The sequence below is a fragment of the Nocardiopsis valliformis DSM 45023 genome, from assembly GCF_000340985.1.
GTDB lineage: Bacteria > Actinomycetota > Actinomycetes > Streptosporangiales > Streptosporangiaceae > Nocardiopsis > Nocardiopsis exhalans.
Genome location: NZ_ANAZ01000033.1, coordinates 1 through 57,671 on the forward strand (window position 1 = coordinate 1; position 57,671 = coordinate 57,671).

Genomic DNA, 57,671 nt, shown 5'->3' on the forward strand with positions numbered 1-57,671 from the left:
AATCAGCGAACCATTGTGCGCCACACAGTTCTCAGTTTCGGACTGATGACGCGGCAATTTGTAGTAGCTCCGAAAATGCAGCTCAGGGCTGTTTCCGGAGGTGTCCAGGGAGTAGACGGCGTTGGCTCCCCGCTCGGGGCCGATCTCCTCGTTGCAGGTGGCCGCGCTGCCGCCGCCGAGTTCGTCGGTGAAGATCACGTTCTTCGCGTCGTTGGTGAACGTGGCCGAGTGCCAGAACGCGAAGTTCTCGTCCTGGACGCGTGCCACGACCACCGGGTCGACCGGGTCGGAGATGTCCAGCAGCACGCCGTCGCCCAGACAGGCCGCCGCGGCCAAGCCCTTGGCAGGGTAGGCGGTGATGTCGTGGCAGCCGGTGGTGGTGCGGTGGCCGCCGCCGGGGAACAGGACCGGCTCGCTGACCACCGCCGCTTCGGCGGGGTCGTCGATCGGGATCTCGATGACGGAGATCTTGTCGTGCGGCGGCTGACAGTTCGGGAAGTCCGCCGAGGGCGAGTACGAGGACACGTACACGTAGTCGTGTTCGCCGTCCTTACCGGGCACCAGGGTGTTGGTGTGCGAACCGCAGTCGGTGGCCACCGAAGCGACGTACTGCGGGTTGGCGCGGTCGGAGATGTCGAAGATCCGCAAGCCTTCGAACGCGTTCGGGTCACTGGCCGGGGCGGGCGGCGCACCGCACTCGTCGGTGGCGCGTGGGTAGTCCACGGAGAAGTACAGCAGGTCACCGCTGACAGTGATGTCGCCCTGACCTCCAGGGCACAGAACTGTGGCCACCACGAGGGGGGCGGCCGGGTCGGAGATGTCGTGGACGACGAAGCCGTCGTAGTTGCCGACGATGGCGTGGTCTCCGGTGAAGGCGAGGTCGGAGTTGAACGCCGAACCCAGCACCTGGGGTTTGGGGACGTTGGCCAGGTGCACCACTCCCCCGCTCGTGCTCACCCCGTCGGCGGCACTAGCCCCGGGTACCAACAGGCCCAGCGCCGCCGCCACCGAGGAGACCGTCAGGGTTCCCCGGCCCCGGAGCTCGCGGCGCCGGACCCCACCGAACCGAAGCCCTCGCCCCGTTTTCGAAGCCATACCCCCACCCCCGAAAAACACCCAAAGAAGCCATTTGACTACTTTGGGTTGTATATCTGCCACACGTCACAGAGCCAGACGAAACGCCGAGTACGGGCATCTCACCCCCGAATGCCGTACCTGGGCACCACGCACGTCACATGCGCGTACTCGCAACCCCGTAGGCGTCCGCACACAACACGAAAGCCGCACACGACGGGGCCGACACACACCCGGCACTGGACAAAACACCCACGGAGTGAGTAGAAAACCCGCAGGATGTCGCGTTCATCGAGTCGCGGTCACCCACACCGGCGGGCACCCGTCCCGCCGGCCCCCACCCCTGAAGGAGACCCCGTGCGTCGCCTGGCACTCGCAGCCGGAACCGCCCTCGTGCTGCTCGGAGTCTCGGCCTGTACCGGCGATGACGGCGAGCAGTCCGCCAACGTCATCGCCCCCGGAGCCCCCGGAGAGGCCTCCACCCCCGCCACGGCCGAGCAGATCGCCGCCCTCGCCGAGGAGCAGGGCCACAACGAGGCCGACGTCACCTACCTGGTCAAGATGATCGAGCACCACTCCCAGGCCCTGGAGATGACCGAACTGGTCGAGGACCGCTACGAGCGCGACGGCATCGAGCGCATCGCCGACCGCATCTCCGCCGCGCAGGGTCCCGAGATCTCCGCGATGGAGAGCTGGCTGGAGGAGAACGTCTTCGGCCCGGCCCGGGAGAACCCCGCCCACCAGAACTTCTGCGGGTTGGAGGGCGACGGCAGCCACCACTCCAGCGAGGACGACGTGGTCGAGTGCGACCTCCAGGTCGACCACGAGGACATGGAGGGCATGGTCTCCGACGAGGACATGCAGCGCCTCACCAACGCCGAGGGCGACGACTTCGACCAGCTCTTCGTGGAACTCATGACCTTCCACCACCAGGGCGCGGTCACCATGGCCGAGGAGGTCATGGCGCAGGGCAAGGACCAGACCGTCCTGAAGATGGCCAACGACCTCATCGCCGAGCAGAACACCGAGATCGCCCGCATGGAGAAGGTCCTGGCGGGCGACTAAGGCGTCCATCGGCCACGCTCCGGCCCCGCGTCGTCACCGCGACCGCCCCAGCGGCTCTCAGGGCCGCCCAGACGCGAGAAGGGGCGCCTCCCTCGAAAGGGGGCGCCCCGAATCCCACTGGTGCCTGCGGCGGCCTCTCAGGGCCGCGGCGCTCAGGCCGACTTCTCCTGGGGGTCGTCGTCCGCCTTCAGCTGGGCCCGCGGCACGATCGTCGGGTTCACGTGCTGCTCGACCGCCTCACGGGTGATGATCACCTGGCCGACGTCCTCCCGGCTGGGCACCTCGTACATCACCGAGAGCAGGACCTCCTCGATGATGGCGCGCAGACCGCGGGCGCCGGTCCCCCGGATGATGCCCTGCTCCGCGATGGCCTCCAAGGCGTCCTGGGTGAACTCCAGCTCCACGTTGTCCAGCTCGAACAGCCGCTGGTACTGCTTGACCAGGGCGTTGCGCGGCTCGGTGAGGATCTGGATCAGCGCGGCCTTGTCCAGGTTGTGCACGCTGGTGATCACCGGCAGACGGCCGATGAACTCCGGGATCATCCCGAACTTGAGCAGGTCCTCCGGCATGACCTCACCGAACAGCGCGGTCCCGGCCATCTCGCTCTTGGGCCGCAGCACGGCGTTGAAGCCCATGCCCTGCTGCCCGGTGCGGGACTCGATGATCTTCTCCAGACCCGCGAAGGCGCCACCGCAGATGAACAGCACGTTGGTGGTGTCGATCTGGATGAACTCCTGGTGCGGGTGCTTGCGTCCGCCCTGCGGGGGCACGCTCGCGGTGGTGCCCTCCAGGATCTTCAGCAGCGCCTGCTGCACACCCTCGCCGGACACGTCGCGCGTGATCGACGGGTTCTCGCTCTTGCGGGCGACCTTGTCGACCTCGTCGATGTAGATGATGCCGGTCTCGGCCTTCTTGACGTCGTAGTCAGCGGCCTGGATCAGCTTCAGGAGGATGTTCTCGACGTCCTCGCCCACGTACCCCGCCTCGGTCAGCGCCGTGGCGTCCGCGATGGCGAAGGGAACGTTCAGGATCTTCGCCAGGGTCTGCGCCAGCAGGGTCTTGCCCGAACCGGTCGGACCCAGCAGAAGGATGTTGGACTTGGCGATCTCGACGTCCTCGCCACCGGGACGCTCGGTCTCCGAACGCACTCTCTTGTAGTGGTTGTACACCGCCACGGAGAGGGCCTTCTTCGCCTGCTCCTGCCCGATCACGTAGGAATCGAGAAAGTCGAAGATCTCCCGGGGCTTGGGGAGGGAATCCCACGTGAGCTCAGTGGCGTCAGCGAGTTCCTCTTCGATGATCTCGTTGCACAGATCGATGCACTCATCGCAGATGTACACGCCGGGGCCAGCGATGAGCTTCTTCACCTGCTTTTGGCTCTTACCGCAGAATGAGCACTTCAGCAGGTCCCCGCCGTCGCCGATGCGTGCCACCCAGCCACTCCTCAAAACTAAGGCCGCCCCGTTCCCGGCCTGCCCGGCACCGAACGGACGGAAGACGCGCTTCCGTGTATCCGTTCACGACCTGGCCAGCCACGAACGGGGCGATCTGTGTGTCGCTCTCCGCCAGACTAAGCGAAAAACCGGACCGGCTTCACCACCGGGCTGCCCCAGGCGGGTCAGAAACCGGCCCGGCAGGTACTTCTAGCAACCTGATTCCTCTTGCCGGGAACGTTCTCACGAACATCTGAAGCGAACGTGGGAACGCTTCCCAGCGAGGAACGCCAGCCGCCGGTGCCCTACTTCAGGGAAGCCTTGCGGTAAGGCAGCACGAAGTCGATGAGACCGTACTCGACGGCCTCCTCCGCGGTGAGGATCTTGTCCCGCTCGATGTCCTTCGAGACCTGCTCCTGGGAGCGACCCGTGTGCTTGGCCAGAGTGGTCTCCAGCTGCGTACGGATACGGGTGATCTCGTTGGCCTGGATCTCGATGTCACTGGCCTGACCGTGCATACCCTCGGTCGCGGGCTGGTGGATCATCATCCGGGCGTTGGGCAGGGCACCACGCTTGCCCTTGGTGCCGCCCGCCAGCAGGATCGCGGCGGCCGACGCGGCCTGTCCGATGCACACCGTCTGGATGTCGGGGCGTACGAACTGCATGGTGTCGTAGATCGCCATGAGGGAGGTGAAGGAACCGCCCGGCGAGTTGATGTACATCTGGATGTCCCGCTCGGAGTCGAGCTGCTCAAGCGTGATGAGCTGGGCCATCAGGTCGTTGGCCGAAGTGTCGTCGATCTGGACGCCGACGAAGATGATCCGCTCTTCGAAGAGCTTGTTGTACGGATTCATCTCCTTGACGCCGTACGACGTACGCTCCACGTAGGACGGCAGGACGTAGCGGCTCTGGGGAGCCATCGAGGCCGCGCCGCCGATGAGACTGGGGTTGAACTCGGTCATTTCACGCCTTCCACGCACTGCGCCGATTCATGGACTGGGCCAGGTCAGCTGGTCACGTCGAGGGTGCCCTCGAGCACCTCGTCGATAAAGCCGTAATCCTTGGCCTCCTGAGCCGTGAACCAGCGGTCCCGGTCGGCGTCCTTCTCGATCTGCTCGACCGACTGCCCGGTGTGCTCGGAGATCTTCTGGATGAACATCTTCTTCACGTACATCAGCTGGTCAGCCAGAATCCGGATGTCGGAGGCGGTGCCCCCGATGCCACCGGAGGGCTGATGCATCATGACGCGGGTGTGCGGCAGCGCGTAACGCTTGCCGGGAGCACCGGCGCACAGGAGCATCTGGCCCATCGACGCGGCCATACCGATACCCACGGTGCGCACGTCGTTGGGGATGTACTGCATGACGTCGTAGATCGCCATGCCCGCCGTGACGGATCCGCCAGGCGAGTTGATGTACATGGTGATGTCCCGCTGACGGTCCTCAGCGGACAGCAGCAGGAGTTCACCAACCAGGCGGTTGGCGATGTCATCGTCGACCTGCTGGCCGAGGAATACGATTCGCTGGCGCAACAGGCGCTGAGGCGTCTGCTCAATAAAAGGGGAAAGCTGCGGATCCGACGTACGAGCGTCGAATCGCGTGGACTCATCAAAGGTCGGCGGCACTCTCGTCACCTGCTCCGGAATCGAAACGGTTGCGATACAGCGACACTAACGCTGACAGACGCCAGGCTCGTCCGGATACCGCCCCTGTTCGCTTTGAGCGCAGGGTGCGACCCGCCGGGAACACGTCCTTTACCCTCTCAGCGAACACAGGCTCCACCAGTGAACACGGCCCAGCAGCGGATTGCGGCGGATTCACGACAAGGCCGCGGTGGCCGCGGCCGCGGGGAAACGCGAACGGGCCCTGATCGACCCGGTGAAACGGATCGGTCAGGGCCCGTGAGAGCTCCGCTAGCGCCCCTCAAGGCACTGAGCGGCCTCCGAACTACTTGGAGTCGGCCTTGTCGGCGTCCTCGTCGTCCTTCTTGTCCTCGGCGACCTCAGCGGTCTCCTCGGCCTTGTCAGCCTCGGCGACCTCGGCGGAGGCAGCGGCGGCGGCCTTGACGGCCTCGGCCAGCGCGTCCTCGTCAGAAGCCTCGACGATGTCCTGCTCGACGGCGTTGCCGTCCTCGTCGGTCACCTTGGCACCGGCCAGGACCAGGTCCATGGCCTTGCCGCGGACGACCTCGGTGAAGGCGACGCGGATCTGGTTCGACTCGACCAGGTGCTGGGCCAGCTGGTCCGGGCTCACGCCCATGCGCTGGGCCTGCTCGAACACGTACTGGCTGAGCTCACCCTGGTCGGCGCTCAGGTCCTCCTGGAGGGCCAGCTGGTCGAGGATGAAACCAGCCTTGACCGCAGAGTTGGCGCCGGTCTTCAGCTCCTCCTCGAACTCCTCCTCGGTCTTCTCCTGCGACTCGAGGTAGGCCTCCTTGGTCAGACCGCTCTGGGCGAGCTGCTGTTCAAGGCTCTGGCGACGGCGGGTGATCTCCTCGTCGACGACCGCGTCGGGCAGCGGGATCTCGACGGACTCGATCAGCTTCTCCAGCGCCTTGTCACGGGCGGCGGACAGCTGCTGCATCCGACGGACGTCGGCCATGCGCTTGCGCACGTCCTCACGCAGCTCGTCGATGGTGTCGAACTCCGAGGCCAGCTGGGCGAACTCGTCGTCCAGCTCGGGCAGCTCCTTGACCTTCACCGAGTGCACGGTGACGGTGACGTCCGCCTCCTTGCCCTCGTGCTCACCACCGACGAGGGTGGTCTTGAAGGTGGCCTCGCCACCGGACTCCATGCCGCGCAGGGTCTCGTCGAGGCCCTCGAGCATGGTGTTGGTGCCGACCTCGTAGGAGTAGCCGCTCACGGCGACGTCCTCGAGCTTCTCACCGTCGATGGCCGCGGCCAGGTCGATGGAGAGGTGGTCACCGTCCTCGACGGGACGGTCGGCGCCAACAAGGGTGGAGAAGCGCTCGCGCAGGGTGCCGATCTGCTCGTCGACCTGCTCGTCGGTGACGGTCGCGTTGTCGACGGTCACCTCGATGCCCTTGTAGTCCTTCACCTCGAACTTGGGTCGGATGTCGACCTCGGCGGTGAAGGCGAGCTCGTCGTTGTCCTCCAGCTTGGTGACCTCCACGTCGGGCTGGCCGAGCGCGAAGATCTCCTCCTTCTGGATGGCTTCGTTGTAGAGCTCCGGAACGGCGTGGTTGACCGCTTCGCTGATCACCGCGCCGCGGCCGACGTAGCGGTCGATCAACCGCGCCGGCGCCTTGCCCGGGCGGAAGCCCTTGATCCGAACCTGCTTCGCGAGCGACTTGTAGGTCACGTCGAAAGCGTGCTCGAGCTCCTCGAAGGGCACCTCGATGGTCAGCTTGACCCGGGTCGGGCTGAGCTCCTCGACATCGGTCTTCACGGGGCGGTACTCCTAGGTTTGCCGGCTGGTGTCCGCGTCGGCCCGCAGGCGCACCACACAAACGGCGAATGCACGCGCGCACCCCGGTCAGTGAGGACCACGTTCTACTGGGGTGCCCTGCGACGGGCTGGGACTTACAGTTTCCTGCTGATCGCACCAAGTCTAGGGCAGATACGCAGGGGGCCACGGCGCACGGCCCGAAGGCCGAACCACCATGGATGGTTTCGTCGGGGTGGCGGGATTCGAACCCGCGGCCTCATGCTCCCAAAGCATGCGCGCTAACCAAGCTGCGCTACACCCCGTTGCCGGACGTGGACACACTTTCCCGCAGTCGGGTGTGCGACCAACCCCCCGGAGACTGTACTCTTGTCTCCGTCGGCTCAACGAGTCTAGAGGAAACTCAAGGGCTCCGATGCCACGCGGGCGTAGTTCAATGGTAGAACCCCAGCCTTCCAAGCTGGTCATGCGAGTTCGATTCTCGTCGCCCGCTCCACTCGAAGCGAGTCGTGTGTGCTCCGCACACCGGCTCGTTTCGCCGTTTCACCAGGGGGACGACCCCCTGACCCCTGCTCGTCATGCCCAGGATCCAGGAGGCCGAGGCCCTAGATCCGCTCCGCGACGGATACCCGGAAATGGAACTCGGTCGTGGCACCGACCACGTTGACCAGATACGAGTCCTCCGAGTTCCGGAAGACCTGGCGATCCCGCTCCGACCACGGATGGTTCGGTGTGAAAGTCCTCGTCATGACCAGCGCCGCACTCCTGGCCTCCTCACGGTCGGCGTGATCGCCCCGGACTGTTCCCACACCCCAGCGCGCTCTGTCCGTAGTTCACGCTCTCCTCGACAATGACCACCCAGGCCATGTACGCCCCTTTTCTTCGCCTGTGTCCCGCGGGGTGGGATTCACCTCGAGGCAAACCGGTTCTCAGTGACACAACACACAGTCAGAACATCGTTCGGTTCTGCCGCCCCAAGAGGCGGAATACCCGGCTCCAACGGATACGTTGACCTTTCGGGCGGACCCGTCAGCGCAACCGGACGCGGGCGCCCCTCGGGTTCGGCGAAACGGGAGCCAGATGACGGACACAGAAGGCACGGACGAGATGGCCACACCGCTCAGCGCGCTCTGGTTCCAACGACCGGAGGCACTGGAGCGGCCGGTCGTGGTCACCGGTGTCTTCGACGTCCTGCACGTCGGGCACGTGCGCTTCCTGCGATCTATCGCCGAACGCGGACTGCCGCTGGTCGTAGGCATCGAGTCCGACGAACGGGTACGGGCCTGGAAGGGCCCCGGACGCCCGGTCAACCCCGCCGAGGAGCGGGCCGAGACCATCGCGGCCCTGTCCTGTGTGACCGGCTCCTTCGTCATCGAGGGACCGCCAACGGTCGCCGACTGGGCGGCCTACGCCGAGCTGCTGCGGCCGCTCGCGCCTGCGGCCCTGGCCTTCACCGCCGGCGACCGCTACACGCAGGCCAAGATCCGCGGCGCGGACGCCCTCGGCGCACAGGCCTGGGAACTCCCCTTCACCGCGGGTCGGTCCACAACCGCCGCGCTCGGCCGCCTCGCACACTCCCTCTAGCCATCGGATATCGACCACCAGCCACGGTCCTCGACCAATCCTCGGAGCCACCGGCGTCGAATACCCAATCCCAGAGCCTTGCAGCAGAACCGTAGACGCGCACGGGAAGCTGCGCCGACGCTCCGGTGTTGAGGCTTGGATGGCGACGTGGTGAACGAAAGACGAGGCTGCCGATGATGTCAGGGAGGCCCTCCTACAGGGCATTGGTCAACGACGGAAGCGCGCGGGGGCAGGAGCTTCCCCCGGGGATCACCAGGCGCATCCTGTCCTACGCGACACCGCACTGGCGATCCATCCTGCTCTTCCTCGCGGTGACCTCGGTGGGCGCTGCCGTCGTCGTGGCCAACCCGCTCCTGCTGCGGGCCATCATCGACCAGGGCATCATTCCGGGGAACACCTCGCTGGTGGTCTGGCTGGCGGTCGCCGCGGCCGGTCTGGCGCTCCTGGAGGGCGTCATCACCCTGACCGGGCGGTGGCTGTCCTCCCGGATCGGTGAGGGTGTGATCTACCTCCTGCGCACCCAGGTGTTCACGCACGTACAGCGGATGCCGATCTCCTTCTTCACCCGAACCCAGACGGGTTCGCTGATCAGCCGCCTGAACACGGACGTGGTCGGCGCCCAGCGGGCCATCACCTCGGTGCTGCAGTCGGTGGTGTCCAATCTGATCAGCGTGGTCGCGGTGGTCATCACGATGCTGGCCCTGTCCTGGCAGGTGACCCTGCTGGCGTTGGCGCTGGTGCCGCTGTTCATCGTCCCCGCGAAGCTGCTGGGCCGCAAGCTGGCCAACATCTCCCGCGACGCCATGGACAACAACGCCGCGATGAGCTCCCTGATGACCGAGCGGTTCAACGTCGGCGGGGCCATGCTGGTCAAGCTGTACGGGCGCCCGGACGAGGAGTCCCGCGGCTTCTCCGGCATCGCGGCGCGCGTGCGCGACCTGGGGGTCCGCCAGTCCGTGATCGGCGGTCTGCTGTTCACGATGCTGGCCACCATCACGGCGCTGGCGATGGCGATGGTCTACGGCGTGGGCGGTGTGCTCGCGGTGGACGGCGCGTTCGAGGTGGGCACACTGGTCGCCCTCACCACGCTGCTGGCGCGGCTGTACGGGCCGATCACCACGCTGTCCAACGTGCACGTGGAGATCATGACCGCGCTGGTCTCCTTCGACCGGGTCTTCGAGGTGCTGGACCTGGAACCGCAGATCAAGGAGAGCCCGGACGCGAAGCCGCTGCCCAGGGGGCCCCTGAGCGTGGAGTTCGACCGGGTGTCCTTCCGCTACCCGGGCACTTCGGAGACCTCGGTGGCGTCGCTGGAGCTGACCCCGCAGTCGGAGATCATCGAGGACACCCAGGTACTGAGCGAGGTGTCCTTCCGCGCCGAACCCGGCCAGATGGTGGCCCTTGTGGGTCCCTCGGGGGCGGGCAAGTCCACCCTCACCCACTTGGTGTCGCGGCTGTACGACCCCTCCGAGGGCTCGGTCCGGATCGGTGGACTGGACCTACGGGAGGCCACCGGAGACTCACTGCGCGAGGCCGTGGGCGTAGTGACCCAGGACGCGCAGCTCTTCCACGACACCGTGGGCGCCAACCTGCGTTACGCAAAGCCGGAAGCGACCGACGAGGAGTTGGAAGAGGCTCTGCGGATGGCGCGCCTGGGCCCGCTCCTGGCGCAGCTCCCGAACGGCCTGGACACGATGGTCGGCGACCGCGGATACCGCCTCTCCGGCGGTGAGAAGCAGCGTCTGGCCATCGCCCGGCTGCTGCTGAAGGCCCCGTCGATCGTGGTCCTGGACGAGGCCACCGCACACCTGGACTCCGGATCCGAGGCCGCGGTACAGGAAGCACTGGCCGTCGCTCTGGAGGGGCGGACCTCGTTGGTGATCGCGCACCGGCTGGCTACCGTCCGCGAGGCGGACCAGATCCTGGTGCTGGAGGACGGCCGCATCCTGGAGCGCGGCACACACGAACAACTGTTGGAGGCGGGCGGCCTGTACACCGCTCTCTACCGCACCCAGTTCGCGCCCCAGTCCCGGTAGCCAGCCGCGGCAATCGCTCGCATCAACCGAACCGGGGGTGCCGTATCCACCCACAGCCCGGAGAGCGCTCTCAGAAACCGGGTGAAGAGCCTTTCTCTCCACCCAGCAGTCGCTGGTGGAGCGCTCGCATGCTCTTGCCCGGCACGGTGCCGAGCTGGGCGGCGAGCAGCCTCCGGTACTCCTCATGCGCAGTCAGCGCCTCGCCTCTGCGGCCGTCCGCGGCCAGGGCGGCGACGAGGAGTTCGCGCAGGCGTTCACGCAGCGGGTGGTCGGCGATGAGCTCCCCGAGCTCGGCCAGGTGGTCTATGCGTTCCGTGGCATCCGAGGAGCCCAGCTCCGCGGCGATGAGGTCCTCTCGGACACCCAGGCGGATCCGTTCCAGACGGGTGACGGCGGGGACCGCGAAGGGCAGGTGGGCGGTGTCGGCGAGCGGTGCGCCCCGCCACAATGACAGCGCCTCCTGCAGCCGCTGTGCGGCGTCCTCGGGGTGCCCGTCCCGCAGGGCTCCCCGCCCCTGGATCGCCAGGCGCTCGAAGCGGACCGCGTCGACCGCCTCGGGTGGGAGCGCGAGCCGGTAGCCCTCGGGTTCGGAGCGCAGCGCGTGGGGTTCGGGGAGTGTGCGGCGCAGCCGGGTGGCCAGGGAGTGCAGGGCCGTGTCGGGGTGTGCCGGTCCGTCCTCCGGCCAGAGGGCCTCGCTCAGGGCGGTCGGTGAAACCACTCCCCCCACCCCCAGAGCCAGGCGAGTGAGCAGGACACGCAGCCGGGCGCCGCCGATCCCCGTCTCCTGACCGTCGGCGACGACCCGCAACGGGCCGAGCACACCGATGCGCATCGGTCCATTGTCCCGCCTGCCGTCCTCGGACCACAAGCGGTCATGGTGGAGCGCTCTCCGGAGGCCTTCCGTCCTAGCTCTTCCCGGACTTGCCCTTCCTGCCCTTACCCGCGTCCTTGCCCTTGTCGGATTTGTTCTTCCCCGGGGCCTCAGGCGGAGCGGTCTGGGAGCGGAGCGCCTCGGTCTCCTTCTTCCTGGCCTTCTTCCGCGCCTTCTTCTCCTTCTTGGCCTGCTTGGCCGATTTCTCCTTGGCCTTCTTGCGTTCCTTCTTTGCGGCCTTGGACTGCTTGGGTTTCTTGTTCTTCTTCGGCTTCTTGGCGTCCTTGGAGGTCACGTGTTCCTCCAGTACAGCCGGGAGCGGCACGATGCCGGGTCCGCCGTCGAAGATCCAGTCGTCCACGGCGTCCAGGAGCTTGTCCTCGGTCATCTGGCCGAGCCAGACGGGGCGGCCTCCGGCGGCCCGCCCCTCCTGGGAGGGCTGGACCACGACGACGTTGGCCTGGAAGCAGATACCCAGGCATTTACTCGTACGGACCGGGACACGGCGGGCGGAGTGGTCGTCGATGGCGCTGAGGCGGGCGAGCTGGGCCTTGTGGTCGACCCCGGGCACCTTCTTCTTGGTCCCGCAGCAACAGCCCCTACAGACCGTGAGCCTGCAGGGCGCACCATCGATCGCGTTCACCGCACCCCGCCTCTCATGAGGTTCGCCTTACCTGACTGTCAGGGTAATCTCCCGCCGAACCGGCCTGACCAGAGGGAACACCGTAGTGGTCGGTGACCTCCACCGGACGCCAGGTCTCGGGCAACCCTTCGGCCTCCGGGGACCCGACGTTCCAGCCGCTCGCCCAGACCATGGGCAGACCGGCGGCGAAGAGCGGGTGACGCAGATCCATCAGCTGTATCCGGACCTGCGGCTCGGTGCAGGCCCCCGAATTCCCGCACTGGGCGATCCGCTGGCCGAGTGCCACCCGGTCTCCGGGGGCGACCGTGATCGAGCCCCGGCGCAGATGGCCCAGGAGCACGTGGGCGCCGCCGATGTCGATGATGACGTGGTTGCCCAACAACCCGGACGGGCCGCGCAGTTCGCGCAGGGTGTTCTCCAGGACGCTACCGAAGAGCCAGGGCCAGGAGTTTCGGCTGCGGTGGTCCCGCTGTCGGTCGTGTACGCGGACCACCGTGCCTTCCGCTGGGGCGTGCACCGGGGCACCGAAGGCCGGGAAGTCCTGCGGAGGGCGGCTGAGCGGGCGCCAGGCGATGTCCGGGCGGGTGCCGTCCTCGGTGACCAGTCCGAGCGCGTAGGTCTGCCCGTAGGCGTGCGTGCCCTGGCTGGGGACGTTGTCCACGGGGCTGGTCAGTGCCATCCAGCGGCCGCGGACCGGCGGCGCCAGGACACGCGGGGCGCAGCGCGGGGTCCCCAGGCGCAGGTTCACGGCCAGAGCCACCACCAGCAGGGTCACGCCGACCCACCAGGAGAGACCGAGGTAACCGGCCAGCAGGGCGGTCATCGCCAGCCACATCAGGGGCATGCGGATCCTGGCCAGAACGACGGGGAGGGGGCGCGGAGCGGGTGAAGGCATCCCCCATTGTGGACCCGCCCACCCGCTCCCCGCCCCGGGACACTAGCCCTTGTCCTTGTCCTGGCCCTTCTTGTTCTCCTGCGCGCGCTTGCGCAGGTAGTCGGTCGCAGCCCCGGCTCCCTTGTCGATCTTGTCGTCGTGGGCGCCGCCAGTAGCCTTCTTGGCGGCGTCTGCCGCCTTCCCGACAACCCCCTCGGCCTTGTCAGCGTGATCGTTGACGGCCTTCTTGAGCCGATCGAACGTGTCTCCGGTATCAGACATAGACCCCCCTCGGCCTCTTACTTGCCCGGGACGTGACCAGTACTAACGGCGCCGGTCACCTTCGTCGGAACGGCCCCGGCCCCGCTCGGAGCCAGCCCGGCCCTCATCTGGCTTCCGCCCTACGGTCACAGGCCCAGGACCATGCGGGCTACGGAGAAGTAGATGAGCAGACCGGTCGCGTCCACCAGCGTCGCGACCATCGGGGAGGAGACCACCGCCGGGTCCACGCCCACCTTGCGGGCGAGCAGGGGCATCGCGGAACCGATGATCGCCGCCCAGGTACAGATGGCGATCACCGACAGGGAGACCACCACCGCGATGTCGAACCCGACCAGCAGGGTGCCGATGGCCAACGCGACCCCGGCGAGCGCCACTCCCAGCAGGAGGCCGACCCGGCTCTCCTTCCAGAGCACCGAGGGCAGGTCCCGCACCCGTACCTCACCGACGGCGAGCGCGCGCACGATCGCCGTAGCCGACTGGGCGCCGACGTTACCGCCGGTGCCGATCAGCATCGGGACGAACATCGCCAGCGCGGTGACCTCCTCCAAGGTCGCCTCGTAGACCTGCATGACGTTGACGGTCAGGGTCGCGGCCACGATGAGCAGCAACAGCCACACCACACGTGCGCCGACCAGGCGCAGCACCCCGACGGACACGTAGTGGTCGTCGATGGGGCTGGCACCGGACTGGCGGGCCATGTCCTCGGAGTCGGCCGCCTCGATGACTTCCAGGGCGTCGTCGAAGGTGAACAGGCCGACGAAACGGTCCTCGGAGTCCACGACCGGCAGGGAGACCAGGTTGGCCTCCTGGATGAGTCGGGCGGCGTCCTCGACCGGTTCGCTGACCCCCACCCGGGGGGCGAATACGTCCACCAGATCTTTGAGGACGCGGTCGTCGTCGCTGACCACGAGGTCGCTCAGGGTGATGGTACCGACCAGGCGGCGGCCGTCGCTGACCACCGGCAGGGTGTAGATCGTCTCGGCGTCGGCTCCTTTGGCACGCACCACTTCCAGGGCGCGGCCGACCGTGAGGTCCAGGTGCAGGATGACGGTCTCCGGTGTCATGTACCGGCCGACCGAGTCCTCCGGATACCCCAGGAGCGCGGCGGTCATCTTGCGTTCGGCGGGGCTCAGCCCGGCCAGGGCCCGGGTGGCGATCTTGGCCGGGGCCTCCCCGATGAGGCGGGCCCGGTCGTCCGGGTCCATCTCCTCCAGGATGTCGTGGAAGTCGGTGCCGCGCAGCCCGAGCAGGATGGCCTGTTGTTGGCCGGGATCGAGCTCCTCGAAGACCTCCAGCTCGCGGTCCTTGTCCAGGAGCCGGAAGGGGATGATCGCGTCGCGACCGGGCATGCGGGCGAGTTCGTCCGCGATCTCGTGGGGCCTGTGTTCGGCCAACCAGAGCCTGATCCCGGTCAGGTCGTTGTTCTCGACCAGATCTGTGAGTTCTTCAGCGCGCTCGCCGTCCATGCGAAGCACCCCCTTGCGTCTCCATCGCCCGGCGGGCACGCCCGCGGGGCCGCGAAATCTGGGAAGTCCGGGTCCTTTCGGCAGGACCTGGTCCGGCCCCTCGTCACTGGTGTGGTGGGCCGTGCGGGCGTCGGCGCCCAGGGGGCGGAGAGGGCGGGCACGGCGGTCCGGGGACGGGTACGAAGAGCCTCGTACCGGGGTCGGGGAACATGTCGACCCTACCGTCAGGAACGGCGGGGCGGCCCACCCCCTGCCGGTGGCGGAGCGGCTCGGGGTCAGGTGCGCCAGAGGACCACGAGGGCGCAGTCGTCGTTCTTGTCCTTGCTGAGGGTGTCCACGACCTCGCCCGCGCCGGTGGCGAAACCCTGGGTGACCAGCGTGTCGGCGGCGCCCAGGAGGCGGTCGATGCCCGCGTCCAGGTCCTCGCCGGGGGTCTCGATGAGGCCGTCGGTGCAGAGCATGATGGCGTCGCCGGGGCGCAGTTTGCCCTCGACTGAGGTGTAGGTCATCTCCGGGATGACGCCCAGGACCACGCCCTTGGCCTCGGTGGTGCTCCACACACCGCTGCCGCTGTCGTAGTGCAGGGCGGGCGGGTGTCCGGCGGAGGCGACCTGGTACTCGCCGGTGTCGGTGTCCACGCTCAGGTGGACGGCGGTCACGAAACCCTCGCCACCGCTGTTGCGCATCAGGTAATCGTTGCAGTGGGCGAGGAAGTCGCGGGCGGGCACCGCCCCGATCAGTCCGCTGAAGGCACCGGAGAGCATCAGGGCGCGGGTCCCGGCGTCCACTCCCTTGCCGGAGACGTCGACGACGGCGATGTCGAGCCGGTTCTGGCGCCGTATGGAGACGACGAAGTCTCCGCCGAAGGAGGAGCCGCCCGCCTGGCGCAGGACGGCGGTGCGCCCCCAGCCGGAGGGGACCTTGGGAAGTTTCCCCTGGTCCCGCAGGCGGTCACGCAGATCCAGCAGCATCATCTCGCCGCTCAGGCCCTGGACGCCAAGGCGTTCACGCACCCCGGAGAGCAGGTAGGACAGGACCCCGGTGATACCGATGGTGACCAGCAGACCCGGGCCGACCTGGCCGAAGCCGAGCCGGAAGGCCAGGACCAGGAGAACAGCGGCGACCACGCCGAGCAGGAAGGCCAGGCTCTTGCGTTTGAGCAGCAGTCCGCCGGCCAGCACGGTGAGGATGACGGAGCTGGGCGGGAACCACGCGGTGGGCCCCCAGCCAGCGCCCACACCGATCCCCACTGCGATGGCGACGAGGGTGATCAGGACGAGCCGGTAGCGGAACAGCACCTTGCGCCGGAGCACCGCGACGATCCGCTGCACAGTGGATCGCAGCCATCGGGTGGTCTTGGCGGTCGGTGTGGCGTTCATCAGTCCTCAAGGCTCGGCACACCCGCTCTGGCCGCGGGTGTGTTGCTGGTCGTCGTACGGCACACCGGTGCGGTCACGGTCGCGTCGGGGCCTGGTCTGGCGTCGGCGGGCCTGGGCGGTGTGGGGGCACGGCCCGGATCGTGGTGGCTGGGTCCGCCTGGGGCGGGCACCGCTGCATCGAAGACAACGCCGTGTCGCGGACGACCACGGCCCGCCGCTGTGCACGAACTGTAGCGCCTGCTCTACGGCTGTGGCACGTACCACCAGCGGCGTTCCACCCCATAACCCCGGGTTTGGGTTCCGCCTAAACCCGGCTGCGCGGGGATGGAGCCGCGCACCCGACCAGGTTCCCACAACGCCCCCGGCGAGGACAGGCCCCCAGCCCTCGAAGTGCGAACGCCCCCGTGCACCGGACTGGATTCCAGCGGGCGCACGGGGGCGGACATCCGGCCCGCCCAGGACCGGGGTCCGGGGCGGGGCGCGGGCCGAAGATGACTGACTGGGTTACGGAAGCGGGGGGAGCTCGCCGGTCTGCTCGTAGTCGCCGAGCATGGCGATGCGGCGGGTGTGCCGCTCCTCGTCGCTGTACGGGGTGGCGAGGAAGAGCTCGACGAACCGGGTGGCCTCCGCCAGGGAGTGCATCCGACCGCCGATGCCGAGCACGTTGGCGTCGTTGTGCTCGCGCGCCAGCTTGGCGGTGTCCTCGCTCCAAGCCAGGGCCGCACGGACGCCCTTGACCTTGTTGGCCGCGATCTGCTCCCCGTTGCCGGAGCCGCCGATCACGATCCCCAGGGACCCCGGGTCCTTGGCGACGCCCTCGGCGGCGCGCAGGACGAAGGGAGGGTAGTCGTCGACCGCGTCGTAGACGGCCGGACCGGCGTCGACGACCTCGTGGCCGTTCTCCTTCAGCCAGGAGACGAGGTGTTCTTTGAGCTCGAAGCCCGCATGATCTGATCCAAGGTAAACACGCACGTCACCAGTGTGACAGCTCCCGGGCACAGACGACGCCGCGCCCCACCCGGTCGGTGGACCGGAAGGGGCGCGGCGTTCGTCGTGTGGGTTGCCGAGCTGGTCAGGCGCCAGCGGCGGCAGCGGCGACGCTCAGACCGAGGACGGCGAAGCCCGCCATCGAGAGGATCGCGATCAGGTTGTACACGAGGATCGACTTGAGGTCCTTACTGAGGGGACCTGCCTTGGAGACCGCGGGCTTGTTGCTCAACTCACACCTCGTTTGGGTTCGACCAGGGGATGACCACTCGGAATTTTTCCACACCGCACAACGCGCGCGTCACCGGGTCCGATTCCGGTGAAACGTGCTATGTGACCGTGATAACGAGCACACCGGTCACATCTGTACGGCTTTGACCTCGCAGAACTCCTCCAGGCCGGGCAGCCCCCACTCCCGGCCGTTACCGGAGCGCTTGTATCCCCCGAAGGGAGCGCGGGGGTTCAGGGCGCCGCCGTTGAGCTCGACCTGACCGGCTCGCAGTCGGCGGGCGACGGCCAGCCCCTCGTCGGGGTCGCCCGACCACACGGCGGCGTTGAGCCCGTAGACGGTGTCGTTGGCGATCTCGACCGCCTCCTCGACCGTGTCGTAGGCGATGAGGGCGAGCACCGGCCCGAAGATCTCCTCCTGGGCGATACGCATGTCGTTGCGCACGTCGGCGAAGACGGTCGGGCTCACGTAGTAGCCGCTGTCCCGTCCCTCGACCGGCGCGGAACCACCGGTGACCAGGCGGGCGCCCTCCTCGACACCGAGGTCGACGTAGGAGCGGACCTTGTCCAGCTGGGCGGCGGAGACCAACGGGCCCATCCGGGTGCCCTCGTCCGCGGGGTCGCCGGGGGCGTACTTGGCGGCGGCGGCCGCGGCCAGCTCCACGGCTTCGTCGTAGGAGTCGCGGTGCACGAGCATGCGGGTGAGCGCGTTGCAGCTCTGCCCGGTGTTGCGCATGACGTCGGCGACACCGCGCTTGACGGCCTTGGTCAGGTCCGCGCCGGGCAGGATGACGTTCGGTGACTTGCCGCCCAGTTCCAGGGCGACCCGCTTGACCGTCTCGGCGGCGACCTGGGACACCCGGGTCCCGGCGCGGGTGGAACCGGTGAAGGAGACCATGTCGACCTTCGGGTGGGCGGCGATCGCCTCACCCACCACCGGGCCGGTGCCCGAGACCAGGTTGAACACGCCCGCGGGCAGCCCCGCCTCGTCGAGGACCTCCGCCAGCGAGTAGGCGCTCAGCGGCGCGACCTCGCTCGGTTTGAGGACCACGGTGTTGCCCGCGAGCAGGGCCGGGACGACCTTGAGGACGATCTGGTGCAGCGGGTAGTTCCACGGGGTGATCGCGCCGACCACGCCGATCGGCTCGTGCACGACGAGGGAGTTGCCCACCTCCTCACCGGTGAAGTAGCGCTCCCCGTGCTCCTCCACCAGGTCGATGTAGGTCCTGAACATGAGGGAGGGCAGCCCGGCCTGCACCTTGGCGGCGAAGGTGGCGGGGGCGCCGATGTCGCGGGTGAGCACGTCGGCGATGTCGCCGAGCCGCGCGTTGAACAGCTCCAGCGCCTTGGCCAGGTGGGTGACGCGCTGGCCCGGGGTAAGCGCGGACCAGGCGGGGAAGGCGGCGGCCGCGGCGGCGGCCGCGGCGTCGACGTCGGCAGTGGCACCCGCCGGGACGGTGTCGATGACCTGCTCGGTCGCCGGATTGACCACGTCAAGGGCTTCGTCGGAGGCGGAGTCGCACCAGGCGCCGTCGATGTAGAGGGATCGCATGGACCCCACTGTCGCAGAACGTGATTCGGGTTGGCCAGAGCGGGGACGTACCGGGGACGTGTCCGGGGCCGGTACCCGTGCTTTGACGGATACCGGCCCCGGACGGAACCCTCGGCGGGTCGGACCTCGTGTCGGAAGGACGGCGGTCAGCCCCAGTGCGGGGGACGGTCGGAGATCAGCCGCGCGGTGGAGTCCTCGTCGCTGTCGCCCCAGCCCTCAGAGCGCTCGTCGCTCGTGGTGTCGGGCAGCAGATCGAGGTCGTCGAGGAAGGTGGCGCGGCGGTCGTCGTCAGGCCCTGGCATGGGTTCTCCCGGGTAGCGGGTCGGTGATCAGTCGAAGATGGGGTCGCGAGTGCGGGTGCGCTTGAGCTCGAAGAACCCGTCGGTGCCGGCGACCAGACGCACGCCGTCCCACAGCTTCCCGGCGTCCTCGCCGCGCGGGATGGGGGTGACGACCGGCCCGAAGAACGAGGCGCCCTCCACCTGGACGACGGGGGTGCCGACGTCCTCGCCCACCAGCTTCATCGCCTCGGCGTGCGAGGCGCGCAGGGCCTCATCGTATTCGGTGGAGTCGGCGGCCTCCGCCAGGTCCGCCGGCAGGCCGGCGTCGGCCAGCGCGGCACGGACGGTGTCCAGGGTGCGCGGCTCGGCGTTGTTGTGGAAGCGGGTGCCCAGGGCGGTGTAGAGACCGCCGAGGACCTCGGGGCCGAAACGCTGTTCGGCCGCGATGCACACGCGTACCGCCTGCCAGGAGCTGGCGATCGACCGCTCGTACTCCTCAGGCAGGTCGCGGCCCTCGTTGAGCACTCCCAGGCTCATCACGTGCCAGCTCACGCTGACGTTCCGGACCTTCTCCACCTCCAGCAGCCAACGGGAGGTGATCCAGGCCCAGGGGCAGGCCGGGTCGAACCACATGTCGGCGTAGGTGGTCTGCTGCTCGCCCGGCTGTGCGGGGGAAAGAGGCATCGCTGCTCCTCGTCTGGGACGGTCGAAGTCCGGGGCGGGGCACGGCGGGGACCGGCGCCCCTGCACCCCAGGGCGTCAACCATGGCGATCGGTTGCGCATTCCACCCCGGCGCGTGGCAGGATCGAGGCGACTACACAGACCTCCGGCCCGACGGCGCCCACCCAGACGGCGGGCTCGCCGTGGTCGACAGACGATTTTCCGGCCGGCGAAGACGGCGGCCGTGAAGGGAGCGTGGCGTGGCAGGGAACCTGACACGGGACGAGGCCAAGGAGCGGGCGCGCATTCTCAGCGTCGACTCCTACGCCGTGGAGCTGGACCTGACCACCGGGGACGAGACCTTCCGGTCCACCACCGTGGTGCGTTTTTCCAGCACGGAGCCGGGCGCGCGGACCTTCGTCGACCTGGCCGCGCCGCGCATCCGCAGCGCCGTGCTCAACGGCCGCGAACTGGACCCGGCCGAACTGTTCGACGGTGAGCGGCTCGTCCTCCCCGATGTGGCCGCCGAGAACGAGCTGACGGTGGTCGCCGACGCCGCCTACATGCGCACCGGCGAGGGCCTGCACCGGTTCGTGGACCCGGTCGACGGGTCGGTGTACCTGTACAGCCAGTTCGAGACGGCTGACGCGCACCGCATGTTCACGTGCTTCGACCAGCCCGACCTCAAGGCCACGTTCGAGCTGACCGTGTACGCGCCCCCGTCGTGGGAGGTCGTGTCCAACAGCGCCCCGGATGTGGAGCGCGAGGCGGCAGGCGAGGAGCGGGTGCGCTGGCACTTCCCAGCCACGCAGGTGATGTCCACCTACATCACCGCCCTGATCGCCGGGCCCTACCACGTGGTCCGCGACGAGCACGACGGCATCCCGCTGGGCCTGTACTGCCGCGCCTCGCTGGCCGAGCACCTGGACTCGGACGCGCTGTTCGAGGTCACCAAGCAGGGCTTCGACTTCTTCCACGGCCTGTTCGACCTGCGTTACCCGTTCGGCAAGTACGACCAGCTGTTCGTGCCCGAGTTCAACGCGGGCGCCATGGAGAACGCCGGGGCGGTGACGTTCCTGGAGGACTACGTCTTCCGCTCCCGCGTCACCGACGCCCGCTACGAGCGCCGCGCCGAGACCATCCTGCACGAGATGGCGCACATGTGGTTCGGCGACCTGGTCACCATGCGTTGGTGGGACGACCTGTGGCTGAACGAGTCGTTCGCGACCTACGCCAGCGTGTACTGCCAGGTCAACGCCACCCAGTGGTCCGACGCCTGGACGACCTTCGCCAACGTGGAGAAGGCCTGGGCGCTGCGCCAGGACCAGCTGCCCTCCACCCACCCGATCGCCGCCGACATGGTCGACATCCAGGCGGTCGAGGTCAACTTCGACGGCATCACCTACGCCAAGGGCGCCTCGGTGCTCAAGCAGCTGGCCGCGTACGTGGGTGTGGACGCGTTCTTCGCGGGTGTGCGCGCCTACTTCAAGGAGAACGCGTTCGGCAACACCGAGTTGAAGGACCTCCTCAAGCACCTGGAGGCCGCTTCCGGCCGCGACCTGTCCGGCTGGTCCAAGGAGTGGCTGGAGACCACGGGCGTCAACACCATGCGTCCGGAGTTCGAGGTGGACGCGGACGGTAACTTCACGTCCTTCGCCATCCTCCAGGAGGCCGACCCCGAGCACCCGACGCTGCGTTCGCACCGTCTGGCCGTGGGTCTGTACGACCGCACCGAGGACGGCATCGTGCGCCGCGAGCGCGTGGAGCTGGACGTGAGCGGTGCCCGCACCGAGATCACCGAGCTGGTCGGCAAGGCCCAGCCGGACCTGGTGCTCATCAACGACGACGACCTCACCTTCACCAAGATCCGGCTGGACGAGCGCTCCCTGCGCACCGTGGTGGAGGGCGCCGGTGAGATCCGCGAGTCGCTGCCGCGCGCGCTGGCCTTCAGCGCCGCCTGGGACATGACCCGTGACGGCGAGATGGCCGCCCGGGACTACGTCGCCCTGGTGATCTCCGGAATCAGCGGCGTCAACGACGTCACGGTCGCCCAGACCCTGCTCCGCCAGGCCTCGGGTGCGTTGTTCAACTACGCCGACCCGGCCTGGCGCCCGTTCGGTTTCGAGCAGCTCGCCGACCGCCTGAGCGCCCTGCTCTCGGCCGCCGAGCCCGGCAGCGACCTGCAGCTGGCCTATGTCAACGCCCTGGCGGACGCCGCCGTGACCGACGCCCACCTGTCGCTGCTGCGCGGCCTGCTGGACGGCGCGATCACCGTGGACGGTCTGGAGATCGACACCGATCTGCGCTGGACCCTGCTGCGCCGTCTGGTCGCCGCGGGCAAGGCCGGGGAGACGGAGATCGCCGCCGAGCTGGAGGCCGACCCGACCGCCACCGGACAGCGCAACGCCGCCGGTGCCCGGGCGGCGATCCCCACGGCAGAGGCCAAGGAGACCGCCTGGGAGCGAATCGTGGGCGGCGACCTCGCCAACGCCGAGTTCCGCGCCACCCTGCTGGGCTTCACCGAGCCGCGTCAGGCGGAGCTGTACCGCCCCTACCTGGAGCGCTACTTCGCCCAGCTCGCCCCGGCCTGGGACAAGTGGACGGGTGAGTTCGCGCAGACCTTCGCCGAGGTGGTCTACCCCAGCCAGCTGGTGGAGGAGGCGACTCTGGAGCGCACGGACGCCTACATCGCCGAGAACTCCCCGGCCCCGGCGCTGTACCGCCTGCTGATCGAGGGTCGGGCCGGGGTGGAGCGCGCCCTGCGTGCCCGGGCCAAGGACATCGCCGCCGGCCAGGAGAGCTGATCCGGCCGGTCCGCGGTCGGCCCACGGGCTGAGGTGACCGGCTGAGCTGACCGCACGGAGCCGCACGGCCCCGGGGAGAACACTCCCCGGGGCCGTTCCACTGCGCCCGACATACTGGCCGCCATCCACCGGGCCTTCGAAAACCCCAAACCCCCGATGATCTTGCTACCAGGAGCAAGTTCGGCGCCGAACTTGCTCCTGGTAGCAAGATCATCCCCAGAGAAGAGGACCGCCCCTTCCCGGCGGCCCTGGGAACCCGGAGAGCGCTCTCACATGTTCCGGCTCTGGCCTCCGATCGGGCCCAGGGTACGGCGAATCCGGGCGACCATCCTCGGGTCGGCCAGGAGTTCGTCCACCAGGACCGGTTCGCCCTCGCTGCTGGTGAGCGGGATCCGCCAGTTCGGGTACTCGGTGCTGGTACCCGGCTGGTTCTGCATGCGCCGCTCCCCCACCACATCGGTGAGCGCCACCCCCAGCATCCGGGCCGGGGTGGCCGCCAGGTAGGCGTGCATCGCGGCGACCACGGCGGCCGGGTCGCCCACCGGGTCGGCGTCCTCCTCCAGTAGTCCCAGGTACACCAACAGTGCGCACCACTGGGCCACTCTGGCCTCGGAGTCGGCCAGTTCCTCCGCCACCGGGCGGTTGAGCAGGCCCAGGCGGTCGCGTAGTTCGACGTGCTCGGCGGACAGGTACGACGCCACCGGTGGCAGGTCATGTGTGGCCACGGTGGCCAGGCAGTCCCGGCGCCACTGGTCCGGGGTGAGCGGGTCGCCCTCCGCGTCGTTCTCGAACCACAGCACGGAGGTACCGAAGATCCCCCGGTCGGCGAGGTGCTCACGGACCCACGGTTCAACGGTCCCCAGGTCCTCCCCGACGATCACCGCGTCGGCGTGGTGGGCCGCCAGCGCCAGGGTGCCCACCATGCCCTCGTGGTCGAAGCGCAGATAGGTGCCCTGGTCGGCGCTGGCGCCCTCGGGGACGCACCACAGCCGGAACATGCCCATGACGTGGTCCATCCGCAGGCCGCCCGCATGGCGCAGGCTCTGGGACAGGATCTGGTGGAGCGGACCGTAGCCGAGCTGGGCCAGGCGGGTCGGGTTCCAGGGCGGCTGGCCCCAGTCCTGCCCGACCTGGTTGAACTCGTCCGGCGGGGCCCCCACGTGCAGACCGGGCACGAGTGCGTCACCGTACATCCAGGCGTCCGCGCCGCCCGCCTGCACTCCGATGGCCAGGTCGTGCACGATGCCGACACTCATACCGCTGTTGAGAGCGCTCTCCTGGGCCTGGGCGAGCTGTTCGTCCAGGATCCACTGGAGCCAGCGGTGGAACTCCACGCGCGGCCACAGGTTCAGCGCCTCCTGGCCCACCGCGAGCGCGCTGACGTCGCGCAGCCGCGCGGGCCAGGTGCGAAAGTCCGAGCCGTGCACCTCCGCCAGCGCGGACCAGGTGGCGAACTCGACCAGGGGTTGGCCCTCGCCTTCCTGGTAGCGCCGCAGGGCCGCCTCACGGCCCGGGGCGCGGGGCACCTGGAAGAGAATCTCCAGGGCGGTGCGTTTGGCCTCCCAGACGGCGTCGCGGTCCAGGAGGTCGGCGGTGCGGCCGCGTTCGCGCAGTGGCCGGGCCAGGCGCTGGATCCCTTCGCGCTGGGCCGGGTCGAGCCGCGCGTACTCGGGCACGTCCTCCACCCGGATGTAGAGCGGGCTCGCGTAGCGGCGGCTGACCGGCAGGTACGGAGAGGGCTCGACGGGGGGCAGGGGTTCGGTGGCGTGCACCGGGTTGATCAGGGTGAAGTCGGCGCCGAGGTCGCGGGCGCTCCAGTCCGCGAGTTCGGAGAGGTCGCGCAGATCGCCGGTGCCCCAGGAGGCACGGGAGCGCACGCTGTAGATCTGCGCCATCAGCCCCCACAGGCGCGGGTTCTCGCGCAGTGCGCTGGGCTCGATCCGGTCGGGGACCACCAGGAGCGGGGCGTCGTGTTCGGCCCCGTTGTCGGTCACCCTCAGGGTGTGCACGCCCAGTGGCAGGCCGGGGTCGAACGGCAGCAGTGAGCCGTCCGCGGTCTCCACGGTGCTGCGTGCGCCTTCGGGCAGCACCAGGTCCGGTGCCTTGCCCTCGCGGACCACCACCGCCGGTGGCAGCGGTCCGCGCCCCGACACTTGTGCCGGGTTCTTGGGATCCACCCCCAACGCGGACAGAACATGGCGGATCGTGTCCGGGCTGACGGGTACCTGTCGTCCCCGCCAGTCCTCGTATGTGGTCGCGACCCCGTACTGCTCGGCCGCCCGGGCCAGCTGAACGTCCCTCACAGAAACCGATCATGCCCCACAGGAACGCGCGTACACCGGAGGTCGGCCCGGCGTGGGGGGAGAAGATGCTTCCGAGGCCCTTCGAGCGGCCTCTCTCGACCTCTTGTTTCCCCTGACTTTCCGGTATCCCCACACGCCCCGGCCGTACAGCCCGCTTATCCCTTCGCGCAAAACCTGCGCGAACTGCATAATCAGAGGCGTGCTCGCGAACTACCGGCGGCTCTTCGCCGTGCCCCACGTCCTGTCCCTGTTGACCTGGTCTCTCGCTGCCAGGTTCTACACCCCGGGACTGATGATCGCGGTCACCTTCCTCGTCCAGGGCTGGACGGGTTCCTACACCCTGGCGGGCCTGGTGGCGGGCGCCTTCACGCTGGGGATGGCGCTGGTCGGTCCGTTGCGCGGGCGCATGGCCGACCGGGGCAACAGCGACCGGTTGGTGCTGGTGTGCGGCGTGGTGTTCACCGTCGGGCTGACGGCGCTGGCGTTGCTGCCCGCGTCGCTGTGGTGGGTGTCGATCCCGCTGGCCCTGGGTACCGGGCTTTTCGGTACCCCGGCCAATCAGATCGTGCGTGCGCTGTGGCCGCGGCTGACCACGGGTTCGGAGCGGCAGGCCATCTACGCGGCCGAGGCCACCACCCAGGAGCTGCTCTTCGTCTTCTCCCCGATCCTGACCGCCGGTGTCGTGGCGCTGGCCGGACCGCGCTGGGCGCTTTTGCTGCTGGGGGTTCTGGGGCTGATGGGTGCGGTGGGGTTCGCGTTGTCGCTGCGCCGTGCGGGGGTGACCGATCCGGCCCCGGCCGAGCCCGATCAGGTCTGCGGAGCCTCGGAAGAAGGGACCGGCGCCGTCCCCTCCCGCCCCCGCCGCAGCCTGCTGTTCCACCCCGCGCTGTGCCTGGTCTTCGCGATGTGCATGATGATCGTCTCCGGTGTGGTCGGTATGGACCTGGTGATCGTCGCCTGGGCCAACGAGCTGAACGCGCCGCACTACGTGATGGTGCTGGCCTCGATCTGGGCGCTGGGGTCGCTGGTGGGCGGTGCTGTCGCCGGCTCGCTCAAGGGCACCCCCCGGGTGCCGTTGCGAGCCTTCGGGGCCGCCCTGGGCATCGCGGTGCTGGTCCCGTTCCTACCGCCAGTCAGCCATCTGCCCACCCCGCTGCTGATCACCCCGCTGCTCTTCGTCTCGGGGCTGGCGTTGGCGCCCACCCTGGCGGCGGTGATGGGCCGTCTGGGCGACACCGCCCCCGCCCACCGCAGGGCCGAGGCGTTCGGCTGGATGGCCACGGCGATGAGCACCGGCGCCGCGGTGGCCGGTCCGCTGACCGGCGCTCTGGTGGACACCAACGGGATCGCGGGTGGTGCGCTCGGTGCCGCCGGGCTGGTGCTGATGGCCGCGGTACTGAGCCTGTTCCTGCCCCGTACCAACGGGCCCGCCGCTGCCGGTGCGGGCACCGATCCCTCCGCCGCTGCGGCCAACACGATGCCCACGGTGGAGAACACGGCCCTCGGGACCGCTGGCGCCGCCCTCGAGGGAACCGCCACCGGTCCCGCTCCGGTCAGTCCTCCCAACCGGCCGGAACCCGGTGCGCCCACGGCTGGGCCCGCTCCAACTGGGCCGACAACGACAGCAGAGTCCCCTCGCCGCCCATCCGACCGGTGAGCATCGTGCCGATCGGGAGTCCGCTCGGCGACCAGTGCAGCGGGACGTTGACGGAGGGTTGTCCGGAGACGTTGTAGAGCGAGGTGAACGGGGTGAACTCGGTCATGCGCCGGAACTCCTCCTCCGGGCCGCACGAGTTGAAGTGGCCGATCTCGGCCGGGGGCTGGGCCAGGGTGGGGCTGAGCACGGCGTCGAAGCGGGCCGTGGCCGTCAGCATGGCGCGGGTGCCGCGCTGGAGGCGGGCGCTGGCGCCCACGTAGGCGGGGACCGGGGTGGTGCGGGCCCGTTCGCGCAGCCACTGGTAGATCGGGGTCAGTTCGCCCTCGCGGGCCGGGTCGATGGGTGTGGCGGAGGCGACGGCCGACCACAGGTGCTGGAAGTCGTCGGCGAAGGCGCCGCCGAAGGCGGTCTCGCCGGGGTTATCGATCTCCTCGACCTCGTGGCCCAGGTCCAGGAGCAGCTGGGTGGCCTCCTCGTAGGCGGCGAGGACGTCGGGGTGGACCGCGATGCCGGTGGAGCCGGTGTCGGCGTAGCGGCCGATGTGCAGCTTCCCGGGTTCGCGGCGGGCGTGGTCGGCGAAGGTCTGGCCGGGCGGCAGCGGCGGAGCGGTGTAGAGGTCGCCGGGCAGGTTGACCGCCATGGCGTCCAGCATCAGGGCGGCGTCCAGGACCGAGCGGGTGATGGGGCCGGCGGTGGACAGGCCGTTGAGGTCGGCGCGGTCGGGGCCGCCGGAGATACGGCCCCGCGTGGGTTTGAGTCCGAAGAGGCCGCACACGCTGGCAGGGATGCGGATGGATCCGCCGCCGTCGCTGGCCTGGGCCGCGGGGGCGAGTCCGGCGGCGACCGCGGCCGCGGCACCTCCGCTGGAGCCGCCCGGGGAGCGGGTGGTGTCCCAGGGGTTGCGGCTGGGCGGTGCGATGTCGTTCTCGGTGTAACAGGTCGCCCCGAATTCGGGGGTGTTGGTTTTGCCGAGGAAGACGGCGCCCGCTTCGCGCAGCTGGGCGACCATGGCGGAGTCGGCGGGGGCCACGAGGTCGGAGTAGACACGTGAGCCGAAAGTGACACGGACCCCGGCAAGGGTGTCCAGGTCCTTGATGGGCAGTGGGACGCCGAGGAGGGGAGGCAGTTGGTCCGGCGTGTCGCTCATCGTACGCTTCTGCGCGTTTCGGGCCTGCTCCAGAGCACTTTCCTCAACGACCGTAATGTAGGCACCGTAACGTGCGTCCAGCCTCCGAATTCGCTCGAGATAGTGCTCAGCAACCTCAACAGGTGACAGTTCACGACTGCGGATCAGCGTCGCGAGGCGGTGCGCGGGGAGATCATGAATCCGGGTCATGCCACCTGAGATTAACCGGGTAGGGCAACGGGCACCACGGCGGTGAGGCGGGACCTCTCTAGAGAGACGACGAAAAGGCAATCCTTCCCCGTTCTCGCGCCCCAAACACGTATGGACGCAAGAACACAAGGGAAGAAAAGTGTGAGAAGTAATGCACTAGGACTCAGATATGGATGGAACTAACCTGTCCGTCGTGGAATCGGCAACCAGAGTGAACGGTCGTAGCCCATCGTCCGACGGGTCGGAGCCCGAACGGCCCGAGGCCCTCTTCTTCCCCAACCAGCGCAAGGACTCCAGCACGTCAGGCGGCAGGGCCCTCTACGGAGCCCTGAAATCCAACGACGCCGCGCGCAGGTGGACCATCCGGAGCGTGGCCGCGGCGGCTGCCGCGGGAGCCTTCGGCATGCTCACCGGGGACTGGAGGGTCGGTGTCACCTTCGGACTCATCACCCTTGTCTCGGTGATGGTGTGGAACGCCCGGCGTGAGTCGGAGATCCCCCGCTGGCGCAAGCCCTCGGCCGCGCAGCGGCGCACCGAGGCCCAGCTCAAGCTCATGAAGCAGCTCGGTTACCGCGTGCTTCACGCACGCGCCGTACCCGGTGGCAACGGCCAGATCGACCACTTCATCGTGGGTCGGCGGGGCGCATTCGCCATCGACTCGGAGTCCTGGGACAAGCGTCTCCCGCTGCGCAACAAGCTGGAGAAGCTGTACCACGGTCGGTTCAGCAAGAACGAGCGGATCGACGAGGCCCTGGAGGAGGCCAAGCGCGCGGAGGAGCTCATCAGCGAGGAGCTCGGCCGTGAGATCTCGGTGCGCGCCTCCCTGGCCATCTACGGCCCGGGCATGCCCTGGGACAGCCACCGGCTTCGTGGCGTGGACATCATCACCGGAACCAAGGTCCGCAAGTGGTTGCGCAGTGGGCGCGACCGGCTGAGCGAGACCGAGATCGAGGAGATCTACCAGGCGGCGAAGAAGGCCCTGCCACCCCGTTACTGACGCGCCACCCCGTTCACCGCCCCTGCCGCACTCGGGCCCGGAACCAGCCACACCGCCGTGGCCTCCGGGCCTTACGTATGTCCGTCCAGGCCCGAAACCGCACCCGACCTCCCCGCGCGATGAGTCCCCCACCTCCACAAATCTCAACATTCGAAACGGCTGTCTCCCGGGGCGAGACCGAAGCGGTTCGCCAGGGGGACTACCATCAAGGGGAAACACCCGTAACGATGGGAGTCCACCCCATGCCCGCCCTACGCTCACGCACGGTCACCCACGGCAGGAACATGGCAGGCGCGCGCGCTCTCATGCGCGCCACCGGCGTAGAGCGCGAGGACTTCGGCAAGCCCATCGTGGCCGTGGCCAACAGCTTTACGGAGTTCGTGCCCGGACACGTGCACCTGCGCGAGGTCGCCGAGGTCGTCGCGAACGCCATCCGCCAGGCCGGTGGCGTGCCCCGCGAGTTCAACTCCATCGCCGTCGACGACGGCATCGCGATGGGCCACGGCGGCATGCTGTACTCGCTGCCCAGCCGTGAACTCATCGCCGACTCACTCGAGTACATGGTCAACGCCCACTGCGCCGACGCCCTGGTGTGCGTGTCCAACTGCGACAAGATCACCCCGGGCATGCTGCTCGCGGCGATGCGCCTCAACATCCCCACCGTGTTCGTCTCAGGCGGCCCCATGGAGGCCGGGAAGGTCACGGTGGTCGAAGGCACCGCCACCACGGTCCGCAAGCTCGACCTGATCAACCCCATGATCGCCGCGGCCGACGAGAGCGTCTCCCAGGCCGAACTCGACGAGATGGAGGAGAACGCCTGCCCGACCTGTGGTTCCTGCTCGGGCATGTTCACCGCCAACTCGATGAACTGCCTCACCGAGGCCCTGGGACTGGCCCTGCCCGGCAACGGCACGGTCCTGGCCACCCACACCGCCCGTAGGGCCCTCTACGAGGACGCCGGGCGCCTGGTCGTGGAGGCCGCCAAGCGCTACTACCAGGATGACGACGACTCGGTGCTGCCGCTGTCCATCGCCACCCCGGCCGCCTTCGGCAACGCCATGGCCCTGGACGTGGCCATGGGCGGTTCCACCAACACGATCCTGCACCTGCTGGCCACCGCTACCGAGGCCGGTGTGGACTTCGGGCTGCCCGAGATCGACGAGGTCTCCCGCCGCGTCCCGTGCCTGTGCAAGGTCGCGCCGAACACCGAGAAGTACCACATCGAGGACGTGCACCGGGCCGGCGGCATCCCCGCCATCCTGGGCGAACTGGCCCGCGGCGGCCTGCTCGACACCTCGCTTCCCACCGTGCACGGAAAAACCATCGGCGAGTTCATCGGCGAGTGGGACATCACCTCGGACACGGTGCTGCCCGAGGCTGTGGAGCTCTTCCACGCGGCCCCCGGCGGTGTGCGCACCACCAAGGCCTACTCGCAGAGCGTGCGCTGGGACACCCTGGACGCCGACCGGGAGAAGGGCTGCATCCGTTCGGTCGAGCACGCGTACACCAAGGACGGCGGCCTGGCCGTGCTGTTCGGCAACCTCGCCCCGGACGGCGCGATCGTCAAGACCGCCGGTGTGGAGGAGGAGCTGTGGACCTTCTCCGGGCCCGCCAAGGTGTTCGAGTCGCAGGACGACGCCGTGGACGGCATCCTCAACAAGCAGATCGAGCCCGGTGACGTGGTGGTCATCCGCTACGAGGGCCCCAAGGGCGGCCCCGGCATGCAGGAGATGCTCTACCCGACGAGCTTCCTCAAGGGCCGCGGTCTGGGCAAGGCCTGCGCCCTGATCACCGACGGCCGCTTCTCCGGCGGCACCTCCGGGCTGTCCATCGGCCACGCCTCCCCCGAGGCGGCCGCGGGCGGCGACATCGCCCTGGTCGAGGACGGCGACACCATCAGCATCGACATCCCGAACCGGGGCATCGTGCTGGAGGTCGCCGAGGAGGAGCTGAACACCCGCCGTGAGCGACTGCTCAAGGAGCTGGGCCGGTTCCAGCCGCGCGACCGCAAGCGCCCGGTGACCGCCGCGCTGCGCGCCTACGCGGCGATGGCCACCTCGGCCTCGACCGGCGCGGCGCGCGACGTCAGCCAGATCGAGAAGTAGGCAGGGCTGGTCCTCAGCCGCAGCAGCCGCCCCCGCAGCAGCCTCCGCCACCGGAGGGCGCGGGGGCGGCGGCGCGTCCGCCCACCGCGACGGTGGACAGCAGCCGAACGGTGTCGTCGTGCCCTTGGGGGCAATCGGCGGGAGTGTCGGACTCGGCCATGGGCCGGGAGAGCTCGAAGGTGTCGTCGCACTCGCGGCAGCGGAAGTCGTATCTGGGCATGTCTCAAGGATAGGGGCGCGCCGTGGTCCGGCTCCAGCCCGGACTCCGTCTCGGGCAAGGGGACGCACTCTGTTTCCGGGCAAGGGGACGCCCCCGGGGAGCCGAGGGGGTCGGCTCCCCGGGGGCGTGGTCCGGGCCGGGTGGGACGCCCTGGGGTTTGTCCCGGCCCCCGCTGCCGCTATGCGGCCAGGTGCGCCATGTACGGCTCCCACTGGGGGTCGCCGTGCAGGTCACCGTTGATCAACCGCCAGTGGGGGCCTTTGGGCACCTTGGGGGTGATGTGCAGCTCCCAGCCGATCTCGTCCAGGAACTTGTCCGCCTTCCGGTGGTTGCACGGCTTGCAGGCCGCGACCACGTTCTCCCACACGTGGGCACCGCCGCGGCTGCGCGGGACGACGTGGTCGATCGTCTCGGCCTTCTTCCCGCAGTAACCGCAGGTGTGCCGGTCCCGCCGCATGAGCGCCACCCGGGTGAGGGGCACTCTTCGGCTGTACGGGACGCTGATGTAGCGCCTGAGCCTGATCACCGACGGCACGTCATAGGAACGTGTCGCCGAGTGCAGCACCGCCCCCGCGCCGTCATCGTGAACGACTTCCGCCTTTTCCCGCAGAACGAGCAGAATGGCTCTGCGCAGGGGCAGTGTCGTCAGTGGTTCAAAGCTGGCGTTGAGCAGCAGCACGTGTCGGCGGGCGGTGCCTGGACCACCCTCCCGGCTGCGTCGGGCGCTCATCGCGTCGCCCCGGCGGCTGTGTTCGCCCGCCATGTCTCTTCCCCAGCCAGCCGTTCGGCCAGCCAGGAAACCTCCCTGTGCACCGACCCGAGGATCGGTGTCTCCGTACGCCTTGCCACACGGACCTCCCGGTGGTTCCCGCCGAGTTGCGTCCCGCATTCAGTTTGCTTGCTCGGACCGCTCCGGCGCCACCCCAATTTCCGTCGGGCTACCCAGAAAACACACGTTGTCGCTTTCTGGAACCCATTGTGCGTCCGGCAAACCCGGATTCATGCTCTCGCCGCGCCGAACACACACAGTGAGATAACGGTGGATAGGGTGCGAAGTATGCGCGAACTCCGCTATCCCCCGGCCACGCGGCTGGACATCCAAGAGACCCTGCACGGCCACACCGTCCGTGACCCCTACCGGTGGCTGGAGGACGCCGACTCGACGGAGACCAAGGAGTGGTCCTCCGCCCAGGACGGCCTGTACAACCAGCTGTCCGCCGACTACGAGACCCATGGTTGGTTCGCCGACCAGGTGCGCTCGCTCATGGGCGCCGGACACGTCGGAGTACCGGTCTGGCGCGGTGAGCGCCGTTTCGTCACCCGTCGCGCCCCCGGCCAGGAGCACGCGGTGCTGCACGTCCAGGACGGTGCCGGGGCCGAGCGCGTCCTGGTCGATCCCGGGGCGCTCGACCCCTCCGGCCTGACCACGCTGGACGCCTGGCGACCCTCGCCGGACGGGCGCCTGCTCGCCTACCAGCTCTCTGAGGGCGGCGACGAGGAGTCCCGCCTGCGCGTCATCGACGTGGACTCGGGCGAGCTCGTGGACGGCCCCATCGACCGCACCCGGTACAGCCCTGTGGCATGGCTGCCCGACGGCTCGGCCTTCTACTACGTGCGCCGCCTGCCCGCCGACCAGGTCCCCGACGGTGAGGAGTCCTACCACCGCAGGGTCTACCTGCACCAGCTGGGCACCCCCGACGACCAGGACGCGCTCATCTTCGGCCAGGGCCGCGTCAAGACCGAGTACTACGGGGTGAGCGTCAGCGAGAACGGCCGCTGGCTCACCCTGACCTCCGTCAAGGGCACGTCCTCGGCGACCAACGCCTGGATCGCCGACCTCGAGGAGGGGCCGCTGGAGAGCCCCCGCCTGGTCACCGTCCAGGACGGTGTGGACTCCGACCTGAGCCTCCACGTGGGCCGGGACGGCCGTCTGTACCTGTTCACCGACCGCGGGGCCCCGCGCGGGCGCCTGTGCGTCACCGACCCGACCGCCCCCGGGTACGAGAACTGGACCACCTTGGTCGCCGAGGACCCCGAGGCGGTCTTGGAGGGCCACACGCTGCTGGACGGGGCGGAGCTCGACTCCCCCGAGCTGCTCCTGGTCTGGAGCAGGCACGCGATCAGCGAGATCAGCCGCCACGACCCCGGGTCTGGCGCGCGCCTGGGCACCCTGCCGATGCCGGGCCTGGGCAGCCTCGGCGGGCTGAGCAGCCGGCCCGAGGGCGGCCACGAGGCGTGGTTCGGCTACACCGACAACACCCACCCCTCGTCCGTGTACCACTACGACGCACGCAGCGGGGAGGTGACGCCGTGGGCCAGCCCGCCCGGTGAGATCGACCTGCCCGACGTGCGCACCGAGCAGGTCGCGTTCACGTCCAAGGACGGCACCACCGTGCGCATGCTGGTGGTCTCCCCCACCGCGCCCGCAGAAGGCCCCCGGCCGACCATCCTTTACGGCTACGGGGGCTTCCAGATCTCCCTCACCCCGGGGTACTCCGCCGCGATCCTGGCGTGGGTGCGCGCCGGGGGTGTGTACGCCGTCGCGAACCTGCGCGGCGGCCTGGAAGAGGGCGAGGAATGGCACCGGGGCGGCATGCTCGCCAACAAGCAGAACGTCTTCGACGACTGCGCCGCGGCCGCCGAGCACCTGATCTCCAGCGGCACCACCAGCCCGGAGCGGCTCGCGATCATGGGCGGCAGCAACGGCGGCCTGCTGGTGGGCACCATGATCACCCAGCGGCCGGAGCTGTTCACCGCCGCGGTGTGCTCGGCCCCGCTGCTGGACATGGTGCGCTACGAGCGGTTCGGGCTGGGACAGCTGTGGAACGTGGAGTACGGCAGCGCCGAGCAGCCCGAGGAGCTGGGCTGGCTACTGGGCTACTCCCCCTACCACAACGTCCAGGCGGGCACCCGGTACCCGGCCACCCTGTTCACGGTGTTCGACAACGACACCCGGGTGGACCCGCTGCACGCCCGCAAGCTGTGCGCCGAGATGCAGCAGGCCACGTCGGCGCCGATCCAGGAGCGACCGATCCTCGTCCGGCGTGAGGCCGAGGTCGGGCACAGCTCCCGATCGGTGAGCCGCAGTGTCGCCCTGACCGCGGAGCAGCTCGCCTTCCTCGCCCACCACCTGGGGCTCTCGGTCTCCTAACCCACCCGAGCCCGTCAGCTCTCCCCGGCCCGGACCCGGGCCGGGGAGAGCAAGGACACAGGAATCGGACACCCTGCACCGGGGTCACGCGGAGGGTCCTTTGAGACAATCAAAGGATGCCAAAGGCGTGTCCGGTGCGTCGCGACAAGCGTGTGACCAAGGGATACGCCCGACCCCGGGGAGGACATCCGGGAGAACTTCGGGAGAGGATCCAGGACGTGACACAGATCGAGGCCGAGAGCCCCACCACCGCCGGGCCCCAGCGGTACGTACACCTGGCCCAGGTGCGCTACGCCGACCTTGACCCCCAGCAGCACGTCAACAACGTCCGGATGCTCACCTACCTGGAGGACGCCCGCGTCGGGTTCCTGCACTTCGGGATCGGTGACGGCCGCCCCGAGGCCTTCGGCGCGACGGTGGTGGCCCGCCAGGAGGCCGACTACGTCGCTCCGCTGCTGCCCCGCACCGACCCGGTGCGCGTGGAGCTGTGGGTGACCGAGGTCCGCAACGCCAGCTTCAGCATGTCCTACGAGATCCTCGACGACCAGCGGGTCTACCTGCGCGCGAAGACGGTCCTGGTCGGCTTCGACGTGGCGACGCAGAGCGCCCGGCGCCTCAACGACGCCGAGCGCGCGCTCCTCAACAAGTACTCCTGACACCCGCGGGGCCCTGCCCCCGCGGGCCGCGTCCCGGAGCACCGGCTCTGAGGAGACGCGGGGCCCGGCACAAGGGAGATGCTGTTGGTTAATTCCGGAGTGAGGGCTGCGTGGGGCCCCACCCAGCCCCCACCCCGGATGCCCTCTACACGAGCCTGCCGCAGAGAAGCCTCTCCATATCAGCCTCTCCGCTTCTCCGGGCCCCAGCGCTGCGGATTCGCCAACAGCATCCAGGGGAGCCCGGGCCCGCACCCGAGGGGCATGGGGGTCAGCGCTTCAGGGAGATGGTGACGGCCTCGCCGTCGTCATCGTCTCCCGACGTCCGGCTGTCGCGGCTCACCCTGCCGTCGCCGCCCACGCGCAGCGAGGTCGGCTTGGCCACCGCGGGGGGCGTGGCCTCCCCGGGAACGTTCACCATGCTGTGCGCGGCCATGACCATGTACTCCCAGAGCTGGCGCTCCAGGACCTCGTGCATGTCCAGGGAGTCCACCGCGGCGCGCATGTGCTTGAGCCACAGGTCGCGCTCGGCCGCGCCGACGCGGAACGGCACGTGTCGCATGCGCAGGCGCGGGTGACCGCGCTGCTCGTTGTAGGTGCGGGGGCCTCCCCAGTACTGGATGAGGAACAGACGCAGGCGCTCCTCGGCGGGGCCCAGGTCCTCCTCGGGGTACATGGGCCGCAGCACGGGGTCGTCGGCGACGCCCTCGTAGAAACGGCGGACCAGGAGGGTGAAGAACTCCTCACCGCCCACGGCCTCGTAGAACGTCATCTGCACGGGCTCGTCGCCCGCGCCCTGGTGGTCATCACGCGCGGAAGTCATCGGGTCCAGGGTATGCCACGTTCACGGTCCCTCTCCTGGGCCGTCCGGCAGGGAATAGTCACGGGGTCGGAGGGATTTTCCCGTCTTCGGTCCCGTCGGGTCCGGGGCTCGGTCACCCTGAGCCGCCACCCGTAAGGCCCCGGTGGCCCTGACAGCCCGGACAACCCCGACAGCTCCGGTGGCCTCAGTCACACCCGTGGTCTCGTGCACGGGTGCATCGTGCATCCCTCAGGAAATGTTGGCCAGGAGCTCAGTGAGCAGGCGGGCGCGGACACCTCCGTCGGCGTCCAGTTCCTCGTCGGCGCGCCAGGTGCAGCCCACGCTCAGGGCGACGACCCTGCCGGTGTCGAGAATCGTGCGGACAGCTGAGAACACCTCGCCGGCCCGGGGGCCGCCGTGGGTGGGGAACAGCAGGCCGGGGGCCTCGGCGGCGTCGATGACGTCCAGGTCCACGTGGAGCAGGAGGGGGCCCTCGGGGAGCGTTCCGGGTTCGATGTCGGTGACCTTGCTCTGCCGTATCGCGGAGGTGCGCAGGTACTCCTCCTCGGGCGGGTCGAGATCGCGTCCGTCCACCAGGAGCAGCCGTTCCTCCGCGATGTCCCGGAGCCCGAGCCGGTCGGTGGCCGGATCCGGCCGGTAGCCCGCGAGCACACGCAGCGGGATCCCGCCCTCGTACCCGGAGTCGCTGGTCTCCATGGTCTGGACGTCGCCGTGCGCATCGAACCAGACGACGGCCGGATCCACCCCCGCGCGCTGCACTCCAGCGGCGGTTCCGAGGGCCACCATGCAGTCGCCGGACAGCACGGTCGGGACCCGCCCGACCCAGACCTGGTCGGCCACGCGGTCGGCGACCTCCTCGTGGAGTGCCGCCATCCGGACCCACCGGTCGGCGTCCGGCAGATCCGGATGCACCGTCACCGCCCCCGCGGGTAACGGGAGCCGGAAAGCGGGCAGGTGGTCGTCCAGGTGGTAGGGCACACACAGAATCGTCATGCCAGGACCATAGTGACGGGAGTGCCTGTCAGTACAGGGTTTTTCGCACCTGAAACACCGGCGGGCACCAGATCGCCGGAGGAACGCGAAGGCCCCGCCGACCGGACGGATCCGGCCGACGGGGCCTGTCGGTGCTGCTTGGCTGCTGGGCGGTTGCTTCGCTGACCGCCTGGCCGCTGTCCGGTGACTAGTCGCGGGTCAGCTTGCGGTGGGTGACCGCGTGCGGACGCGCGGCCTCCGGGCCCAGGCGCTCGACCTTGTTCTTCTCGTAGGACTCGAAGTTGCCCTCGAACCAGAACCAGGAGGAGCCGCCCTCCCAGGCGAGGATGTGCGTGGCGACGCGGTCCAGGAACCACCGGTCGTGGGAGGTGATCACGGCGCAGCCCGGGAAGTCCAGGATGGCGTTCTCCAGCGAACCGAGGGTCTCGACGTCCAGGTCGTTGGTGGGCTCGTCCAGGAGCAGCAGGTTGCCGCCCTGCTTGAGGGTGAGCGCCAGGTTGACCCGGTTGCGCTCACCACCGGAGAGCACACCGGAGGACTTCTGCTGGTCCGAGCCCTTGAAGCCGAAGGCGGCGACGTAGGCGCGGCTGGGGATCTCGACCTTGCCGACCGTGATGAAGGACTCGCCGTCGGAGATGGTCTCCCAGACGTTCTTGGAGTCGTCGATCCGACCCCGGTACTGGTCGACGTAGGAGGTCTCGACGGTGTCACCGACGGTGATCTTGCCCTCGTCGGGGCTCTCCTCACCGACGATCATCTTGAACAGGGTCGTCTTACCGACACCGTTCGGGCCGATGATGCCGACGATGCCGTTGGGCGGCAGCGAGAAGCTGAGGTCCTCGATGAGGACGCGGTCCCCGAAGCCCTTGGTGAGGTTCTTGACCTCGACCACGGTGTTGCCCAGGCGCGGACCCGGCGGGATCTGGATCTCCTCGAAGTCCAGCTTGCGGGTCTTGTCGGCCTCGGCGGCCATCTCCTCGTAGCGGGCCAGACGCGACTTGCTCTTGGTCTGGCGGGCCTTGGCGTTGGAGCGGACCCACTCCAGCTCGTCCTTGAGGCGCTTGGCCTTCTTGACGTCCTTCTGCCCCTCGACCTTCAGGCGGGCCTGCTTGGTCTCGAGGTAGGTGCTGTAGTTGCCCTCGTAGGGGTAGAACTGGCCGCGGTCCAGCTCCAGGATCCAGGTGGCCACGTGGTCCAGGAAGTACCTGTCGTGTGTGATCGCGATGACGGTGCCCGCGTACTTGGACAGGTGCTGCTCCAACCAGTTCACGCTCTCGGCGTCCAGGTGGTTGGTGGGCTCGTCGAGCAGCAGCAGGTCGGGGGCTTCGAGCAGCAGCTTGCACAACGCCACGCGGCGCTTCTCGCCACCGGAGAGCTGGGTGACGGAGGCGTCTCCGGGCGGGCAGCGCAGGGCGTCCATGGCCTGCGCCAGCTGGCTGTCCAAATCCCAGGCGTTGCGGTGGTCGAGCTGCTCCTGGAGCTTGCCCATCTCTTCGAGCAGGTCGTCGGAGTAGTCCGTCGCCATCTGCTCGGCGATCTCGTTGAAGCGGTTCAGCATCGCCTTGGTCTCGGCGACGCCGTCCTCGACGTTCTCCAGGACTGTCTTGCTCTCGTCGAGCCGCGGTTCCTGAGCGAGCAGACCCACGGTGAACCCGGGCATGAGCCGCGCCTCACCGTTGGACGGCTGCTCGATGCCGGCCATGATCTTCAGCAGCGTCGACTTACCCGAGCCGTTCGGGCCAACGACACCGATCTTGGCTCCGGGCAGGAACGACCCCGAAACGTTGTCAAGGACGACCTTGTCGCCGTGCGCCTTGCGCACGTTTTGCATGGTGTAGATGTACTCCGGCATGCCTCCCAGCCTAGGGCGTCAGGGCGTGTGCCCAGACCTGTCGGGACTCCGAATCGTGACGATCCGCAGGAGTCCGCACCATCCCGGGTCGGGGGTCCCCGGCCAGCACCGAGCACGAACTGGCCCGGCGCAGGTGAACGATCCCGTCCCAGCGGGGTCGGCGTTGGCCGGTATCCGGTATCACGTCAGCGGTGTCGGCGGGGCGGTCAATGGCGGGCCGGATCCACCCGCCCCCGAGCCCTCACTGAAGGGTGCCAGAACGCGCTCGGCGCCCTGGGAGGCGCGGTACGGGAGCCGTACCGCGCAGAGGGTTATCCGCGCGCGCTGGCACACCCCCTGCGCGGGGTCTGGCACGAATCCGCCGCCATCCCTGGCACAGGGCCTGGAACGAACGCAGGGCCTGGATCGGGCACAAGGCGTGGAACGGGGCAAGGCGTGCTGCGGGCAACGGCGCAGGTCCCGTCGATCCCCACCCCAGCCCAGCCCCGCCCACGCGGCCCTGTCGTCTCCCCCGTTCACTCCGTCCCCGAATTCTCACCGCTCCCGCTCACGCCCAGTCGGCCAATCGGTCAGGGGCAGCGTTACCGCTCGCCACGCGGCCCGAGGCTCCACCACTTCCTCTCATGCCCGGGTGGGGTCCCGAGGGCGAGGGCATTCCTTGCCCCACGCACGAGGTAGCACCGGGAGCGGCGGCGCCGGTCGTACTGCACAGCGGGATCGGGGTGCGGGGCGGTCTGGAGGGGTCCGCTTCGTCCTCGGCCCCGGCCTCCTCCTCGCTCTGGTGGTCGAGGCGCTGAGCCAGGAAGCCGCGCCAGCGTTCGGCGGGCAGTCCCCACCGCAGCGCCCGGGACATGAGGACCGCCATCGCGTAGCCCGGGTCCACTGTCAGGGCGAGGTCCAGGGCGGCCCGGGCCAGGTCGTGGTCGTCGTGCTGCCAGGCAGCCACCGCCAGCAGGGCGGCCGGGGCCGGGAGGTGGCGTTCGGGGACATGGCGGACCAGCCTCGACCATAGGCGCATGTGGAGCCGTGCGGTCTCCGGGGTGATCCCGGTCCACACCGCGTCGCGCACGCGGAATTCGGTCAGGTGGACCCCCAGTCGCCCCATGGTCTGCGGATCAGTGACCCGCCGCCGGCCCTCCTCGCGCAGCGCGTCCAGTACCTCGGGGGCCCGACGTTCGACCCCGTCCCCCTCGGACGCCTCCGCTTCGGCCGCCGTCGCCGCCTCGGCCACCACCTCCCGCAGCTTTCCGCGCACGGGGTCAAGGAGGAACCTGATCCGCGCGGAAGGCCCCCGGTCTCCCGGGACCAGCCCGCGCAGGACCGCCTCGGCCGGGACCGGTGAGATATCCGGGTCGAAGCGTGTCCCTTCGTCCGGGCAGCACCCGAGGTCCTGGCAGAGATAGGACCAGTAGCGTCCCCCGGTCACCCGGAGCGCCTCCAGGACCTGGACCCCTCGGACACGGGCCTCCTGGAGGAGGGAGTGGATGTGCGGAGTGACCCGCTCCGGTTGACCGAAACCGGCCACGATGAGCGCACTGCCGTCGGCTGCCAGGGCCGCGGACACAGCCGCCCCACCGCTCCGTTCCGGGGTGAGGACGTGGTCCAGGTGGTCGAGTCCGCCGTAGAGGATTCCGAGCACATGGCCCTCACCGACCACCAGCGCGACCACCGCGTCGTCCAAGGGCTGGGACACCAGGTAGGGCAGGGCTGCGAGAAGGTCCGCCGGGGTCCGCAGTCGAAGCGGGCTCGCTGGGGAGTTCGGGGGCTGGGAGGGGTGGGAAGGGTCGGCGGGTTCAGGGGAGGTTCCATGCTGATCACCGGGCATGGTTCCACGTTCGGTTACCGGGCGCGGGGGCGCAACCAGCCCCCGCGAACCTGTGGATAACCTGACCCGACCGCCCTTCCTCCGACGTTCTCGGAGGTCAGGAAGGGTCACCCGGGTTGCTCGTGGAATCGGTGATCTCGCCCTCCCGGGGACCGGGGATCTTCCCGGACACCTCGGGGCGCCCGGCCGGCAGGCACACGCGGTCGCGGCCGGTCTCCTTCGCCCGGTAGAGCGCAAGGTCGGCGGCGGTCAGCAGCTCGACGAGGTCGTCACCGTGGTCACCAGCCACGGCCACCCCGATCGAGATGGTGATGGACACCAGGACGTCGTCCACCGCGATCTCCATCCGGCCGACCTGGCAGCGCAGGCGTTCGGCGGCCTGCCAGGCCTCGGTGGTGTCGGCCCCCGGCAGCATGACCACGAACTCCTCGCCGCCGAAGCGGCCGAGCAGGTCCGACTGGCGCAGCTGCTGGGAAATCGTCGTCGCGACCCCGAGCAGGACCTGGTCGCCGAAGAGGTGCCCGTAGTTGTCGTTGACCCGCTTGAAGTGGTCGATGTCGACGATGAGCACCGCCGCCCGGCCGCGCGTAGAGCGGGCCTTGGCGACCTCGGCGGCCGCTTCCTTCTCCCAGGTGGGCGCGTTGAGCAGGCCGGTCTTCGGGTCGGTCCGGGCCGCGGTCTTCAGCTGCTGATAGACCAGGCTCCGCTGCAGTAGCAGCACCGGCGGAACCGCGATCACCAGCAGGAACAGCGAGATCTGAGCGAGGATGGCGACGGTGACCCCGACACATAATTCGGCGGAGTCGACCAGGACCCCCTCCCGATCCCACATGTCGCGGATACTGCCGGAGACACCACCGAACTTAGTGCCCATGAACACCAGCAGGCTGTTCAGGAGGGTGAACCCGGCGCAGCAGGCCAGGGCCAGTGCCACACCGCTGGCACTGAGCAGGGCCTCGTGGGAATTCGGGGAGCCGCTGATCCCGGCCGGGAATCCGACCTGGGCCCCGTGCCAGAGCACCGAGGCGAGGAACCCCGAAACGCCCACAACAGCGGCGTTGAACACCCGTCGGTGCGGCATCGTGTGACTGCGGCGGCGCCCGAGCAACAGGTAGCTGGAGAGCGGGATGAGGAGCGAGTACACCGGCGGCAGGAGGAGCATCGCGGGGAACCACCAGGCTCCCAGGAGATCCCGGCTGACCCCGGAAGGCGTATCGATGCGACTGATCGCCGCCGCGCACATCACGGCGGAGACCACGAGGGCGAGCAGCAGGGCGACGTCGAAGAGCCTGAGGGTCGTCTGCGCCGCGGCCACCCCGAACAGGAACAGCGCGACGAAGACCATCAGGAACAGGTAGGCCACCAACCCGAGGGGCTGCTGGAAGATCAGCCAGGTACGGCGCTCTCCGGGGGAGCTCTCATCGGCCGCCACCGGCTTCTCCGAGATGCTCACCGCTTCGTCCTCCCTCCCGGTTCCACCTTCTACCTCCGAACCCTTGGCGACTCTGATGTGCCCACCGCCTCCCACGGTTCTCCTTTCGACGAACCGGATTCGCCCCGCGTTCCCTCGCGGTGCCGGTCGGTGACCAGTGGGGTTGCGCATCCTCCCTGGTAGGCGCCGGGTAATCACACCAGCACTACTTTACATTACTTTGGGTAATAACTTAATTGCCGATTGTATGTACCTTGCAGGCTGAGGCTACCTTAGTTCTCACCCTCTGTTCCAGAGGGGTTGGCTAGCGTGACGAATTGGGGCATCCTGCCATAGGGCATCGGCGGCTCCGGCCGGAAATCTGGACCGGTCCGTCGGGCGCTGTCTGTCCGACGCACCGACCGCGCGATCCCCGTCAGTACCAAGCACTCAGCACCCGAACCGTAGGAGCATCACATGGCAAAGAAGATCCTGAGCTGGTTCTAAGTCCCCCTCCCTGACACGATCGGGGGCGGGCAGCCCTCAGGCTGCCCGCCCCCGATCACTTCGGGTCGGTCGAGGTTCACCCTCGGCCGACCTTTCGTGTTGTGGTCGCTGTGTTCTGTTGTGCGCACCGGGACCGTATCGATCCCGAGCCCGCTTCGCGGCCCGGCCCTCCACCGGCCCCTCACCACGGCGCGCGGCTCAAGCCCTGACGACTCAGTTCTTGAGGGCTCAGTCCTTGACCCTGGCCACCTCGTAGGCGGCCCGGAATGCCCGGTAGCGCGCGAGTTCGTTCTCCAGCTGGGTCACGACCCGGACCCCGGCGATCTCCCGAACCCGTCCCTGTGCGGTGCGCTCCACGTCCTCACGGCGCTGGACGGCGGCCACCTCCACGAGATTCCCACAGCCCACCCCGGTCAGCCAGCCCACCAGGAGACTGGCCAGGAGCAGGGCGCCCGAGTAGGCGATGAAGACCGGGTCGTCGAACATCCGCAGGCCGGTGATGCCGCCGCCGAGCCAGCTCAGCAGGGACAGCAGGGCCCAGGCGAACCCCACACCGGCCACGGCGAGCAGTGCGTACTGCACCGCGCGGGCCGTCTTCCACCACGAGGGGCTGCGACCCGGATCGCCGACCGCGCCCGCGACCGCCTCACCGAGTTCGGTGGGCAGTTCCGCCACCCCGCTGCGGGCGGCCGTGCGCATCCGGCGGCGCCACAGGCCGGGCATCTCCGCGGACACCTGGTCGGCGGCCTCACCCAGAACCGTCTCCAGTTCGGCCTCGTGCGCGTCGACCGGACCGCCCACACCGGGTTCGTCCCGGCGCAGGAAGTCAAGCTGGACCGCGGCGAGCGGGTCCTTGCGGAGCTTGGCGACCTGACGGGCCACCGGCCAGCCGACCCGGCGCTTGCCGCGGCGAACGTCGTTGGTCTCCACCACGTCGGCCACAGCGGTGACACCGGCAGCCTTGGCCAAACCCTCCTGGATCCGGGACCGGACCTGGGCGGGCACCATCTCGGGGATCTCCCCTTCGCCGTAGAACTCCTCGAAGGGTTCGATGACCTGGTCCAGGTCGGCGACCAGGCGGTCGACCAGGGCCCGGCGCTCGATGACCGTCTCGCTCAGGAACTCGCGCACCTCGCGAATACCCTGGCCGGTCACGGTGGAGGTGGTGATCACCCGCGGGTGCACACCCGACTCCGTTTCCAGGAGGCGGCGCAGGTCGGTGAGGAGCTCCTCCAGCTCGTCCGGCGCGACCTTGTCCACCTGGTTGAGGACGGCGACGGTGACCGCACCGTGCCCGGCCATCTTGGCCAGGTAGCGGTGGTGCACGGCGGCGTCGGCGTACTTCTGCGGGTCGAGCACCCACACGAGCAGGTCCACCGAACCGATGAGCCGGTCGGCCTCCGCGGTGTGCATGCTGCGGACCGAGTCGTGGTCGGGCAGGTCGAGCAGGACCAGGCCGGTCAGCTCGGAGTTGCCCGTGTCCAGGACGCTGGTGCGCGAGTGCCGATAGCGCGTGGGCACACCCAGCCAACTCAGGAGCGCGTCGGCGCCCTCGTGCCCCCACACGCAGGCGTGCGCCTTGGACGTGGTGGGGCGGGTGACGCCGGTCTGGGAGAGTTCGAGCCCGCACAAGGCGTTGAACAGGGAGGACTTCCCGCTTCCCGTGCCTCCGGCCAGTGCCACGACCGTGTGTTCGCCGGACAGGCGCAGGCGCGCCCCGGCGTGGTCCAGCAGCTGTCCGGCCCGGCCCAGGACCTCCTCGGGCAGGTCCTCCTGGCCGAGTTCGACGAGGGTGCTCAGGGCGTCCAGCCGCTCGATGAGCTCGGCGCGGCTGGTGGTGCTGGTGGGCTGCCAGTGGTCGTGGCTGGTGGGGCGGTACTCCTCTTCGTTCGTTGCCGAGCCGGAGTCGTCCTGTGCCTGTCCACCCACGGCCTGTGGCCCGGTGTCGGGACCAGGGGTGCCTGAACCGGAAGCGTCAGGGCCGGTCCGCGGTGCGGTGGTGTCGGCCCCGATCGCCCGGAAGGCGCCCGAGACGGCGGAGGGTCCGGGGACGCGGCGGGGCAGGGGTTCGGGGTCGTCGTCAGCGGCCTCACCCTGTTCCGGGGCCGCTGTACCCGGCTCGACGGTCCGGGCGCTGTCGCCGGTGGCCCCGGCGGCTGCGGGGGCTCCGGTGCGCGCGGTCTCCGCCGTCCCGCTCCGGGCTTCCTCCGCGTCGGTGCCCTCGGCCCGCTCGTCATCTTCGGGGCCGGGAACCCAGGTGGCGGTGGTCTGCTGGGCGACGCCGGGGGCCGGGCGGGAGGTGTGGCGGCGGGGGCGCTCCCCCTGCGCGTCGCGCTCTGAAGCGTGCTCGGCGTCGCGCTCCGCGGCGGCTCCGGCCGCGGGGTCGACGGCAGGGCCGTCCGGCCCGTCGTCGAGCAGGTCAGCACCGGCGGTGCGGTCGTCGGTCCGGCCGGTGGTACGCCGGGCCGGACGCCCGCCCTGGTCGTCCGGGCGTTCGGTGTCCGGGGTGACCACCGGGAAGGCACCGGTGTTGCGCCCGGCGATGCGGGTGTCGTCGGCGGCCTCGGTGAGACTGCCGACCCAGCCCGCCAAACCGTCGGGGTCGTCGTGGTCGTCGTGGTCGGCCTCGCTGCGGCGGCGCCGGTTCCCGTCACCGTCCACGCTTTCGGCGCCGCCCTTGTCCGCTGCGGCGGCGGAGGGGCGTGCATGGCGCCCGAAGCGACGCTGACGGGCCCTGGCCGCTTCCGGCGACTCCGGGTGAGATTCCGGTAGCCCTGGGGCGCTGGCGTCGCTCTGAGAGTCCTCCCGGGAGGCGCTCTGTGCCGTGCCCGCTCCGGATGGGTCCGGGTAACCGGTGATTCCGTCGTAGGCGGGCGGCTCGAAGGCGGCCGCCTCGGAGGCGGCCCGTTCACGCTCCTCGGCGTGCTCGGGGTGTTCGGGCACCGGCATCGTGTAGCCGCGCCAAGGACCGCTCTGGTGGGAGGCGGGTTCCCTGGTCGGCGTGGAGGGCTCCGAATCCGGAGCGGCGCGCTCGTCGTTCCAGGGGCTGCTCGCCACGGAATCGTGCACACCGGAATCGTGCGGGTCAGGTCCCCGGGTTCCGGGCCTCTCCGAGACGGAACCGTCCGCGGCGGGTCCGCTCTCGCGCTCCTCGCCCTCGTCGCGGCTCGGGCCCGGACCGTTGCCCCCCGTGTGGGCGGGGTTCCACTGAGTTGTCATCTTGCAATCTCAAGGTTGTACGTGGCCTGGTAGAGCTGGACGGCGCTGTCCTCGGACGGGATGCCCGCCGTCGACAGGGCGTGGTCGAAGGGCGCTCGCTCGTGAGTGAGCAGCCCGAGCACCCGCTTGCGCAGGTTCTCCCGCGCGGACCCGCCGATGCTTCGCAACGACTGGGCGCCGAACAGCCCCTTGAGCAGGCGCTGCGGGGACGGCCCGGAGGTGTCGGCCGCGTGGGCGCCGCCTCCGGAATGGGATCGTTCGTAGCCGAGCAGGTCGATGATCATGACCAGGGCGACGATCTCGTGGTCGAAGGTGACGAATCGGGCCACCGATCGTTTGGTGGCGCCGTTGGCCGCGGTCATCTCCGCGATCTCCTGCTGCCACTCGGAGATCTCCTGGCGAACCTGCTTGGCGAGCAGCCCGCTGCCGGGCTGGTCGAGGGCCTTCTCCGCCAGTTCGGCGCCGCCGGGGACGTCCCGCCAGCGCTGCTCGATCTGGTCCGAGGCGCGCTCGTTGGCGGAGACCACCAGGGCCTCCAGGGCGTCGCGGACAGCGCGTTCCAGAGCGCTGACCCGCTGGCCTCGCTCGGCCTGTTCGGCGCGGCCCTTGCGGGCCCGCTTACCGCGCAGGCGCAGGCTCTTGGCGAGTTCGCCGCTGGCCGCGACCTCCTGCCACCGGGCGAGGAGGGAGCCGCGCAGCAGGGTGCCGTCGCCCAGGGCGGTGTCGATCCGGGCGGCCGCGCCGGCGTAGGCGTCATCGATGTCGGCGCCCAGGGAGCGGCCGGTCTCGATCTGCGCCTCGACCTGCCGGGCGAGTTCGGGGACGCGGCTGCGGAAGCTGTCGATGACCCCGATGAAGGTGCGCCGGGAGACCCGGTCACGCTGTTCGGCCTCACCGGCCACGTCCGCGAGGTAGTCCCGGATGTGGTCGGCGACGTTGGAGGTGAAGCGTTCGCCCTCGATCTGGTCGGTCTCGGGGATCGCGAAGCGGGCGGCGTTGCCCAGGCCGTTGGCCTCGAGCATCGCGCCGAAGTGGTCCAGGAGCTGGCGGCGGCCCTTGCGGGGCACTCGGGAGAGCACCACGGCCAGGGAGGTGTCGCGGTCCCGGGCCACCTGGAGGAACTCCCACACGCGCGCGTCCGCGTACCGGCCGCTGGTGGTGACGAAAACCCACAGGTCGGCGGCGTCCAGGAACTTGGCGGCGAACTCGTGGTGGGCGGCGACGGCGGAGTCGACGTCGGGGGTGTCGAGCAGGGCCACGCCGGGGGGCATGGCCTCGGTGGCGGCGAGCACCAGCATGCCGTCCTTGCCGGGCATGGCCAGACCCTGCTGGCGCACCCGGGGCAGGGAGGGGATGAAGGAGGCTTCGCTGAACCAGTCGACGTCGGCGGGGTTGCAGGCCAGCACCGGGCTGTTGGTGGTGGGCCGACGCACGCCGGTGGTGGTGACCTGCTCGCCGACCAGGCTGTTGACCAGGGTGGACTTGCCGGCGCCGGTGGAACCGGCCACGGCGATGAGCAGGGGGATGTCGGGGCGGCGCACCCGGGGCAGGACGTAGTCGGAGAGCTGGGCCAGGACGTCCGACTGGAGGACCTCGCCCTCCTCCGCTCCGGCGATCCCCGGTGCGAACTCCAGGTCCCGGATCTGCTTGCGCAGCGACTCCAGTACCTGTTCGAAGCGGTCGTCCTCGTTGGCCGGGGCGCGGTGTTTGGCGGGTCCGGCGGGCACGGGGACCGTGGGCCCCCGGCGTTCGTCGGGTACACCCGCCAGGTGCACGGATTCTGGGCCCGGTGCGGCGGGCTGGGCGGAGGCGGCGTCCGGTCCGGTTCCGAACCGGTCCGAGGCACCTTCGCCCGAGGCGTTCGGTGCGGCCGACGGCCGGGTCATGATCGGTATGCCCTCCTCATCGGTACTGGGATTCCCCCGGCGGCGCGGCTGGCGGGCAGCGCCGCCGGAGGTCTCACTGAAGATCGCGCCCGGTTGCCAGTTGATCGATCTCGAACTGGGCTCCCGTGTGCAGTATGTCAAGATCCCGCGCTGTTTTGACCACTTCTCCGATGATCACCACGGCGGGGGGCCGTACTTGGGCCGATCGGGCCGAGGCAGCGATGTCCGCCAGCGTACCCGTCACCGTCCGCTGTCCTGGCAGTGTGGCCTCCTGGACGACTGCGACGGGAGTGTCCGGGGCGCGGCCGTTCTCGATGAGAGCCTCGGTGATGGCCTCGATCCGCTGCACGCCCATGAGGACGACCACGGTGCCGCCCGCGCGGGCCAGCCCGGCCCAGTCCACGGTGGAGCGACTGTCGCCGGGGGCCACGTGCGCGGAGACGATGTGCACGTCCTGGGCCACACCGCGGTGGGTGGCGGGGATCCCGGCACTGGCCGGGGCGGCCAGGGCGCTGGTCACTCCGGGGACGGCGATCACGGGGACGCCCGCAGCGGAGCAGGCCGCGGCCTCCTCACCGCCGCGACCGAAGAGGAAGGAGTCGCCGCCCTTGAGCCGGACCACGAACTTGCCTTCCCGGGCGCGCTCGACGAGGACGGAATTGATGTCGTCCTGTGTCATGGAGCGGCCGTAGGGGATCTTGGAGGCGTCCACGATCTCCACGTCCGCGGGCAGGCGGTCCAGGAGCGAGGTCGGGGCGAGGCGGTCCACCACCACGACGTCGGCCTGGGAGAGCAGCTGCTGGCCGCGGACGGTGATCAGGCCCGGGTCGCCGGGGCCGCCGCTGACAAGGGCGACACCGCGCAGGCGTTCGCGGCCGCGGCGGGCGTCCAGGGTGCCGTCGGCCAGGCCGTCGATGACGGCGTCGCGCAGGCCGGCGGAGCGCCGGGGGTCGCCCGAGGCGATCACACCCACGGTGATGCCGTTGGCCGAACCGCTGGCCGGGGTCCAGGCGGAGGAGGCGTGCCGGTCGTCGGCGCGCACGCACCAGACACGGGAGCCCTCCGACTCCTCGGCGATCTCGGCGTTGACCTCGGGAGAGTCCGTCGCGGCGTGCACGAGCCAGAAGGCGGGGGCATCGGGACCGCTGACGTCACCGGCCTCCCAGGGGCGGCGCAGCCAGGTGAGGTGGCCGGCGTCGGCGAGGTCCTCCAGAGCGGCGGAGGCCTCCGGGGAGACGAGGGTGACGCGGGCACCGGCCTCCAGTAGGACGGGGACCCGGCGTTGGGCCACCCTTCCGCCGCCGACGACGAGGACGTCTCGGTCCTTCATGCGCAAGCCCAGGAGATAAGTCACGGATCGCACCCCTTCGGTCGTCCGCACCGGCCCCCGGCTTCGACGGCGGGGTGCGCACGCAGGGCCCGGGGCCTGGCGCGCCGCCGGCGATATTCGGCGATTACTCCAAAGCACCTTGTCAAAGCGGTATTACACGGAGGTAAAGGGGCGAGCACTGGAGAGAGTGACGCGCACCGCATCCGAGGCAGGGGAGGGCGAGCGGTACGGGGGCAAACGAAGCACGAGGGGGCAGCGCGAAACGAGCGCCCCGCAGCGAACGACGGGGCGGGCAGTGCAGGGCGGATGGCGCAGGGGTGGGCCGCACAGGTGAACGCGGTGTTGGGGTTGATACCGAGCTTTCGGGCTACCTCGGTAACGTTCCCGGACTCGGTCATCAGCTCCAGGAACCGCTCCCGCAGCCGGGCCAGTTCTTGCTTGGAAAACGACATGGTGGTCGCAACCTCCCCAAAGTCAGGGGTTGCGACCACCACTAGAACCCAAGGGGTGGGCGTCGGGGTCCGTCGTCGTTCGCGCGCTTCGGTTACTGCGCGGTGGACACACCCGCGGTGTCGAAGGTGGCCACGTTGCGCAGCGCCCTGGCCGACCCCTGCAGCAGCGGCAGCGCCAGCAGCGCACCCGAACCCTCGCCCAGGCGCATCTCCAGGTCCACCAGCGGGGTAAGCCCAAGGTGTTCCAAGGCCACGGCGTGGCCGGGCTCGGCCGAACGGTGCCCGGCGAAGCAGGCACTGAGCGACTCCGGGGAGATCGCGGCCGCCGCGAGCGCGGCCGAACCGGCGATCACGCCGTCCAGCAGCACCGGCACCCGCAGGGCCGCACCGCCGAGGATGAAACCGGCCAGCGCCGCGTGCTCCAGCCCGCCGAGCGCGGCGAGGGTCCCGATCGGGTCCTCGGGGTCCACCGGGTTGGCCTTCAGCGCCTGGCGGACCACCTCCACCTTGCGCTCGTAGGTGGCGTCGTCGATCCCGGTCCCGCGACCGGTGGCGACCGAGGGGTCCGCGCCGGTGAACGCGCACACCAGGGCGGCGGCCGGGGTGGTGTTCCCGATCCCCATGTCGCCGGTGATCAGACAGCGGTTGCCCGCCGACACCAGGTCCCGGGCGATCTCGATACCGCCCTCCAACGCCTGGAGCGCTTGGTCCCGGGTCATCGCCGGGCCCTGGGTGAAGTCGGCGGTGCCGCGCGCGACCTTGCGCGGCAGCAGGCCCGATCCCTTCGGCAGGTCGCCGACCACACCGACGTCGATCACGGTGACCTCTGCGCCCACCTGCTCGGCGAAGGCGTTGACCACGGCCCCGCCGTCGAGGAAGTTCTGCACCATCTGCGCGGTGACCTCCTGCGGCCAGGCGGTCACCCCCTGGGCGTACACCCCGTGGTCACCGGCGAACACCGCCACCGCGGCGGGCTCGGGCACCGGCGGCGGGCACTCCCCCGCCAGTCCGGCCAGCTGCACCGAGACCTCCTCGAGGATCCCGAGGGACCCCTGTGGCTTGGTCATCCGGTCCTGCCGGTCCCTGGCTTCCTCCACGGCTCGGGCGTTGAGCGCTCCGATGGCGGTGATGGTCTCCTCCAGCAGGGTGGTCGGCTCCTGGCCGGGCAGACCGCGGCGACCGTAACGGTCGCGGTGCACCGCCCAGGACAGGGGACGTCCCTTGGCCCAGCCACCGAGGCTGAGTTCGGGTTCGGTGGGGAACTCCTCGACGTAGCCGACGCACAGGTAGGCGACGACCTCGAGGTGAGAGGGCAGGTCCAGGATGCGGGCGACCTCGCGCTCGTCGGCGAAGGCGACCCAGCCGACACCGAGACCCTCGGCGCGGGCGGCCAGCCACAGGTTCTCCACCGCGAGCGCGGCCGAGTACGAGGCGGGCTTGGAGTGCCGTCCGGGGCTGTGCGGTCCGCGACTGGGGTCGACGGTGACGACGACGTTGAGCGGGCTCTCCAGGACCGCCTCGACCTTGAGCCCGGAGAAGGCGTGCGCGCGGGTGGCGGGCCGGCTATGGGCCTGAGTGTCGCGCTCGTTCTGAGCGAGGTCGCGCACCCGCGAGCGGAGTTCGGGGTCGTCGATGACGAGGAAATCCCACGGCTGGGTGTGCCCGACGCTCGGCGCCTGGTGGGCGGCTTCCAGCACGCGGGTGAGCACGTCGGCGGGGACCGGCTCGGGGCGGAAGCCCGCGCGGACGTCACGGCGTTCGCGGATGGCGCGATAGACGGCGGCGCGCTCGGCGTCGTCGAAGGCGTGGTCGGTCCCGTTCCAGACGTCGTCGGCGCCGGGCCGGCCGGCGGCCGGGGCGGCCGGGGTGTCCTGGGCTGTCTGCTTGGCCTCGGCACCTCGGGTCTCCGAGTCCCGGGAGTCGGGGTTCTGGGCCTTGGCGCTCTGAGCCTCGGCGCCCTTGGGACGGGCGTCCTGAGTCTGCTCGTTCAGGGCCTGCCGGGCGGCCTGGATGGCCGGGACCAGGGCCGGGGCCTTCCCCTGCGGTTCCTCTGGTTCGGTCCGTTGGTGCGGACCGGTGTGCTGCGGTGCCTCGAGGGGCGCCGCTGCTTCGTGTGCGTGCACGGTGTCGCTCTGCTTCGGTTCGGCGGCCGCGGGGTTCTCATCCGCATGGCCGGGGTTCATGGCAGGCTCGGGCGGCTGGGGCCGCTCGGCCTCTGGAGGATGGGGGTCACGCTGTTCCTGCGGCGCCTGAGGTGCCAGTGGCACCTGTGGCGTCTGTGCGGGCCCGGGGTTACGGGTACCCGAGCGGAAGGGGATGACGTTGAACCGGGGTTCGCTCATCGGGGGTGCCAAGGGGGCGGGCGTCCTGGTGTGCGATGCCGGGCGGGAGTGCTCCGGTTCGGGCTGGTCCGGTTCGGACCGTCCCGGCACCTGGTACCCGGCGGCCGGTCCAGATGCGGGCGGCGGTGTGGGTGCCGGCGCGGGATCGGCGGCGTTCTCGGGCGCGGGATGCGGCTCCGGCTGGGCGGGCGGCATCTCCGGTTCCGGGAACGAACGTCGAAAGGGGTTGTGCGGCGGAGCCGCGGGGCTGGGCTCGCGCGCCTGGGTGCCCTTGCCGCTCTCCGGCAGTCCGTCCAGGAGGCCGCCCAGGAGCGGCCCCGCGCCGGGCGCGGGACCACTGCCCCGCCACCTCGAGCCCTCCTGCTCGCCGCGATAGGTGTCCTCGCGGTCATCGTTGGTCATGATCGCTCCCCGAAGAAGAGAAGAGGTCTGTGAGCTGCCCGGTTCCACCTGGTTCGATACGAATTCGGACCAGCGTAGTCCGCGGCGGTCACGCCGCTCGCACGGGTCCCCCCCGCCCCGGCGCGGCTCCCCCCGATCCGAATGCCGGGGCCCTCAAGTCATCACCAACTGTGCCAGAGTCCGCGTGAGCACGCGCTGTGTACTGAAGTCACGGACAGCAACCCGAAACCACTCGGGCCCCGGTCCCGGGAGGGCGCCATCCCTACGGAAAGCGATGCCATGCTCACGCAAACGAACCCCGAGAAACTCCGCGTTATCCGCTTTGAACAGCAGAAACGATGCTTTCGTCGCCGGGACGACAGCCATTCCGAACCCGCTCAGCGCCGCCGCGAACGCCTCGCGGTGAACCGTCAGTTCTTTTACCCGGGCCGCGGCGAGGGCCCCGGGTTCGCAGCAGGCATCGGTGGCGGCCGGGGCCGGTGGAGACCGACCACAGCGGCTGTGCCGGGGCCAACCGGGCGGCCAGGTCCGGCGGTGAGAGCAGGTAACCGGCGCGCGGCCCGGGCGGCGACCAGGTCTTGGTGAGGCTGCGGACGGCTAGCAGGCCCGGCAGGTCCGTGCGGGACGCCAGCGACTCCGACGACCATCGCGCCTGCTTCATCCGGAGTGACTGATATGGCCCAAATATCTGCTGTGGCCAGCGGGTTTTCGGACGGGGGCGAAGGCACACTACGGCACTCCGAAGACCGCGCGGAGAGTGCCTTGCGTCACATCCGTGTGCCACCCTGTCCCGGTGCCCGCGCCCCGGTCGCACACCTGCCCCGGCTCAGGGCGTGTCCGGTGCATGCCGCCCGCCCGTGAACGGTGCGCCTGTGCCCCTTGCCGAGACCGCAGGAGACGGCGCAAGTGCCGCCGAAGCGGTGTGCGACAGGTCCGGTGTCCGCCGAACACGCCTGCGCCCCAGACCGGGACCCACCCCAGAACGGAACGGATCTTCCATGCGACGGCGTACCTTTCTGACCACTGCCACCGCCGCGGTCGGCCTGAGCGCGCTCGCCCCCGCCCTGCTGTCCTCCGCGACCGCCTCCGCCCGGACCTCCGGAGGCCAGGCCTCCGGGGCCCACAACGCGCCCCGCGTCCTCGGTGAGCGGGCGACCGCCACCGGCACGCTCGTCCGACCGGAACTGCGGTTCGACCTCATCTCCGTCGCCCAGCGGCCCGAGGAGGTCGCCGAGGGCGCCGCCGTGCGGTTCGAGACAGCGGAGGGGACCCTCGGCGACTGGCAGGACCTGCACTTCCACACCGGCGGCCCCGAGCACCTGTCACCGTCGGCCACCGCCCTCGCCCGGGCACCCGAAGGCGCAACCGGATACGAGGTGCGCGGGGCGAACGGCGCCGACCTGACCGCCGTGAACGTGCGCGACGGAGAGGATCTGAGCTTCAGCGGCCAGGAGCGGGTGTCGCTGTCCGCCGAGGACGAGGGGGTCACCACCCTCTCCGGCGGTTCCGTGCTTCGGCTGCGCACCCGGTCAGGGTGGGGCGCCGACGAGTCGCTGCGCTTCGACGAGGACGGAAATGACCTGTGGCCCGCCCAGTTCCACCGGGTACAGGCGCTGACCGTGCACCACACGGCGATGGCCACCACCGGCGACCACGCCGCGGACGTGCGAGCCGTGTACCACCTCCACGCCGCCGAGCAGGCGTGGGGCGACATCGGCTACCACCTGCTTGTGGACCCCCGGGGTGTGGTCTACGAGGGCCGCCACTCGGGCGGCGGGCTCCCAATCTTCCGCACGCTGCCCCTGCCCGGCCTGGCCGAGTCCGTGACAGCCGGGCACGCGTTCGGGTTCAACCACGCCAACATCGGCGTGTGCCTGCTCGGTGACTTCACCGACGCACTCCCCACCCGGGCCGCTCAGGACTCGCTCGTGGACGTTCTTCGGGTGCTGTGCGCGCTGACCGGGGTGGACCCGGCCGCGCGGATCGAGTACGTGAACCCGGACACCGGGGTGGTGACCGGGCAGGAGGCGGTGGCCCGGCACCGGGACTGGCTCGACACGGAGTGCCCAGGCAACGCCTTCGCCGAGGTCTTCGACACGGCCATCCGCCGGCGGGTGGTCAGCGGCCTGCTCTGAACCCCCACGGTGGCGGGGCGTGCCGGCTCCCCGCCACCGGCCCGTGTGGCCGAAAACCTGTTTCCTCCCACTCTGCGGGGCACATAACGTGAGTTTCCGCCCGAGCTGTCGGGTGCGAAACTTGAGTGGTACCCGGCACCAAATGGTCGTTCGAATGCATAGAGGGAACATCCACATGGCCACAGTCCAGAGCGCTCCGATCATGCCCGCGGTCATCCTGGAGACCGAGCGCCTGCGACTTCGAGCCCTCCTCGAGAGCGACATCGACGATGTCCTCGCCTCGTGTGTGGACCCCGAACTCCAGCGGTGGATTCCGCTGCCCGCCCCCGGGGAGACCTACACCCGCACGACGGCCGAGGAGTTCTGCCTGAAGGCCGCCCCGGCGATCCGCACGGGCGGCGACGGCCAGCACTGGGCCATGGTGGACAAAGCGACCGGCCGGTTCACCGGGTCGGTGGCGCTGCTGCGCACGCAGTGGCCCGCCCTGGTCACGGAGATCGGCTACTGGGTCTCGCCCTGGGGCCGCGGCAGGGGGTACGCCACCGAGGCGGTCGTGGCGGTCTCCCGCTGGGCCGTGAACCAGGGGTTCCAGCGGGTGGAGCTCAAGGCCGCCGTGGGCAACACGGGTTCGCGCAAGGTGGCCGAGGCTGCCGGATTCGCCCCCGAGGGCACCGAGCGCAACGCCATGCCGCTGCACGAGGGCCGTTCCGACCTAGCGGTGTACGGGCTCATCCCGGCCGACCTCGCCTGAGGCCCTGAGGAGCAAAACTCCACGTTCCACGAAACGCGCCGACCTCGCCAGCCGTATCGAGCTGCCCGCGGACCCGTGGGCAGTCCTCACCCCGAGCCCGTGGCCCGTGCTCCGACTCGTGTCCTGCTCGGGCGCCGCGGCTCACACAGCGGACCGGCGCCCGGGCCCGGCCGCGCCCCGGGCCGGATCATCCCCAGACGCGGGAGAGCAGCCACTCACCGGTCGTGGTGTCCTGGCGGAGTTCGTACACGCCCTGCGAGTAGGCCGATCCGGCCTCCACCCGCCAGTGTCTGCGCTCGGGGACCTGGGAGTCCGCACCGGGCGTCCAGTCCCTGCGCAGGGTCACCCAGTGGTCGATGATCCTGCGTATCCCGTACACCCGCCCCTCCCAGGTGAACCGGGTCGGCCGACCTTCCGCCTCGACGACCGTGACGTGCGCCCCGTAGTACCGCCCCACGACAGTTCCCCCCAGCATCGACCGGCTCCTGTTGCTCTCGCCTGCGTTACCTTGCGCCCGGCCGTGTTCGCGGGCACACCACCGACAGGGCCCGACCGCGGGGAAGTACGACCAACCCTTCGAACATGTATTCGAATACTAGCGAAAAGGAGAGGTTCCATGGAACTGATTCCGTATTTACGTCATCCCCATCTGTGACACCGGTTGTGGTGCCCGTCGCGACAGCGGCCGCGGGACCCACCACGACCCCGACCACCTGCCAGGCCGCATCCCCGCACCCGCAGAGGAATCGGCACTCTGACCGCCCCTCCCCCAGCCATCCCGTCGCCCCTCCCCGGAGCGCAGCGCACCCCTTGACCCCATGAGGCCCCCACATGGCGAACGGGCACGACAGTCCCACCCCCAGCACCCGGGCGACCCCCACGAACTGGGCGGTTACCGGGTCCTGGGCCGCCTCGGGTCCGGGAGCACGGGCACCCTGGCTTCGTGGCGAGCGAGGCTGATGCTCCACCCGCTGTCGAACTGCGCCGGTCGGTCAACGACGAACTGGCGATCAGCACCGTGGACGAGGAGCCCTATCCCGACACCTACACCGACCACCAGATCATCCAGAGGCAGACGATCCCGTACGAGCGGGGGCAGAGTAACCTGCCGGTCCGGGTCCTCTTCGAGAGCTTCCGACTGGACGAGATCCTCGACGGCTGACCCGCGTCCCCCCAGTTCGGACCCGCTCCCCGCCCGGAACAACCGAATAACACCGCAAACGCGTCGGCGTGTCGAGGTCGGTACGCTGTTAGGCGCGAATCACACGATCCATACGAGGGACCCCCAACTGTGACGTCCAACGGACACGAAAGCGGCAAACCCCTGCGCGCGGGGGACCCGCGCGAACTCAACGGTTACCGCATCGTCAGCCGTCTGGGACGCGGTGGCATGGGCACCGTCTACCTCGCCAAGGACTCCGCCGACCGCTCCGTGGCCGTCAAGCTGATTCACCCGGACCTGGCCGACGACGAGTCCTTCCGGCTGCGTTTCGCGCGCGAGGTCGCCTCCGCGCGCCGGGTCGCCCGCTTCTCCACCGCCGGGGTCATCGACGCCCGGTTGGAGGGCGAGCCCCTCTTCATCGTCTCGGAGTACGTGCCCGGCCCGAACCTGGACGAGGCGGTCCGGCACGGCGAGCCGATGCACGGCGGAACACTCGAGGGCCTGGCGATGGGCGTGGCGGCGGCGCTCACCGCCATCCACGGTTCGGGGATCGTGCACCGCGACCTCAAACCCGCCAACGTCCTGCTCTCCCCGGTCGGCCCCAAGGTGATCGACTTCGGGATCGCCCGCGCCCTGGACGACGCGAGCGGAGCAGTCACCCGCTCCAGCCAGCTCATGGGCACCCCCTCCTACATGGCGCCCGAGCTGATCCTGGGTGATCAGGCCACCGCCGCGGCCGACATCTTCGCGTGGGGCTGCCTGGTGGCCTTCGCCGGGACCGGGAAGGCACCCTTCGACGCGGGTACCGTCCCGGCTGTCCTGCACAACATCTCTTCGGCGCAGCCCAAGTTGGACGGGCTCGACCCGAGCCTGCTGGACCTGGTCGGCGCCGCGCTGGACAAGAAGCCGGAGAACCGGCCCACCTCCCAACAGCTGCTCGCCCGGCTGACCGGCCAGCAGGATCCGGAGGAGGCGGAGATCCGGCGCACGATCAGCACCTCGTGGGCTCCGCCGAGCAGTTCCCCGGTGCCCGGTCTGCCTCCGGAGACCAGCGATCCGGAGCTGGCCGAACAGGCTTCGGGCGCTGCCTCCACCCCGCCGGAGGGCCAGCCCTCGAACCCCGACGCCCCGACGCGGACCCCGCCCGCGCACACGTCCGCCCAGTCGGCGTCGCAGCAGGCTTCTCCGACCGGTCAGGCGCAGCCGTCGGTACCGCCCACCCAGCAGACGCAGTCGCGGTACCAGGGGCAGCAGAACCCTCCGGAGCAGTTCCCGTACGCGAACCCGGTGCAGCCCGGCCCTCAGCCCGGTGCCCAGCAGGGCGGCTACGGCCGGTACCCGAACCAGGCCGGTCACGGCGGGCCGAGCGGCGGTTACCCTCCCGCGGGCCAGCACCAGCAGCCCCACCAACCGCGCTACGGGCAACCCCAGTACGGGCAAGCCCCCTACGGGCAGTCACCGTCCCACGGACAGCCCGCCTACGCCGCGCACAGCGGCCCGGGTGGCCCGGGTGGTCCCGGCACCCCCAAGAACCC

General features: G+C 69.8%; 44 protein-coding genes and 2 tRNA genes (1 of these 46 running past the window's edge). 14 read left to right on the plus strand and 32 right to left on the minus strand.

Features of this window, described 5'->3' with window-relative positions; all coding sequences use genetic code 11:
* Nucleotides 1-1,095 (minus strand): LVIVD repeat-containing protein (locus D457_RS0125345; protein WP_039831906.1); only part of this gene is annotated, 1,095 nt, incomplete at its 3' end.
* Nucleotides 1,096-1,431: 336 nt separating this feature from the next.
* On the opposite strand from D457_RS0125345, the gene D457_RS0125350 reads away from it, so the two are divergent.
* A complete protein-coding gene (locus D457_RS0125350; RefSeq protein WP_017583486.1) occupies nt 1,432-2,139 on the plus strand; it encodes a DUF305 domain-containing protein in 708 nt (235 codons plus the stop codon).
* Nucleotides 2,140-2,291: 152 nt separating this feature from the next.
* Here D457_RS0125350 and clpX read toward each other — a convergent pair whose 3' ends face one another.
* The 5 genes from clpX to D457_RS0125380 all read right to left on the minus strand — a co-directional run bounded on the left by clpX (nt 2,292) and on the right by D457_RS0125380 (nt 7,281).
* Nucleotides 2,292-3,572, minus strand: coding sequence for an ATP-dependent Clp protease ATP-binding subunit ClpX (gene clpX, locus D457_RS0125355; RefSeq protein WP_017583487.1), 1,281 nt, complete (start codon nt 3,570-3,572; stop codon nt 2,292-2,294).
* A 305-nt stretch (nt 3,573-3,877) separates the two neighbouring features.
* The gene (locus tag D457_RS0125360; RefSeq protein WP_017583488.1) at nt 3,878-4,534 is read right to left on the minus strand and encodes an ATP-dependent Clp protease proteolytic subunit; all 657 of its coding nucleotides are present in this window, start codon (nt 4,532-4,534) and stop codon (nt 3,878-3,880) included.
* A 44-nt stretch (nt 4,535-4,578) separates the two neighbouring features.
* A complete protein-coding gene (locus D457_RS0125365; protein WP_083926859.1) occupies nt 4,579-5,196 on the minus strand; it encodes a ClpP family protease in 618 nt (205 codons plus the stop codon).
* 322 nt (nt 5,197-5,518) lie between these two features.
* Nucleotides 5,519-6,979, minus strand: a complete 1,461-nt coding sequence (gene tig, locus D457_RS0125375) for a trigger factor (protein WP_017583491.1) — start codon at nt 6,977-6,979, stop codon at nt 5,519-5,521.
* A gap of 227 nt (nt 6,980-7,206) precedes the next feature.
* Nucleotides 7,207-7,281, minus strand: a tRNA-Pro gene (locus tag D457_RS0125380).
* 117 nt (nt 7,282-7,398) lie between these two features.
* Here D457_RS0125380 and D457_RS0125385 point away from each other — a divergent pair.
* Nucleotides 7,399-7,472: transfer RNA gene (locus tag D457_RS0125385), tRNA-Gly, on the plus strand.
* 109 nt (nt 7,473-7,581) lie between these two features.
* Here the strand turns inward: D457_RS0125385 and D457_RS37295 are convergent.
* Complete coding sequence (locus tag D457_RS37295; protein ID WP_239646219.1) at nt 7,582-7,725, minus strand: hypothetical protein; 144 nt, start codon at nt 7,723-7,725, stop codon at nt 7,582-7,584.
* Between the two features lie 331 nt (nt 7,726-8,056).
* Between D457_RS37295 and D457_RS0125395 the strand changes: the two genes are divergently transcribed.
* Both D457_RS0125395 and D457_RS0125400 read left to right on the plus strand, forming a co-directional pair.
* Complete coding sequence (locus tag D457_RS0125395; RefSeq protein WP_017583493.1) at nt 8,057-8,560, plus strand: adenylyltransferase/cytidyltransferase family protein; 504 nt, start codon at nt 8,057-8,059, stop codon at nt 8,558-8,560.
* A 173-nt stretch (nt 8,561-8,733) separates the two neighbouring features.
* Nucleotides 8,734-10,596 carry an ABC transporter ATP-binding protein gene (locus tag D457_RS0125400; RefSeq protein ID WP_026117021.1) on the plus strand — a complete coding sequence of 621 codons (1,863 nt, stop codon included), beginning with the start codon at nt 8,734-8,736 and terminating at the stop codon, nt 10,594-10,596.
* Nucleotides 10,597-10,666: 70 nt separating this feature from the next.
* Here D457_RS0125400 and D457_RS0125405 read toward each other — a convergent pair whose 3' ends face one another.
* From D457_RS0125405 to D457_RS0125455, 11 genes are all read right to left on the minus strand, one after another.
* Nucleotides 10,667-11,428: an AfsR/SARP family transcriptional regulator gene (locus D457_RS0125405; protein ID WP_017583495.1), complete on the minus strand. Its 762-nt coding sequence runs from the start codon at nt 11,426-11,428 to the stop codon at nt 10,667-10,669.
* A 73-nt stretch (nt 11,429-11,501) separates the two neighbouring features.
* Nucleotides 11,502-12,038: a hypothetical protein gene (locus D457_RS0125410; protein WP_017583496.1), complete on the minus strand. Its 537-nt coding sequence runs from the start codon at nt 12,036-12,038 to the stop codon at nt 11,502-11,504.
* A gap of 85 nt (nt 12,039-12,123) precedes the next feature.
* On the minus strand, nt 12,124-13,005 hold the full coding sequence (locus tag D457_RS0125415) for a M23 family metallopeptidase (protein WP_017583497.1): 882 nt from the start codon (nt 13,003-13,005) through the stop codon (nt 12,124-12,126).
* A 42-nt stretch (nt 13,006-13,047) separates the two neighbouring features.
* Nucleotides 13,048-13,266, minus strand: coding sequence for an Rv0909 family putative TA system antitoxin (locus D457_RS0125420; RefSeq protein WP_017583498.1), 219 nt, complete (start codon nt 13,264-13,266; stop codon nt 13,048-13,050).
* Nucleotides 13,267-13,391: 125 nt separating this feature from the next.
* The gene (gene mgtE / locus D457_RS0125425) at nt 13,392-14,732 is read right to left on the minus strand and encodes a magnesium transporter (RefSeq protein WP_017583499.1); all 1,341 of its coding nucleotides are present in this window, start codon (nt 14,730-14,732) and stop codon (nt 13,392-13,394) included.
* Between the two features lie 275 nt (nt 14,733-15,007).
* Nucleotides 15,008-16,111 carry a PP2C family protein-serine/threonine phosphatase gene (locus D457_RS0125430; protein ID WP_017583500.1) on the minus strand — a complete coding sequence of 368 codons (1,104 nt, stop codon included), beginning with the start codon at nt 16,109-16,111 and terminating at the stop codon, nt 15,008-15,010.
* A gap of 504 nt (nt 16,112-16,615) precedes the next feature.
* Nucleotides 16,616-17,083 (minus strand): ribose-5-phosphate isomerase, encoded by a 468-nt coding sequence (locus tag D457_RS0125435; protein WP_017583501.1) that lies wholly within the window; start codon nt 17,081-17,083, stop codon nt 16,616-16,618.
* A 100-nt stretch (nt 17,084-17,183) separates the two neighbouring features.
* A complete protein-coding gene (locus D457_RS36535; protein WP_017583502.1) occupies nt 17,184-17,330 on the minus strand; it encodes a hypothetical protein in 147 nt (48 codons plus the stop codon).
* A 126-nt stretch (nt 17,331-17,456) separates the two neighbouring features.
* Nucleotides 17,457-18,878 (minus strand): aldehyde dehydrogenase family protein, encoded by a 1,422-nt coding sequence (locus D457_RS0125445; RefSeq protein ID WP_017583503.1) that lies wholly within the window; start codon nt 18,876-18,878, stop codon nt 17,457-17,459.
* Between the two features lie 146 nt (nt 18,879-19,024).
* A complete protein-coding gene (locus tag D457_RS36540) occupies nt 19,025-19,180 on the minus strand; it encodes a hypothetical protein (RefSeq protein ID WP_017583504.1) in 156 nt (51 codons plus the stop codon).
* Nucleotides 19,181-19,207: 27 nt separating this feature from the next.
* Nucleotides 19,208-19,843, minus strand: coding sequence for a mycothiol-dependent nitroreductase Rv2466c family protein (locus tag D457_RS0125455; RefSeq protein WP_017583505.1), 636 nt, complete (start codon nt 19,841-19,843; stop codon nt 19,208-19,210).
* 237 nt (nt 19,844-20,080) lie between these two features.
* Here D457_RS0125455 and pepN point away from each other — a divergent pair, with 237 nt between their 5' ends.
* Nucleotides 20,081-22,624, plus strand: a complete 2,544-nt coding sequence (gene pepN, locus D457_RS0125460) for an aminopeptidase N (protein ID WP_017583506.1) — start codon at nt 20,081-20,083, stop codon at nt 22,622-22,624.
* Nucleotides 22,625-22,893: 269 nt separating this feature from the next.
* Here pepN and malQ read toward each other — a convergent pair whose 3' ends face one another.
* Nucleotides 22,894-24,927 (minus strand): 4-alpha-glucanotransferase, encoded by a 2,034-nt coding sequence (gene malQ / locus D457_RS0125465; protein ID WP_017583507.1) that lies wholly within the window; start codon nt 24,925-24,927, stop codon nt 22,894-22,896.
* A 199-nt stretch (nt 24,928-25,126) separates the two neighbouring features.
* On the opposite strand from malQ, the gene D457_RS35085 reads away from it, so the two are divergent.
* Complete coding sequence (locus D457_RS35085; RefSeq protein ID WP_083926860.1) at nt 25,127-26,584, plus strand: MFS transporter; 1,458 nt, start codon at nt 25,127-25,129, stop codon at nt 26,582-26,584.
* Here D457_RS35085 and D457_RS0125480 read toward each other — a convergent pair.
* On the minus strand, nt 26,481-27,920 hold the full coding sequence (locus D457_RS0125480) for an amidase (protein ID WP_026117024.1): 1,440 nt from the start codon (nt 27,918-27,920) through the stop codon (nt 26,481-26,483). The two genes, D457_RS35085 and D457_RS0125480, sit on opposite strands and share 104 nt — an antisense overlap.
* A 211-nt stretch (nt 27,921-28,131) precedes the next feature.
* Between D457_RS0125480 and D457_RS0125485 the strand changes: the two genes are divergently transcribed.
* Nucleotides 28,132-28,917: a nuclease-related domain-containing protein gene (locus D457_RS0125485; RefSeq protein WP_017583512.1), complete on the plus strand. Its 786-nt coding sequence runs from the start codon at nt 28,132-28,134 to the stop codon at nt 28,915-28,917.
* Between the two features lie 242 nt (nt 28,918-29,159).
* A complete protein-coding gene (gene ilvD, locus D457_RS0125490) occupies nt 29,160-31,022 on the plus strand; it encodes a dihydroxy-acid dehydratase (protein ID WP_083926861.1) in 1,863 nt (620 codons plus the stop codon).
* Nucleotides 31,023-31,035: 13 nt separating this feature from the next.
* Here the strand turns inward: ilvD and D457_RS0125495 are convergent, their stop codons facing one another.
* Both D457_RS0125495 and D457_RS0125500 read right to left on the minus strand, forming a co-directional pair.
* On the minus strand, nt 31,036-31,242 hold the full coding sequence (locus D457_RS0125495; protein ID WP_026117025.1) for an FmdB family zinc ribbon protein: 207 nt from the start codon (nt 31,240-31,242) through the stop codon (nt 31,036-31,038).
* 178 nt (nt 31,243-31,420) lie between these two features.
* The gene (locus D457_RS0125500; protein ID WP_017584743.1) at nt 31,421-31,921 is read right to left on the minus strand and encodes an HNH endonuclease; all 501 of its coding nucleotides are present in this window, start codon (nt 31,919-31,921) and stop codon (nt 31,421-31,423) included.
* Between the two features lie 378 nt (nt 31,922-32,299).
* On the opposite strand from D457_RS0125500, the gene D457_RS0125505 reads away from it, so the two are divergent.
* Together D457_RS0125505 and D457_RS0125510 are read left to right on the plus strand one after the other, a co-directional pair.
* The gene (locus tag D457_RS0125505; protein WP_017583515.1) at nt 32,300-34,393 is read left to right on the plus strand and encodes a prolyl oligopeptidase family serine peptidase; all 2,094 of its coding nucleotides are present in this window, start codon (nt 32,300-32,302) and stop codon (nt 34,391-34,393) included.
* Nucleotides 34,394-34,611: 218 nt separating this feature from the next.
* Entirely contained in the window at nt 34,612-35,049 is a 438-nt protein-coding gene (locus D457_RS0125510) for a thioesterase family protein (protein ID WP_017583516.1), read from the plus strand.
* Nucleotides 35,050-35,317: 268 nt separating this feature from the next.
* Here D457_RS0125510 and D457_RS0125515 read toward each other — a convergent pair whose 3' ends face one another.
* The 9 genes from D457_RS0125515 to cobT all read right to left on the minus strand — a co-directional run bounded on the left by D457_RS0125515 (nt 35,318) and on the right by cobT (nt 52,088).
* A complete protein-coding gene (locus D457_RS0125515; protein ID WP_017583517.1) occupies nt 35,318-35,869 on the minus strand; it encodes a globin in 552 nt (183 codons plus the stop codon).
* Nucleotides 35,870-36,097: 228 nt separating this feature from the next.
* Nucleotides 36,098-36,862, minus strand: coding sequence for an arginase family protein (locus tag D457_RS0125520; RefSeq protein WP_039831904.1), 765 nt, complete (start codon nt 36,860-36,862; stop codon nt 36,098-36,100).
* A 187-nt stretch (nt 36,863-37,049) separates the two neighbouring features.
* Nucleotides 37,050-38,714 (minus strand): energy-dependent translational throttle protein EttA, encoded by a 1,665-nt coding sequence (ettA, locus tag D457_RS0125525; protein ID WP_017583519.1) that lies wholly within the window; start codon nt 38,712-38,714, stop codon nt 37,050-37,052.
* Between the two features lie 547 nt (nt 38,715-39,261).
* A complete protein-coding gene (locus tag D457_RS33360) occupies nt 39,262-40,539 on the minus strand; it encodes a DUF4192 domain-containing protein (RefSeq protein WP_017583520.1) in 1,278 nt (425 codons plus the stop codon).
* A gap of 97 nt (nt 40,540-40,636) precedes the next feature.
* Nucleotides 40,637-41,992 carry a sensor domain-containing diguanylate cyclase gene (locus tag D457_RS0125535; protein WP_017583521.1) on the minus strand — a complete coding sequence of 452 codons (1,356 nt, stop codon included), beginning with the start codon at nt 41,990-41,992 and terminating at the stop codon, nt 40,637-40,639.
* A 693-nt stretch (nt 41,993-42,685) separates the two neighbouring features.
* A complete protein-coding gene (locus tag D457_RS0125540; RefSeq protein WP_017583522.1) occupies nt 42,686-45,676 on the minus strand; it encodes a GTPase in 2,991 nt (996 codons plus the stop codon).
* Complete coding sequence (locus tag D457_RS0125545; protein ID WP_017583523.1) at nt 45,673-47,562, minus strand: dynamin family protein; 1,890 nt, start codon at nt 47,560-47,562, stop codon at nt 45,673-45,675. The genes D457_RS0125540 and D457_RS0125545 overlap by 4 nt, the downstream gene beginning before the upstream one ends.
* A gap of 73 nt (nt 47,563-47,635) precedes the next feature.
* A complete protein-coding gene (cobA, locus tag D457_RS0125550; RefSeq protein WP_039831905.1) occupies nt 47,636-48,916 on the minus strand; it encodes a uroporphyrinogen-III C-methyltransferase in 1,281 nt (426 codons plus the stop codon).
* Nucleotides 48,917-49,436: 520 nt separating this feature from the next.
* The gene (gene cobT, locus D457_RS0125555) at nt 49,437-52,088 is read right to left on the minus strand and encodes a nicotinate-nucleotide--dimethylbenzimidazole phosphoribosyltransferase (protein ID WP_017583525.1); all 2,652 of its coding nucleotides are present in this window, start codon (nt 52,086-52,088) and stop codon (nt 49,437-49,439) included.
* A 998-nt stretch (nt 52,089-53,086) separates the two neighbouring features.
* Here cobT and D457_RS0125560 point away from each other — a divergent pair.
* Both D457_RS0125560 and D457_RS0125565 read left to right on the plus strand, forming a co-directional pair.
* A complete protein-coding gene (locus tag D457_RS0125560; protein ID WP_017583526.1) occupies nt 53,087-54,223 on the plus strand; it encodes a peptidoglycan recognition protein family protein in 1,137 nt (378 codons plus the stop codon).
* A gap of 175 nt (nt 54,224-54,398) precedes the next feature.
* The gene (locus D457_RS0125565; RefSeq protein ID WP_017583527.1) at nt 54,399-54,974 is read left to right on the plus strand and encodes a GNAT family N-acetyltransferase; all 576 of its coding nucleotides are present in this window, start codon (nt 54,399-54,401) and stop codon (nt 54,972-54,974) included.
* Between the two features lie 187 nt (nt 54,975-55,161).
* On the opposite strand, the gene D457_RS0125570 is transcribed toward D457_RS0125565, so the two are convergent.
* On the minus strand, nt 55,162-55,449 hold the full coding sequence (locus tag D457_RS0125570; protein ID WP_017583528.1) for a DUF6504 family protein: 288 nt from the start codon (nt 55,447-55,449) through the stop codon (nt 55,162-55,164).
* Between the two features lie 468 nt (nt 55,450-55,917).
* On the opposite strand from D457_RS0125570, the gene D457_RS0125575 reads away from it, so the two are divergent.
* Together D457_RS0125575 and D457_RS0125580 are read left to right on the plus strand one after the other, a co-directional pair.
* Nucleotides 55,918-56,136, plus strand: a complete 219-nt coding sequence (locus tag D457_RS0125575; RefSeq protein ID WP_017583529.1) for a hypothetical protein — start codon at nt 55,918-55,920, stop codon at nt 56,134-56,136.
* Nucleotides 56,137-56,265: 129 nt separating this feature from the next.
* Nucleotides 56,266-57,671 carry the 5' portion of a serine/threonine-protein kinase gene (locus D457_RS0125580; RefSeq protein ID WP_017583530.1) on the plus strand. The gene runs 880 nt beyond the window's last position, so 1,406 of the gene's 2,286 nt are visible here — the first part of the coding sequence; the start codon lies at nt 56,266-56,268; its stop codon lies beyond the right edge, outside the window.

What these genes read in the sequence shown, in the direction of transcription:
- D457_RS0125495 (WP_026117025.1), bottom strand. Translation starts at nt 31,242, where the DNA reads ATGCCCAGATACGACTTCCGCTGCCGCGAGTGCGACGACACCTTCGAG.
- mgtE (WP_017583499.1), bottom strand. Translation starts at nt 14,732, where the DNA reads ATGGACGGCGAGCGCGCTGAAGAACTCACAGATCTGGTCGAGAACAAC.
- D457_RS36540 (WP_017583504.1), bottom strand. Translation starts at nt 19,180, where the DNA reads ATGCCAGGGCCTGACGACGACCGCCGCGCCACCTTCCTCGACGACCTC.
- D457_RS0125360 (WP_017583488.1), bottom strand. Translation starts at nt 4,534, where the DNA reads ATGACCGAGTTCAACCCCAGTCTCATCGGCGGCGCGGCCTCGATGGCT.
- D457_RS0125445 (WP_017583503.1), bottom strand. Translation starts at nt 18,878, where the DNA reads ATGCGATCCCTCTACATCGACGGCGCCTGGTGCGACTCCGCCTCCGAC.
- D457_RS0125480 (WP_026117024.1), bottom strand. Translation starts at nt 27,920, where the DNA reads ATGACCCGGATTCATGATCTCCCCGCGCACCGCCTCGCGACGCTGATC.
- D457_RS0125520 (WP_039831904.1), bottom strand. Translation starts at nt 36,862, where the DNA reads ATGACGATTCTGTGTGTGCCCTACCACCTGGACGACCACCTGCCCGCT.
- D457_RS0125415 (WP_017583497.1), bottom strand. Translation starts at nt 13,005, where the DNA reads ATGCCTTCACCCGCTCCGCGCCCCCTCCCCGTCGTTCTGGCCAGGATC.
- ilvD (WP_083926861.1), top strand. Translation starts at nt 29,160, where the DNA reads ATGCCCGCCCTACGCTCACGCACGGTCACCCACGGCAGGAACATGGCA.
- D457_RS37295 (WP_239646219.1), bottom strand. Translation starts at nt 7,725, where the DNA reads ATGACGAGGACTTTCACACCGAACCATCCGTGGTCGGAGCGGGATCGC.
- D457_RS0125515 (WP_017583517.1), bottom strand. Translation starts at nt 35,869, where the DNA reads ATGACTTCCGCGCGTGATGACCACCAGGGCGCGGGCGACGAGCCCGTG.
- D457_RS0125540 (WP_017583522.1), bottom strand. Translation starts at nt 45,676, where the DNA reads ATGACAACTCAGTGGAACCCCGCCCACACGGGGGGCAACGGTCCGGGC.
- D457_RS0125455 (WP_017583505.1), bottom strand. Translation starts at nt 19,843, where the DNA reads ATGCCTCTTTCCCCCGCACAGCCGGGCGAGCAGCAGACCACCTACGCC.
- D457_RS0125560 (WP_017583526.1), top strand. Translation starts at nt 53,087, where the DNA reads ATGCGACGGCGTACCTTTCTGACCACTGCCACCGCCGCGGTCGGCCTG.
- D457_RS33360 (WP_017583520.1), bottom strand. Translation starts at nt 40,539, where the DNA reads ATGCCCGGTGATCAGCATGGAACCTCCCCTGAACCCGCCGACCCTTCC.
- D457_RS0125400 (WP_026117021.1), top strand. Translation starts at nt 8,734, where the DNA reads ATGATGTCAGGGAGGCCCTCCTACAGGGCATTGGTCAACGACGGAAGC.
- cobT (WP_017583525.1), bottom strand. Translation starts at nt 52,088, where the DNA reads ATGACCAACGATGACCGCGAGGACACCTATCGCGGCGAGCAGGAGGGC.
- D457_RS0125395 (WP_017583493.1), top strand. Translation starts at nt 8,057, where the DNA reads ATGACGGACACAGAAGGCACGGACGAGATGGCCACACCGCTCAGCGCG.
- D457_RS0125570 (WP_017583528.1), bottom strand. Translation starts at nt 55,449, where the DNA reads ATGCTGGGGGGAACTGTCGTGGGGCGGTACTACGGGGCGCACGTCACG.
- ettA (WP_017583519.1), bottom strand. Translation starts at nt 38,714, where the DNA reads ATGCCGGAGTACATCTACACCATGCAAAACGTGCGCAAGGCGCACGGC.
- D457_RS0125420 (WP_017583498.1), bottom strand. Translation starts at nt 13,266, where the DNA reads ATGTCTGATACCGGAGACACGTTCGATCGGCTCAAGAAGGCCGTCAAC.
- D457_RS0125545 (WP_017583523.1), bottom strand. Translation starts at nt 47,562, where the DNA reads ATGACCCGGCCGTCGGCCGCACCGAACGCCTCGGGCGAAGGTGCCTCG.
- D457_RS0125430 (WP_017583500.1), bottom strand. Translation starts at nt 16,111, where the DNA reads ATGAACGCCACACCGACCGCCAAGACCACCCGATGGCTGCGATCCACT.
- D457_RS0125405 (WP_017583495.1), bottom strand. Translation starts at nt 11,428, where the DNA reads ATGCGCATCGGTGTGCTCGGCCCGTTGCGGGTCGTCGCCGACGGTCAG.
- D457_RS0125505 (WP_017583515.1), top strand. Translation starts at nt 32,300, where the DNA reads ATGCGCGAACTCCGCTATCCCCCGGCCACGCGGCTGGACATCCAAGAG.
- D457_RS0125565 (WP_017583527.1), top strand. Translation starts at nt 54,399, where the DNA reads ATGGCCACAGTCCAGAGCGCTCCGATCATGCCCGCGGTCATCCTGGAG.